Origin of the sequence: Streptomyces sp. NBC_00237, from assembly GCF_026342435.1 — a bacterium.
GTDB lineage: Bacteria > Actinomycetota > Actinomycetes > Streptomycetales > Streptomycetaceae > Streptomyces.
This window is the reverse complement of the sequence record NZ_JAPEMT010000001.1, coordinates 2,548,617-2,604,783: the sequence shown is the minus strand read 5'-3', so window position 1 is coordinate 2,604,783 and position 56,167 is coordinate 2,548,617. Positions and strand designations below refer to the sequence as shown.

Annotated in this window: 56 protein-coding genes and 1 riboswitch (2 of these 57 only partly in view); of the genes, 27 read left to right on the top strand and 29 right to left on the bottom strand. The window is 72.1% G+C overall.

Annotated features, from left to right (window positions below):
- Both fabI and fabG read right to left on the bottom strand, forming a co-directional pair.
- On the bottom strand, positions 1-763 hold the 5' portion of the coding sequence (fabI, locus tag OG897_RS11515) for an enoyl-ACP reductase FabI (RefSeq protein ID WP_266655431.1). Its footprint begins 5 nt before the window's first position; 763 of the gene's 768 nt are visible here — the first part of the coding sequence; it begins with the start codon at positions 761-763; its stop codon lies off the left edge, out of view.
- A 5-nt stretch (positions 764-768) separates the two neighbouring features.
- Entirely contained in the window at positions 769-1,485 is a 717-nt protein-coding gene (gene fabG / locus OG897_RS11510; protein WP_266655429.1) for a 3-oxoacyl-[acyl-carrier-protein] reductase, read from the bottom strand.
- 247 nt (positions 1,486-1,732) lie between these two features.
- Between fabG and OG897_RS11505 the strand changes: the two genes are divergently transcribed.
- The 3 genes from OG897_RS11505 to tyrS all read left to right on the top strand — a co-directional run bounded on the left by OG897_RS11505 (position 1,733) and on the right by tyrS (position 6,007).
- A complete protein-coding gene (locus OG897_RS11505; protein WP_266655427.1) occupies positions 1,733-3,274 on the top strand; it encodes a TldD/PmbA family protein in 1,542 nt (513 codons plus the stop codon).
- Positions 3,271-4,662, top strand: a complete 1,392-nt coding sequence (locus OG897_RS11500) for a metallopeptidase TldD-related protein (protein WP_266655425.1) — start codon at positions 3,271-3,273, stop codon at positions 4,660-4,662. Before OG897_RS11505 ends, OG897_RS11500 begins: the two co-directional genes overlap by 4 nt.
- 67 nt (positions 4,663-4,729) lie before the next feature.
- Positions 4,730-6,007, top strand: coding sequence for a tyrosine--tRNA ligase (gene tyrS, locus OG897_RS11495; RefSeq protein WP_266655423.1), 1,278 nt, complete (start codon positions 4,730-4,732; stop codon positions 6,005-6,007).
- A gap of 109 nt (positions 6,008-6,116) precedes the next feature.
- Here tyrS and OG897_RS11490 read toward each other — a convergent pair whose 3' ends face one another.
- Positions 6,117-6,392, bottom strand: coding sequence for a GlsB/YeaQ/YmgE family stress response membrane protein (locus OG897_RS11490; RefSeq protein ID WP_266655421.1), 276 nt, complete (start codon positions 6,390-6,392; stop codon positions 6,117-6,119).
- A gap of 210 nt (positions 6,393-6,602) precedes the next feature.
- Between OG897_RS11490 and OG897_RS11485 the strand changes: the two genes are divergently transcribed.
- Together OG897_RS11485 and OG897_RS11480 are read left to right on the top strand one after the other, a co-directional pair.
- Entirely contained in the window at positions 6,603-7,019 is a 417-nt protein-coding gene (locus tag OG897_RS11485) for a DUF3099 domain-containing protein (protein ID WP_266655419.1), read from the top strand.
- 212 nt (positions 7,020-7,231) lie between these two features.
- On the top strand, positions 7,232-7,453 hold the full coding sequence (locus OG897_RS11480; RefSeq protein WP_266655417.1) for a hypothetical protein: 222 nt from the start codon (positions 7,232-7,234) through the stop codon (positions 7,451-7,453).
- A 4-nt stretch (positions 7,454-7,457) separates the two neighbouring features.
- Here the strand turns inward: OG897_RS11480 and moaA are convergent, their stop codons facing one another.
- From moaA to OG897_RS11465, 3 genes are all read right to left on the bottom strand, one after another.
- Positions 7,458-8,447, bottom strand: a complete 990-nt coding sequence (gene moaA, locus OG897_RS11475; RefSeq protein ID WP_266655415.1) for a GTP 3',8-cyclase MoaA — start codon at positions 8,445-8,447, stop codon at positions 7,458-7,460.
- Positions 8,448-8,597: 150 nt separating this feature from the next.
- Entirely contained in the window at positions 8,598-10,244 is a 1,647-nt protein-coding gene (locus OG897_RS11470) for a cation acetate symporter (protein ID WP_266655413.1), read from the bottom strand.
- Positions 10,241-10,606: a DUF485 domain-containing protein gene (locus OG897_RS11465; RefSeq protein ID WP_266655411.1), complete on the bottom strand. Its 366-nt coding sequence runs from the start codon at positions 10,604-10,606 to the stop codon at positions 10,241-10,243. The genes OG897_RS11470 and OG897_RS11465 overlap by 4 nt, the downstream gene beginning before the upstream one ends.
- A gap of 241 nt (positions 10,607-10,847) precedes the next feature.
- Between OG897_RS11465 and OG897_RS11460 the strand changes: the two genes are divergently transcribed.
- The gene (locus tag OG897_RS11460; protein WP_266655409.1) at positions 10,848-12,389 is read left to right on the top strand and encodes a S8 family serine peptidase; all 1,542 of its coding nucleotides are present in this window, start codon (positions 10,848-10,850) and stop codon (positions 12,387-12,389) included.
- A 141-nt stretch (positions 12,390-12,530) separates the two neighbouring features.
- Here the strand turns inward: OG897_RS11460 and OG897_RS11455 are convergent, their stop codons facing one another.
- From OG897_RS11455 to OG897_RS11415, 9 genes are all read right to left on the bottom strand, one after another.
- The gene (locus OG897_RS11455; RefSeq protein ID WP_266655407.1) at positions 12,531-13,574 is read right to left on the bottom strand and encodes a zinc-dependent alcohol dehydrogenase family protein; all 1,044 of its coding nucleotides are present in this window, start codon (positions 13,572-13,574) and stop codon (positions 12,531-12,533) included.
- A gap of 19 nt (positions 13,575-13,593) precedes the next feature.
- On the bottom strand, positions 13,594-14,313 hold the full coding sequence (locus OG897_RS11450) for a lysoplasmalogenase (protein WP_266655405.1): 720 nt from the start codon (positions 14,311-14,313) through the stop codon (positions 13,594-13,596).
- Entirely contained in the window at positions 14,310-15,308 is a 999-nt protein-coding gene (locus OG897_RS11445; protein WP_266655403.1) for a sterol desaturase family protein, read from the bottom strand. Before OG897_RS11445 ends, OG897_RS11450 begins: the two co-directional genes overlap by 4 nt.
- Before the next feature lie 70 nt (positions 15,309-15,378).
- Positions 15,379-15,639 (bottom strand): Clp protease N-terminal domain-containing protein, encoded by a 261-nt coding sequence (locus OG897_RS11440; protein WP_266655401.1) that lies wholly within the window; start codon positions 15,637-15,639, stop codon positions 15,379-15,381.
- Positions 15,640-15,689: 50 nt separating this feature from the next.
- Positions 15,690-16,415, bottom strand: a complete 726-nt coding sequence (locus OG897_RS11435) for a VIT family protein (RefSeq protein ID WP_266655399.1) — start codon at positions 16,413-16,415, stop codon at positions 15,690-15,692.
- 25 nt (positions 16,416-16,440) lie between these two features.
- Positions 16,441-17,679, bottom strand: coding sequence for an amidohydrolase family protein (locus OG897_RS11430; RefSeq protein WP_266655398.1), 1,239 nt, complete (start codon positions 17,677-17,679; stop codon positions 16,441-16,443).
- A complete protein-coding gene (locus OG897_RS11425; protein WP_266655397.1) occupies positions 17,679-18,959 on the bottom strand; it encodes an amidohydrolase family protein in 1,281 nt (426 codons plus the stop codon). The genes OG897_RS11430 and OG897_RS11425 overlap by 1 nt, the downstream gene beginning before the upstream one ends.
- Before the next feature lie 42 nt (positions 18,960-19,001).
- Entirely contained in the window at positions 19,002-19,886 is an 885-nt protein-coding gene (locus tag OG897_RS11420) for an SDR family NAD(P)-dependent oxidoreductase (protein ID WP_266655396.1), read from the bottom strand.
- A complete protein-coding gene (locus OG897_RS11415) occupies positions 19,886-20,683 on the bottom strand; it encodes an acetoacetate decarboxylase family protein (protein ID WP_266655394.1) in 798 nt (265 codons plus the stop codon). Before OG897_RS11415 ends, OG897_RS11420 begins: the two co-directional genes overlap by 1 nt.
- Before the next feature lie 118 nt (positions 20,684-20,801).
- Between OG897_RS11415 and OG897_RS11410 the strand changes: the two genes are divergently transcribed.
- From OG897_RS11410 to OG897_RS11380, 7 genes are all read left to right on the top strand, one after another.
- Positions 20,802-21,479: a TetR/AcrR family transcriptional regulator gene (locus OG897_RS11410; RefSeq protein ID WP_266655392.1), complete on the top strand. Its 678-nt coding sequence runs from the start codon at positions 20,802-20,804 to the stop codon at positions 21,477-21,479.
- Positions 21,480-21,758: 279 nt separating this feature from the next.
- The gene (locus tag OG897_RS11405; protein ID WP_266655390.1) at positions 21,759-24,464 is read left to right on the top strand and encodes an MXAN_6230/SCO0854 family RING domain-containing protein; all 2,706 of its coding nucleotides are present in this window, start codon (positions 21,759-21,761) and stop codon (positions 24,462-24,464) included.
- A 29-nt stretch (positions 24,465-24,493) separates the two neighbouring features.
- On the top strand, positions 24,494-25,492 hold the full coding sequence (locus OG897_RS11400) for a DEDDh family exonuclease (protein ID WP_266655388.1): 999 nt from the start codon (positions 24,494-24,496) through the stop codon (positions 25,490-25,492).
- 95 nt (positions 25,493-25,587) lie between these two features.
- Complete coding sequence (locus OG897_RS11395; RefSeq protein WP_266655386.1) at positions 25,588-25,821, top strand: hypothetical protein; 234 nt, start codon at positions 25,588-25,590, stop codon at positions 25,819-25,821.
- A gap of 90 nt (positions 25,822-25,911) precedes the next feature.
- A complete protein-coding gene (locus OG897_RS11390; RefSeq protein ID WP_266655384.1) occupies positions 25,912-26,727 on the top strand; it encodes an SURF1 family protein in 816 nt (271 codons plus the stop codon).
- A 180-nt stretch (positions 26,728-26,907) separates the two neighbouring features.
- Positions 26,908-28,761, top strand: a complete 1,854-nt coding sequence (locus tag OG897_RS11385; protein WP_266655382.1) for a glycoside hydrolase family 15 protein — start codon at positions 26,908-26,910, stop codon at positions 28,759-28,761.
- A 4-nt stretch (positions 28,762-28,765) separates the two neighbouring features.
- Positions 28,766-29,521 carry an SDR family oxidoreductase gene (locus OG897_RS11380; protein WP_266655380.1) on the top strand — a complete coding sequence of 252 codons (756 nt, stop codon included), beginning with the start codon at positions 28,766-28,768 and terminating at the stop codon, positions 29,519-29,521.
- Between the two features lie 224 nt (positions 29,522-29,745).
- On the opposite strand, the gene amaP is transcribed toward OG897_RS11380, so the two are convergent.
- The 5 genes from amaP to OG897_RS11355 all read right to left on the bottom strand — a co-directional run bounded on the left by amaP (position 29,746) and on the right by OG897_RS11355 (position 32,130).
- Entirely contained in the window at positions 29,746-30,315 is a 570-nt protein-coding gene (gene amaP, locus OG897_RS11375; protein WP_266655379.1) for an alkaline shock response membrane anchor protein AmaP, read from the bottom strand.
- Between the two features lie 7 nt (positions 30,316-30,322).
- On the bottom strand, positions 30,323-30,934 hold the full coding sequence (locus OG897_RS11370; RefSeq protein ID WP_266656752.1) for a DUF6286 domain-containing protein: 612 nt from the start codon (positions 30,932-30,934) through the stop codon (positions 30,323-30,325).
- A gap of 8 nt (positions 30,935-30,942) precedes the next feature.
- Entirely contained in the window at positions 30,943-31,311 is a 369-nt protein-coding gene (locus tag OG897_RS11365; RefSeq protein WP_266655377.1) for a hypothetical protein, read from the bottom strand.
- Positions 31,308-31,523, bottom strand: a complete 216-nt coding sequence (locus tag OG897_RS11360) for a hypothetical protein (RefSeq protein WP_266655375.1) — start codon at positions 31,521-31,523, stop codon at positions 31,308-31,310. Before OG897_RS11360 ends, OG897_RS11365 begins: the two co-directional genes overlap by 4 nt.
- 67 nt (positions 31,524-31,590) lie before the next feature.
- A complete protein-coding gene (locus OG897_RS11355; RefSeq protein ID WP_266655373.1) occupies positions 31,591-32,130 on the bottom strand; it encodes an Asp23/Gls24 family envelope stress response protein in 540 nt (179 codons plus the stop codon).
- Positions 32,131-32,224: 94 nt separating this feature from the next.
- On the opposite strand from OG897_RS11355, the gene OG897_RS11350 reads away from it, so the two are divergent.
- A complete protein-coding gene (locus tag OG897_RS11350; RefSeq protein WP_266655371.1) occupies positions 32,225-33,037 on the top strand; it encodes a nucleopolyhedrovirus P10 family protein in 813 nt (270 codons plus the stop codon).
- Here OG897_RS11350 and OG897_RS11345 read toward each other — a convergent pair.
- The 4 genes from OG897_RS11345 to OG897_RS11330 form a co-directional block, all read right to left on the bottom strand.
- Entirely contained in the window at positions 33,034-33,825 is a 792-nt protein-coding gene (locus OG897_RS11345; protein WP_266655369.1) for an enoyl-CoA hydratase/isomerase family protein, read from the bottom strand. The genes OG897_RS11350 and OG897_RS11345 overlap by 4 nt on opposite strands.
- 113 nt (positions 33,826-33,938) lie before the next feature.
- Positions 33,939-34,157 carry a helix-turn-helix domain-containing protein gene (locus OG897_RS11340; RefSeq protein ID WP_185035675.1) on the bottom strand — a complete coding sequence of 73 codons (219 nt, stop codon included), beginning with the start codon at positions 34,155-34,157 and terminating at the stop codon, positions 33,939-33,941.
- Positions 34,158-34,601: 444 nt separating this feature from the next.
- A complete protein-coding gene (locus tag OG897_RS11335; protein ID WP_266655368.1) occupies positions 34,602-36,200 on the bottom strand; it encodes an ABC-F family ATP-binding cassette domain-containing protein in 1,599 nt (532 codons plus the stop codon).
- Between the two features lie 143 nt (positions 36,201-36,343).
- Entirely contained in the window at positions 36,344-37,261 is a 918-nt protein-coding gene (locus OG897_RS11330) for a hypothetical protein (protein ID WP_266655367.1), read from the bottom strand.
- Positions 37,262-37,583: 322 nt separating this feature from the next.
- Between OG897_RS11330 and OG897_RS11325 the strand changes: the two genes are divergently transcribed.
- Both OG897_RS11325 and OG897_RS11320 read left to right on the top strand, forming a co-directional pair.
- The gene (locus tag OG897_RS11325; protein ID WP_266655365.1) at positions 37,584-38,474 is read left to right on the top strand and encodes a neutral zinc metallopeptidase; all 891 of its coding nucleotides are present in this window, start codon (positions 37,584-37,586) and stop codon (positions 38,472-38,474) included.
- Between the two features lie 118 nt (positions 38,475-38,592).
- The gene (locus OG897_RS11320; RefSeq protein WP_266655363.1) at positions 38,593-38,997 is read left to right on the top strand and encodes a VOC family protein; all 405 of its coding nucleotides are present in this window, start codon (positions 38,593-38,595) and stop codon (positions 38,995-38,997) included.
- Positions 38,998-39,027: 30 nt separating this feature from the next.
- Here OG897_RS11320 and OG897_RS11315 read toward each other — a convergent pair whose 3' ends face one another.
- The 3 genes from OG897_RS11315 to OG897_RS11305 all read right to left on the bottom strand — a co-directional run bounded on the left by OG897_RS11315 (position 39,028) and on the right by OG897_RS11305 (position 42,539).
- Positions 39,028-40,425: a hypothetical protein gene (locus OG897_RS11315; RefSeq protein ID WP_266655361.1), complete on the bottom strand. Its 1,398-nt coding sequence runs from the start codon at positions 40,423-40,425 to the stop codon at positions 39,028-39,030.
- Between the two features lie 101 nt (positions 40,426-40,526).
- Positions 40,527-41,657, bottom strand: coding sequence for an alpha/beta hydrolase (locus OG897_RS11310; RefSeq protein ID WP_266655359.1), 1,131 nt, complete (start codon positions 41,655-41,657; stop codon positions 40,527-40,529).
- Positions 41,658-41,876: 219 nt separating this feature from the next.
- Positions 41,877-42,539 (bottom strand): class II aldolase/adducin family protein, encoded by a 663-nt coding sequence (locus OG897_RS11305; RefSeq protein ID WP_323188025.1) that lies wholly within the window; start codon positions 42,537-42,539, stop codon positions 41,877-41,879.
- Between the two features lie 230 nt (positions 42,540-42,769).
- Here OG897_RS11305 and OG897_RS11300 point away from each other — a divergent pair, with 230 nt between their 5' ends.
- The 8 genes from OG897_RS11300 to OG897_RS11265 all read left to right on the top strand — a co-directional run bounded on the left by OG897_RS11300 (position 42,770) and on the right by OG897_RS11265 (position 52,492).
- Positions 42,770-43,561, top strand: a complete 792-nt coding sequence (locus OG897_RS11300) for a lysozyme (RefSeq protein ID WP_266655355.1) — start codon at positions 42,770-42,772, stop codon at positions 43,559-43,561.
- Between the two features lie 178 nt (positions 43,562-43,739).
- Complete coding sequence (locus OG897_RS11295; protein WP_266655353.1) at positions 43,740-45,026, top strand: inorganic phosphate transporter; 1,287 nt, start codon at positions 43,740-43,742, stop codon at positions 45,024-45,026.
- Positions 45,027-45,054: 28 nt separating this feature from the next.
- Positions 45,055-45,276, top strand: a complete 222-nt coding sequence (locus OG897_RS11290; protein ID WP_266655351.1) for a hypothetical protein — start codon at positions 45,055-45,057, stop codon at positions 45,274-45,276.
- Between the two features lie 148 nt (positions 45,277-45,424).
- A riboswitch (cobalamin riboswitch) is annotated at positions 45,425-45,564 on the top strand.
- Positions 45,565-45,634: 70 nt separating this feature from the next.
- Complete coding sequence (locus tag OG897_RS11285) at positions 45,635-46,585, top strand: cobalamin biosynthesis protein (protein WP_266655349.1); 951 nt, start codon at positions 45,635-45,637, stop codon at positions 46,583-46,585.
- A complete protein-coding gene (locus OG897_RS11280) occupies positions 46,582-48,156 on the top strand; it encodes a cobyric acid synthase (RefSeq protein ID WP_266655347.1) in 1,575 nt (524 codons plus the stop codon). The genes OG897_RS11285 and OG897_RS11280 overlap by 4 nt, the downstream gene beginning before the upstream one ends.
- Positions 48,157-48,438: 282 nt before the next feature.
- Positions 48,439-50,517: a putative cobaltochelatase gene (locus OG897_RS11275; RefSeq protein ID WP_266655345.1), complete on the top strand. Its 2,079-nt coding sequence runs from the start codon at positions 48,439-48,441 to the stop codon at positions 50,515-50,517.
- 2 nt (positions 50,518-50,519) lie between these two features.
- Positions 50,520-51,119, top strand: a complete 600-nt coding sequence (gene cobO / locus OG897_RS11270; RefSeq protein ID WP_266655343.1) for a cob(I)yrinic acid a,c-diamide adenosyltransferase — start codon at positions 50,520-50,522, stop codon at positions 51,117-51,119.
- Positions 51,113-52,492 (top strand): cobyrinate a,c-diamide synthase, encoded by a 1,380-nt coding sequence (locus OG897_RS11265; RefSeq protein ID WP_266655341.1) that lies wholly within the window; start codon positions 51,113-51,115, stop codon positions 52,490-52,492. The genes cobO and OG897_RS11265 overlap by 7 nt, the downstream gene beginning before the upstream one ends.
- A gap of 8 nt (positions 52,493-52,500) precedes the next feature.
- Here the strand turns inward: OG897_RS11265 and OG897_RS11260 are convergent, their stop codons facing one another.
- Positions 52,501-53,238, bottom strand: coding sequence for a ZIP family metal transporter (locus OG897_RS11260; RefSeq protein WP_266655339.1), 738 nt, complete (start codon positions 53,236-53,238; stop codon positions 52,501-52,503).
- A 74-nt stretch (positions 53,239-53,312) separates the two neighbouring features.
- Between OG897_RS11260 and OG897_RS11255 the strand changes: the two genes are divergently transcribed.
- Both OG897_RS11255 and cobC read left to right on the top strand, forming a co-directional pair.
- On the top strand, positions 53,313-53,807 hold the full coding sequence (locus tag OG897_RS11255; RefSeq protein ID WP_323188021.1) for a cobalamin biosynthesis protein: 495 nt from the start codon (positions 53,313-53,315) through the stop codon (positions 53,805-53,807).
- Complete coding sequence (gene cobC / locus OG897_RS11250; protein ID WP_266655337.1) at positions 53,788-54,861, top strand: Rv2231c family pyridoxal phosphate-dependent protein CobC; 1,074 nt, start codon at positions 53,788-53,790, stop codon at positions 54,859-54,861. The genes OG897_RS11255 and cobC overlap by 20 nt, the downstream gene beginning before the upstream one ends.
- A gap of 166 nt (positions 54,862-55,027) precedes the next feature.
- Here cobC and OG897_RS11245 read toward each other — a convergent pair whose 3' ends face one another.
- Positions 55,028-55,528, bottom strand: coding sequence for a MarR family winged helix-turn-helix transcriptional regulator (locus OG897_RS11245; RefSeq protein WP_266655335.1), 501 nt, complete (start codon positions 55,526-55,528; stop codon positions 55,028-55,030).
- Between the two features lie 141 nt (positions 55,529-55,669).
- On the opposite strand from OG897_RS11245, the gene OG897_RS11240 reads away from it, so the two are divergent.
- Positions 55,670-56,167 carry the start of an alkene reductase gene (locus OG897_RS11240; RefSeq protein WP_266655333.1) on the top strand. Its footprint extends 579 nt past the window's final position, so the window shows 498 of its 1,077 coding nt (coding positions 1-498); the start codon lies at positions 55,670-55,672; its stop codon lies beyond the right edge, outside the window.

The window sequence follows — 56,167 nt, the reverse complement described above, 5'->3', positions numbered from 1 at the left end:
CGCCGATCATGTGCACGCCACCATCAACATGAATGATCTCGCCCGTCGTCTTCGGGAAGAAGTCCGACAGCAGCGCCACGATCCCCCGGCCCGCAGGCTCCGGGTCCGTCATGTCCCACTTCATCGGGGAGCGCGTGTCCCACACCGCGGCCAGGTCCGAGAAGCCCGGAATGGACTTCGCGGCCATCGACCCCAGCGGACCCGCCGAGATCAGGTTGCAGCGCAGGCCCTCGGCCCCCAGGTCACGCGCGAGGTAACGCGACGTCGCCTCCAGCGCGGCCTTCGCCGGACCCATCCAGTCGTACTGCGGCCACGCGAACTGGGCGTCGAACGTCAGGCCGACGATCGAACCGCCCTCGCTCATCAGCGGACGGCAGGCCATCGTCAGCGACTTCAGCGAGAACGCCGAGACGTGCATGGCGGTGGCGACCGATTCGAACGGCGTGTTGAGGAAGTTGCCGCCGAGCGCGTCCTGCGGCGCGAAGCCGATGGAGTGCACGACGCCGTCGAGCGAGCCCAGCTCGTCCCGTACGAGACCTTCCAGACGGTCCAGGTGCTCCTGGTTCGTCACGTCCAGCTCGATGACCTTGGCGGGCTTCGGGAGCTTCTTCGCGATGCGCTCGGTCAGCGTCGGGCGGGGGAAGGCCGTCAGGATGACGTTGGCACCCTGCTCCTGCGCCACCTTGGCCGCGTGAAAGGCGATGGAGGACTCCATCAGGACACCCGTGATGAGGATGTTCTTGCCTTCGAGAATTCCACTCATGGCGATCAGTGACCCATGCCCAATCCGCCGTCAACCGGGATGACGGCTCCAGTGATGTACGACGCGTCGTCGGAGGCGAGGAACTTCACCGCTGCGGCGATCTCCTCCGGCTTCGCGTAACGGCCGAGCGGCACCTGGGCGACGATGCCCTTGCGCTGCTCCTCCGTGAGCACCTGGGTCATGTCGGTGTCGACAAATCCGGGTGCCACAACGTTGAACGTGAGGTTGCGCGAACCCAGCTCGCGGGCGAGCGAGCGCGCGAACCCGACCAGACCGGCCTTCGAGGCGGCGTAGTTCGCCTGCCCGGCCGAACCCAGCAGGCCGACCACCGAGGAGATCAGCACGACGCGGCCCTTCCTGGCGCGCAGCATGCCTCGGTTGGCACGCTTCACGACCCGGAAGGTGCCGGTGAGGTTGGTGTCGAGGACGGACGTGAAGTCCTCCTCGGACATGCGCATCAGGAGCTGGTCGCGGGTGACGCCGGCGTTGGCCACCAGCACCTCCACGGGACCGTGCTTCTCCTCGATCTCCTGGTAGGCCCGCTCCACCTGCTCGGTGTCGGTGATGTCGCACTTGACGGGCAGCACGCCCGCCTTTTCGAGCTCCGCCGGGTCACCCGAGCGGTAGGTGATGGCGACCTTGTCGCCTGCGTCGACGAAGGCTCGGGCGATGGCGAGGCCGATGCCCCGGTTGCCTCCGGTGACGAGAACCGAGCGGCTCAACGGATCACCCTTTCGATAGCGGTCTGGTACTGACCGAAACTATCGGTAGAGGAGCTCGTACGGAGAATCGGGCCCTGACAGCGCCATCCGGTGCCCACTGTCGGGTCCCTACAGAAGGGCGCCCCGCGAGGGGACCGGGCCGAGGCCGCACGAGGGGACCGGGCCAAGGTCGTACAAAGGGGGTGGCCGCCCCGCCCCCGTACAGGACATGATCGGTGCGACCTCGTCTCGACGACAGGAGACATCCGTGCCGCAGTCCCCCCATTCCGCCCACCCCATCGACCCCACCTTCACCGCGCTCCCGCTGCGCGCCCTCGCCGACGCCGCCCTCGCCAGGGCCCGTGCGCTGGGGGCCGACCATGCCGACTTCCGGTTCGAGCGGGTGCGCAGCGCCTCCTGGCGGCTGCGGGACGCGAAGCCGTCCGGGTCGAACGACTCCACCGACGTCGGGTACGCGGTGCGGGTGGTGCACGGCGGGGCCTGGGGCTTCGCCTCCGGGGTCGACTTGTCGATGGACGCCGCAGCCCGCGTCGCCGGGCAGGCCGTCGCGATGGCCAGGCTGTCCGCGAAGGTGATCAAGGCGGCTGGGTCGGACGAGCGCGTGGAGCTCGCGGACGAGCCGGTGCACGAGGACCGGACGTGGGTCTCCTCGTACGAGATCAATCCGTTCGACGTGCCCGGCGAGGAGAAGGCGGCGCTGCTGGCCGACTGGAGCGGGCGGCTGCTGCGGGCGGACGGGGTGGCGCACGTCGACGCCTCGCTGATGACCGTGCAGGAGAACAAGTTCTACGCCGACACGGCCGGGACGGTGACCACGCAGCAGCGGGTGCGGGTGCATCCGCAGCTGACGGCGGTGGCCGTGGACGGGACGTCCGGCGAGTTCGACTCGATGCGGACGATCGCACCGCCGGTCGGGCGGGGCTGGGAGTACCTGTTGGGCACGGGGTGGGACTGGGACTCCGAGCTGGAGGAGATCCCCGGGCTGCTCGCCGAGAAGATGCGCGCCCCGAGCGTCGAGGCGGGGACGTACGACCTGGTCGTCGACCCGTCCAACCTCTGGCTGACCATCCACGAGTCGATCGGGCACGCGACGGAGCTGGACCGGGCGCTCGGGTACGAGGCCGCGTACGCGGGGACCTCGTTCGCGACCTTCGACCAGCTGGGCAAGCTGGCGTACGGCTCGTCGGTGATGAACGTGACCGGCGACCGTACCGTCGAGCACGGGCTATCGACCGTCGGGTACGACGACGAGGGCGTGGCCGGGCAGTCCTGGGACCTGATCAAGGACGGCACGCTGGTCGGGTACCAGACCGACCGCCGGATCGCGAAGCTGACCGGGCTCGGGCGCTCCAACGGATGCGCGTACGCCGACTCCCCCGGGCACGTGCCCGTGCAGCGCATGGCGAACGTGTCCTTGCAGCCGGAGGCCGGGGGGCTGTCGACGGAGGACCTGATCGGGGGTGTCGAGCGCGGGATCTACGTGGTCGGCGACCGGTCCTGGTCGATCGACATGCAGCGCTTCAACTTCCAGTTCACCGGCCAGCGCTTCTACCGCATCGAGAACGGGCGGCTGGCCGGGCAGCTCCGCGATGTCGCGTACCAGTCGACGACCACCGACTTCTGGGGCTCGATGGAGAAGGTCGGCGGCCCGCAGACGTACGTGCTGGGCGGCGCCTTCAACTGCGGCAAGGCCCAGCCCGGCCAGGTCGCGGCCGTCTCGCACGGCTGCCCTTCGGCCCTCTTCCGGGGCGTGAACATCCTTAACACGACGCAGGAGGCCGGGCGATGAGCCGCGTGAGCAAGCCGTACGAGATCGTCGAGCGGGCGCTGGAGCTGTCCACCGCCGACGGGTGCGTCGTCATCGCCGACGAGCAGTCGTCCGCGAATCTGCGGTGGGCGGGCAACGCCCTGACCACGAACGGGGTGACCCGGGGGCGGACGCTGACCGTCGTCGCCACCGTCGACGGGGCCGAGGGCACCGCCTCCGGTGTCGTGTCCCGGTCGGCGGTCACCGCCGAGGAGCTGGAGCCGCTGGTACGGGCCGCCGAGACGGCGGCACGGGCGGCGGGACCCGCCGAGGACGCGCAGCCGCTGGTCGCGGGCGTCCCGGTGTCGGCGGACTTCCGGGACGCGCCCGCCGAGACGTCGTCGGCCGTCTTCGACGCGTTCGCACCCGCGCTGGGCGAGGCTTTCGCCCGTGCCAGGGCCGGGGGGCGCGAGCTGTACGGGTTCGCGAACCACGAGATGACGTCGAGCTATCTCGGTACGTCGACGGGGCTGCGGCTGCGGCACGACCAGCCGACCGGCACCCTGGAGGTCAACGCCAAGTCTCCCGACCGTACGAAGTCGGCGTGGGCCGGGCGCGCGACGCGGGACTTCAAGGACGTCGATCCGGCGGCCATGGACGAGGAGCTGGCGAAGCGCCTGGCGTGGGCCGAGCGGCACATCGACCTGCCCGCCGGGCGCTACGAGACGCTGCTGCCGCCGAGCGCGGTCGCGGACCTGCTGGTGTACCAGCTGTGGTCGTCGGGGGCGCGGGACGCCGTGGAGGGGCGGACGGTGTTCTCCCGGCCGGGCGGCTCGACGCGGCTCGGGGACACGCTGTCGTCGCTGCCGCTGACGCTGCGCAGCGATCCGAACGAGCCGGGTCTCGAATCGGCCCCCTTCGTGCTGGCGCACGCCTCGGGCGGGGATTCCTCGGTGTTCGACAACGGGCTGCCGCTGGCCCCCACCGAGTGGATCAAGGACGGGAAGCTGGAGCGGCTGACCACCACCCGCAACACGGCCGCCCTGACCGGGCTGCCGGTGAGCCCGGACATCGACAACCTCGTCCTCGACGCGGGCGGCACCAGGACGCTCGACGAGATGGTCGCGGCGACCGAGCGCGGGCTGCTGCTGACGTGCCTGTGGTACATCCGCGAGGTCGATCCGGCGACGCTGCTCCTGACCGGTCTGACCCGGGACGGCGTGTACCTGGTGGAGAACGGCGAAGTGGTCGGCGAGGTCAACAACTTCCGGTTCAACGAGTCGCCGGTGGACCTGCTGTCGCGGGCCTCGGAGGCCGGTGTGACGGAGAAGACGCTGCCCAGGGAATGGGGCGACTGGTTCACCCGGGCCGCGATGCCCGCGCTGCGGGTGCCGGATTTCAATATGAGTTCTGTCAGCCGGGGCGTATAACCTCGGTCAGCAAGCACCGGTACCGGCGATCACCGCGTACCCGTACATCTGAGGAGATACGAGAATCGTGACGGACATCGTCGACGAGCTGAAGTGGCGCGGGCTGTTCGCCCAGTCCACGGACGAAGACGCACTGCGCAAGGCGCTCGCGGACGGCCCCGTCACGTTCTATTGCGGCTTCGACCCGACCGCGGCGAGCCTGCACGTGGGACACCTGGTGCAGGTGCTCACCATGCGTCGGCTCCAGCAGGCGGGCCTGCGGCCGCTGGCGCTCGTCGGCGGGGCCACCGGGCAGATCGGTGACCCCCGTCCGACGGCCGAGCGCACGCTGAACGACCCGGAGACCATCAAGGAGTGGGTGAACCGGCTGCGCGCGCAGATCGAGCCCTTCCTCGACTTCGAGGGCTCGCAGTGCGCCCACCCGGCCACCATGGTCAACAACCTGGACTGGACGGGCGGCCTGTCCGCGATCGAGTTCCTGCGGGACATCGGCAAGCACTTCCGGGTCAACAAGATGCTCACCAAGGACTCGGTCGCCCGTCGGCTGGAGTCCGAGCAGGGCATCAGCTACACCGAATTCAGCTACCAGCTGCTCCAGGGCATGGACTTCCTGGAGCTGTACCGCCGGTACGGCTGCACCCTCCAGCAGGGCGGCAGCGACCAGTGGGGCAACCTCACCGCCGGTCTGGACCTGATCCACCGGGTGGAGCAGGACGCGGTCGTGCACGCGCTGGCGACGCCGCTGATGACCAAGGCGGACGGCACCAAGTTCGGCAAGACCGAGGGCGGGGCCGTCTGGCTGGACCCGGAGATGACCACGCCGTACGCGTTCTACCAGTTCTGGCTGAACGTGGACGACCGTGACGTCTCGAAGTACCTGCGCATCCTCAGCTTCCGTACGCAGGAGGAGCTGACGGAGCTGGAGGCGCAGACCGAGGCCCGTCCGCAGGCACGTGCCGCACAGCGCGCGCTGGCGGAGGAGCTGACGACGCTGGTGCACGGCGCGGACCAGTGCGCGGCCGTCATCGCCGCGTCGAAGGCGCTGTTCGGGCAGGGCGAGCTGACCGAGCTGGACGAGCCGACGCTGAAGGCCGCTCTGTCCGAGCTGCCGCACGCGAAGGCGGAGGGCCTCGGCCCGGTCGTGGACCTGCTGATCGCGGCGGGCCTCGCCCCCAGCAAGGGCGGCGCGCGACGCACGATCAAGGAGGGCGGCGCGTACGTGAACAACGTCAAGGTCACCGCCGAGGACGCCGAGGTCACCGCCGACCAGCTGCTGCAGGGCCGCTGGCTGGTGCTGCGCAAGGGCAAGAAGAACCTGGCCGCGGTGGAGATCGCAGCGGGCTGAGCCCTTCGCGTACGGCATGGCAGCGGGCCGGAAACCCCCCTCGGGGTTCCGGCCCGCCTGCCGTGGGGCGCGCGGTTAGGTGCTGGGCGCGCCCGATGGCACGCGCCGCTCAGGCTCTGCTTCTGTTCCCCCGGACCATCGAATACAGGGCGTCACCCACGCCGACCACGGCCACCGCGCCGATCAGCTGGAAGAGGTGCCGTCCCCAGTCGACACCGCGCGTCTCGTTGATGCCGAAGCGGGCGGCGATCCAGTTGCCCACCACGGCGCCGATCATGCCGAGCACGGTCGTCAGCCAGAGCGGGATCTGCTGCTTGCCCGGGATGATCGCCTTGGCGATCAGACCGAGCACGAGTCCCACGATGATTGCCCACAACCAACTCATGTCGCCTCCTCGTACGGGCGCGGATGTGCGCTGCGATCAAGTCTGGGCGGATACCCCGTACGGCGCATGTCGGACACCGCCGTACGGGGGACGCGGGGTCGGTTTCGCCCAGTCCGTACGGGCCCCGCTCTGACGCCTGACGGAGGGCGGGCGTACCGTGGAGGGATCCGGGCCGGGGAGCGCCCGGCGCTGGAATCGGGTGGTGGGATCGTGGTGCGGAAACTGCGCGGGGCCGAGGTCGTGCGGATCACCGGAGCCCGCCAGGGCCTCGCCGAGGACGTCCGGGGCAGGCAGCGCCGGTACATCATCTCGATGTCCGTCAGGACGGTCGCCGTCGTTCTCGCCGCCGTGCTGTGGAACGTGCAACGTCCCGTGGCGATCGTGGCGCTGGCGCTCGGTGTGCTGCTGCCCTACGTCGCCGTGGTGATCGCCAACGGCGGCCGGGAGAACGTGAAGTCCCTGCCCAGCACCTTCGTGCCCGCGCCCGTGCGGCCCGCCCTGGAGGCGCCGCTGGAGGGCAGGGTGATGGACCCCGACGAGGACCCGTTCCGGGACGCGGAGAAGAGCTCGGAGGGGGCCTCCGGGACGGCCGGACCGGTCAACGGCCCCCAGGGGCGGACCACTTAGCTCCGCCCAAGCTCAAGAAAAGCTCAGATCAATCATGAAGTTCCGGTGCACCGCACCCCATCCCCCGTGACATACTTCGTAGGCGCTCCGCATCCCCCGTCGGAGCGACGGACCGACGCCGGGCAGCTCCCCCCGTGGCTGCTCGGCGTCGCCTTTTCCCCCGCGTGTACGAACCGTGCGGGAACGGCACAAACTGCTTGGGACGTACGACCGTGAGTGACGAGACACCGATCTGCTCCGCGAAGGGCTGCCGCGCGGGCGCGGTCTGGGTCCTCGCCTGGAACAACCCGAAGCTGCACACTCCGGAGCGACGCAAGACGTGGCTCGCCTGCGAGGAGCACCGGGAGCACCTCTCGCACTTCCTGGGCGTACGGGATTTCCTGAAGGACGTCGTGCCGCTCGCCGAGTGGGAAGCGGACCAGAGCCCCGCCTGAGGGCTCAGCCTCCGATCGCCGACATCGGGCGGTCCGGCTGGAGGAACGTCGGGTCGTCGAGGCCCGAGCCCGCCTTCTTGCCCCACATGGCGACCTTCCAGAGCTCCGCGATCTCCTGGTCGGTGGCGTCCGAGCGCAGGGCGGCCCGCAGGTCGGACTCCTCGCGGGCGAACAGGCAGGTGCGGACCTGGCCGTCGGCGGTGAGCCGGGTGCGGTCGCAGGCGCCGCAGAACGGGCGGGTGACGGACGCGATGACGCCGACCCGGTGCGGGCCGCCGTCGACCACCCAGCGCTCGGCGGGTGCGGAGCCGCGCTCGGTGTCGCCCTCCTCGGTGAGGGTGAAGCGGGTGCGCAGGGATTCCAGGATGTCACCGGCGGTGATCATGCCGTCGCGCTTCCAGCCGTGCTGGGCGTCCAGTGGCATCTGCTCGATGAAGCGCAGCTCGTACCCGTTCTCCACGGCCCAGGCGAGGAGGTCGGGGGCCTCGTCGTCGTTGAGGCCCGGCATCAGGACGGCGTTGACCTTGACCGGGGTGAGTCCGGCGTCACGGGCGGCGGCCATGCCGTCGAGGACGTCCTGGTGGCGGGAGCGCCGGGTGAGGGTCTTGAAGACGTCGGGGCGCAGGGTGTCCAGGGAGACGTTGACCCGGTCGAGGCCCGCCGCCTTGAGGGCGGTGGCGGTGCGCTTGAGACCGATGCCGTTGGTGGTCAGCGACATCTTCGGGCGGGGCCGGAGGGCGGCGCAGCGCTCGACGATCCCGACGAGGCCGGGCCGGAGCAGGGGTTCGCCGCCGGTGAAGCGGACCTCGGTGATGCCCAGCTCGGTGACGGCGATGCGGATCAGCCGGACGATCTCGTCGTCGGTGAGCAGATCGGACTTGCCGAGCCACTGGAGGCCCTCTTCGGGCATGCAGTACGTGCACCGCAGGTTGCAGCGGTCCGTGAGAGAAACACGAAGGTCGGTGGCGACCCGGCCAAAGGTGTCGATGAGCACTGTGGGCCCCCTCCCCGATGGGTGACTGATGCCTTCGACAGTACGCGACGGCACTGACAACGCCGGAGGGCCGATTGGCACGAGTCGTGGCAGGGCCGCGTCGTAGAGTCCTACGACGCGGCCCTGATGGTACGTACCGGTGGATACCGGTCAGTGGGCTCCGGTGCCGGTGAGGGACTTGACCTCCAGCTCGGCGTACTTGCCCTTGTCGGGCTCCTCCTTCGAGAGGACCGAGCCGAGCCAGCCGAGCAGGAAGCCCAGCGGGATCGAGATCAGGCCCGGGTTCTCCAGCGGGAACCAGGCGAAGTCGACGCCCTTGAACATCGAGGTCGGCTTGCCGGAGACGACCGGCGAGAAGAGCACGAGGAAGACCGCCGTGAAGAGGCCGCCGTAGATCGACCACAGGGCGCCCTGGGTGGTGAAGCGCTTCCAGAAGAGGCTGTAGAGGATCGTCGGCAGGTTGGCGGACGCGGCGACCGCGAAGGCGAGGGCGACGAGCCCCGCCACGTTGAGGTCGCGGGCGAGCGCGCCGAGCGCGATGGAGACGATGCCGATGAGGACGGTGGCCCAGCGGGCGGCCTTCATCTCCTCCTTCTCGGTGGCCTTGCCGCGCCGGATGACGTTCGCGTAGATGTCGTGCGCGAACGAGGACGACGAGGCGAGGGTGAGGCCCGCGACGACCGCGAGGATCGTGGCGAAGGCGACCGCGGAGATCACGGCGAGGAGGATCGCGCCGCCGGTGGATCCCGAGCCGCCGCCGATTTCGAGGGCGGCGAGCGGGGCCGCGGTGTTGCCCGCCTTGTTGGAGGCGGTGATGTCGCCCGGCTTGAGGAGGGCGGCGGCGCCGAAGCCGAGCACGATCGTCATCAGGTAGAACGCACCGATGATGCCGATGGCCCAGTTGACGGACTTCCGGGCGGCCTGCGCGGTCGGGACGGTGTAGAAGCGGATCAGGATGTGCGGCAGTCCGGCCGTGCCGAGGACCAGGGCGATGCCCAGCGAGAGGAAGTCCAGCTTGGACATGGCACTGGCGCCGTACTTGAGGCCGGGCTCCAGGAACCCTTCCTTGCCGCTGTTGGTGGCGGCGGCGCCGAGCAGGTCGGAGACGTTGAAGTTGAACTTCAGCAGGATCAGGAAGGTGATGAGGAGCGTGCCCGCGATGAGCAGGACGGCCTTGACCATCTGCACCCAGGTGGTGCCCTTCATGCCGCCGATGGTGACGTACACGATCATCAGGACGCCGACCAGGGCGACGATGGCGATCTTGCCGCCGTCGCTGGTGATACCGAGCAGCAGCGAGACCAGGACGCCCGCTCCGGCCATCTGCGCGAGCAGGTAGAAGATCGACACGACGATCGTCGAGGTGCCCGCGGCCGTGCGGACCGGGCGCTGCCTCATGCGGTAGGCGAGGACGTCGCCCATCGTGTAGCGGCCGGAGTTGCGCAGCGGTTCGGCGACCAGGAGCAGGGCGACCAGCCAGGCGACCAGGAAGCCGATCGAGTACAGGAAGCCGTCGTAGCCGAAGAGGGCGATGGAGCCCGCGATGCCGAGGAAGGAGGCGGCGGACATGTAGTCGCCGGAGATCGCCAGGCCGTTCTGGAAGCCGGTGAACTGACGGCCGCCCGCGTAGAAGTCCGCGGCGCTCTTGGTCTGGCGTCCCGCCCAGACGGTGATGCCGAGGGTGGCGACGACGAACAGGGCGAAAAGAGTGATGATCAGCGTGCGGTGCTCGCTGGCCCCCTCGCCTGCGGCGAGCTGCCAGCCCGTGCTGCCGAATGTCGCGGCAAGCGTGCTCATTCTCCGGCCTCCAGACGGGACTTGATCGCGGCGCCCTTCGGGTCGAGCTTGGTCGCCGCGTGCCGCGAGTAGAACCAGGCGATGAGGAAGGTCGTCAGGAACTGGGCGAGCCCGAAGACGAGGGCGACGTTGATGTTGCCGACGACCTTGGTGCCCATGAAGCCACCGGCGTAGTTCGACATCAGTACGTACAGCAGGTACCAGGCGATGAAGGCGACGGTCAGGGGGAAGGCGAACGAGCGGTGGGCGCGGCGCAGTTCGCCGAATTCCGCGCTCTCCTGCACCGCGACGAACTGCTCCGTCGTGGGCCCGGCGGGCTGGGCGTCCGGGCCGCCCTGGGGCGGTGGTGCATCGGTGGTCACGGAATCTCCTCGCGACGCGGTCGGAATGGAGGGGGTCAAGAAAACCTCGCTGGAAGGGGGTGGACGGGCTTGCCTCCCCCTGACAACGGCACGGCGCGCGGGGCGACTCGGTTCAACCGGCGTGTTTTCTTTTCCGAACTCATTGATCCGACACGTTGATCAGCGATAGCTTCGCTGGTCATGTACCCGTCCAACCGCGTTTCTGCGGTAGGACGTTCGGCACGGATGATGTGGAGATCCCATGGCTCATCTGAGAAGCAGACGATCGCGTGTTCTGGCACTGCCTGTCGGGCTGGCGCTGACCGCCTCGCTCGGGGTTCTGCCGCTGGCGACGGCCAACGCCGCGCCTCTTGAGGAGATACCGGCGGCGGCACCCGCCGCGGACGGGCCGAAGCTGTCGTACGTGGTGAACGTCGAGGGCGGCAAGTCGACGGCCGCGTCGGTCAAGAAGGCGATAGCCAAGGCCGGCGGCACGATAGTCATCTCGTACGACAAGATCGGCGTCATCGTCGTCACCTCCCAGAACCCCGAGTTCGGGAAGCAGATACGCAAGGTGCCGGGCGTCGGGTCGGCGGGTGCGACGCGCACCAAGCCGATGGAGGCGGCGGGCACCACGGACATAGGCGGCACGAAGGTGCTGACCGCCGCCGAGGCGAAGCAGGCCGCCGCGCTGGCCAAGAAGTCCGACAGCGCGCAGGACCCGCTGGAGCCGCTGCTGTGGGCCCTGCCCGCGATCCGTGCGGACAAGGCACACCAGAAGACCCTGGGCAGCAAGCGGGTCAACGTCACCGTCATCGACACGGGCGTCGACGACACCCACCCGGACCTGGCGCCGAACTTCGACGCGCAGGGTTCCGCGAACTGTGTCGGCGGCAAGGCGGACACCACGCCGGGCACCTGGCGTCCGAAGACCGGCGAGTCCGACCACGGCACGCACGTGGCGGGCACCATCGCCGCCGCGAAGAACGGTGTCGGCGTCACGGGCGTCGCGCCGAACGTGCGGGTCTCCGGCATCAAGGTCGCCGACGCGACCGGCTACTTCTACACCGAGGCGATCGTCTGCGCCTTCGTGTACGCGGCCGAGAACGGCGCGGACATCACGAACAACAGCTATTACACCGACCCGTGGATGTTCAACTGCAAGGACGACCCGGACCAGGGCGCCCTCGTGGAGGCCGTCGACCGGGCGCACCGGTTCGCGCGCAAGCAGGGCACCATCTCGGTCGCCTCGGCGGGCAACTCGAACTTCGACCTGGACGCCAAGGAGATCAAGGACGCCTCCAGCCCGAACGACACGACCCCGGGTCCGCGCACCATCGACCCCAAGAAGTGCCTCGACATCCCGATGCAGCTGGACGACGTGATCACGGTCTCCGCGACCGGTGCGAAGAACCTCAAGTCGTCGTACTCCAGCTACGGCAAGGGCGTCGTGGACGTGGCGGCGCCGGGCGGCGACCGCACCGCGTACCAGGAGCCGGAGGGCCCGGCCGTCAACGGAGCGATCCTCTCCACCCTGCCGGGCGGCGGCTACGGCTACAAGAACGGCACCTCGATGGCGTCCCCGCACGTCTCGGGCGTCCTCGCCCTGCTGAAGTCGACGCACCCGAACGCGACGCCGAACCAGCTGGAGCGGATGCTGACGTCGCAGGCGGAGAGCACCGCGTGCGGTGACCCGTACGACATCGACAAGGACGGCGACATCGACGCGGTCTGCAAGGGCGGCGTGAACGACAACGGCTTCTACGGGGCCGGGATCATCGACGCGCTGCGCGCTGTGCGCTAGATGAGGGTTGGGGGTGCGGGGAGCTGATGGTGCGTTGCCGGCCGCGGGTTTCGCCGTGGCCGGCCGCGCCCGCGCGGCGGAGCCGCAGATCGAGCACAGTCCCGCGCCCCTGACTGCATGCTCCCCGCACCCCCCGGAGCGTCACGGCTTGATCAGGACCTTCAGGGCCGTGCGGGAGTCCATCGCCTTGTAGCCGGTCGGGACGTCGTCCAGGGACACCGTCAGGTCGAAGACCGGGGACGGGTCGATGGTGCCGTTCAGGATGTCGGGCAGGAGCTCCGGGAGGTACGCGCGGACCGGGGCCACTCCCCCGCGCAGCGCGATGTTGCGGCCGAACATCGTGTGCAGGTCGACCCCGGCGGCGCTGCCGTGCGGGACGCCCACGTAGCCGATCGATCCGCCGTCGCGGGCGATCGAGAGCGCCGTACTCATGGACTGTTCGGTGCCGACGGCCTCGATGACGGAGTGCGCGCCCCGGCCGCCGGTCAGTTCGCGTACGGCGGCGACCGCCTCCTCGCCCCGTGCGGCGACGACGTCCGTCGCCCCGAAGGTGCGGGCGATGTCCGTACGGGAGGTGTGGCGGCCCATCGCGATGATCCGGTCCGCGCCGAGCCGCTTGGCGGCCAGTACGCCGCACAGGCCCACCGCGCCGTCCCCGACCACCGCGACGGTCGAACCGGGCCGCACACCGGCCCCCACCGCCGCGTGGTGGCCCGTACCCATCACGTCGGAGAGCGACAGCAGGGCCGTCAGCAGGCGTTCGTCGGAGGCCGCGGCGGCGGGCAGTGCGACGAGGGTGGCGTCGGCGAAGGGCACGCGCACCGCCTCGCCCTGGCCGCCGTCGGAGCCGACCGAGCCCCAGAAGCCGCCCTCGGGGCAGGAGGTCATCAGGCCCTCCGCGCAGTAGTCGCAGGTGCCGTCGGACCACACGAAGGGCGCGACGACCAAATCGCCCGCCGCGAAGGCCCGCACCTCGGACCCCGCCTCCTCGACGACGCCGAGGAACTCGTGCCCGATGCGCTGTCCGGGCTTGCGTGCGGACTCCCCCTTGTACGCCCACAGGTCGCTGCCGCAGATGCAGGCGCGGAGGACGCGTACGACCACATCGGTGGGCCGCTGGACGACCGGGTCGGGCACTTCTTCGACCCGGATGTCGTGGGGAGCATGGATGACGGTGGCACGCATGGGGGGGCGTCCTTGCTGGTCAGAGGGCAGTACGCCTTTCACCGTACGCCGGTGCGGCCAGGTCTTCCTGGGCGGGCGCGACGGCCCGTGCCGGGGCCCCCAGCACGCCCAGGGCGAGCAGGCACTGGGCCGCCGCGTAGGTGGCCATCACCCAGAAGTCGGGGGCGGGGAGTTGCGGCCACTGGGCGACGCCGGTGGCGATGAGGGTGTCGGACAGCAGGAAGAGCGCGCCGCCGAGGCCCGCGTACAGGCCGAGGCCGCTCGCCCGGAAGGCCATCACGGTGAGCAGCAGGCTGTATCCGGCGACGGGGACGCGCAGGTCCGCGGGGAGGTCGGGCCACAGGAGGGTCACGGTGCCGACCAGCGCGAGGGCGTACGCGGCACCCAGGGGGCGGCGCATCGGGGCGCCCTTGAAGAGGAACAGGTAGCAGACGTGGCCGACGGCGAAGGAGCCCATGCCGAGCATGAAGGCGGGGTCCGCGTCGAAGAGGAGGGCGACGTCGCCGCCCCAGCCGAAGAGGAGGGCCGCCACCAGGAGGCGCGGTCCGCCGCGTGCGGCGACGTGTCCGGCGAGGAGCGGCATCAGCAGTGGCTTGGCCACCGCGTGGACCGTCCATACGTCGGCGAGGAGACCGCCGAGGTCGACGGCGGTGGCGAGGAGGAAGGCGGCGAGGAGGGCTCGGGCGAGCCGGTCGCGGGTGGTGACGCGGCCCGGGCGGCGGCTCGTGTCGCGGCTCACGCGGCGGGCTCCGACTGCTGGCCGGGGACGGTGGCCCCAGGGGCGGCGCCGCCGGGGGCGGGCGCGACGGCGGCGTCGGCCGGAGCAGGCGCGACAGCGGCCTGCGCGCGGACAGGCTGCGTGGACGGCGCGACCGGGCCTCCGGCGCTGGTGGGCGCGGCCGTGTCCTTCGGCTGCCAGCCGGGGCCGCCGAAGACGCGCCCCGCGCGCTCCCGCCAGGTGCTCGCCGCGCGCACGTCGCGGGCGATGGCCGCGTACTCGTGGGTGGCGACGCGCAGGGGGTTGTAGGTTTCGATGTTTTTCGTCAGACCGTAGACAGGGCGGTCCGATTCGGACACGAACGATCGGAAGATCCGGTCCCAAATGATCAGGATGCCGCCGAAGTTGCGGTCGAGATAGCCGCCCTGCGAGGCGTGGTGCACCCGGTGGTGCGAGGGCGTGTTGAGCACGTACTCAACAGGCCGCGGCAGCTTGCCGACCCGCTCGGTGTGCACCCAGAACTGGTACACGAGGTTCGCGGACGAGCAGAACGCGAGGGCTGCCGGGTGGACCCCCGCGACGATCAGCGGCAGGTAGAACGGCCAGACGGTGAGCGTCGTCCAGGGCTGGCGCAGCGCGGTGGTGAAGTTGAACTTCCGGCTGGAGTGGTGGACGACGTGGCAGGCCCACAGGATGCGGACGACGTGGTGGCCCCGGTGCGACCAGTAGTAGAAGAAGTCCTGCGCGAGCAGCATCAGGGGGATCGTCCACCAGAGCACCGGTATGCGCGCGGGCGTCAGCTCGTACACGGCCGTGTAGATCGCCACGATCGGGATCTTCCACAGGAAGTCGAAGCCGATGCTGCCGATCCCCATCGAGATGCTGGTGGCGGCGTCTTTGGTCGTGTACCCCTCGGCGTCGTCGTCGGGGTGCAGGCGGTAGCTCACGATTTCGAGCACGGTGAGCAGAACGAAGGCCGGGATGGACCACAGCACGACATCGGGCAGGTTCGGCATTCCCGCACGATAGGGCGGCGGACCGGGGCCCGACTAGGGGTTGTTACCCACAAGTATGTAAGAACTTCCGTCAGGAGTGCGGACGGTCCGTGTGCCGGTTCTCGTGGTACGTCGGTGACGTGACCAGGGTCAGCAGCCGCTTGTCGATCTCGGCGGGGTCGACGAGTTCGGCGAGGACCTGTGTGGGTACGGCGTCGGGGTCGCGCAGGAGCGCCATCATGAGGTGCTCGGCACCGGTGTGCCGGTGACCGAGCCCCACGGCGATCCGCCCGGCCTCCGCGACGAGGGCGTCGAATCGGGGCGTGGAAGGGGGAGTTCGCTCTTCTCGCATGGGTGCCATGGTTGCCGAAGCGCGCCCGGGGCGGAACCGTGCGAACCGGCCTATCCGCCCGTCGAACCCAGCAGGGTGCCCACCAGATACGTCACTCCCATCGCGAGCGCCCCTCCCGCCATCGTCCGCACCACGGCGGGCCCCGCCGGAGCCGCTCCCAGCCTGGCGCTCCCCCAGCCGGTGCAGGCCAGTGCCACCAGTACGGAGATCACCGTCACCGGCAGTCGCCAGGACTGCGGCGGCAGGATGATCGCCAGCAGCGGCAGCAGGGCACCGACGGTGAAGGCGACGAAGCTGGCCCAGGCGGCGTGCCAGGGGTTGGCGAGCGCGTCGGGGTCGATGTTGAGCTCCACGCGCGCGTGCGCGCGCAGGGCGTCGCGTTCGGTGAGCTGCCGGGCGGACTCCTCGGCGACCTCCGGGGAGAGACCGCGGCTCCGAAGGAGCTGGGCGAGTTCGGCGAGCTCCTCCTCGGGCTGTTCGCGCAGTTCCTTCTTCTCCAGTTCGACGGCCGCCTTCTCCGAGTCGCGCTGCGTCGACACCGAGACGTACTCGCCGGCCGCCATGGACAGGGAGCCCGCGAAGAGTCCGGCCATGCCCGCGGTGAGGAGCGCGCTGCGGGAGTCGGTGGCTCCGGCGACGCCGACGACGAGGCCCGCCGTGGAGACGATGCCGTCGTTGGCGCCGAGGACCCCGGCCCGCAGCCAGTTCAGGCGGGAGCCGAGGTCCTCGTGGTGGGGCTCGTACGTGCCCTTTTCGTCCGTCATGTCGTCCGTCATGCGGGGGACGATGCCACCCCGGGGCTCACCAGACGCGTACCGACCCGCCCGGTGCGAAGGCGGGGCTGGTGGCGTCCGACGGCACCTTCTCCAGGGGCTGGGCGATCTCCCCGACGGTGGGGCCCACCTGGGCGGCCACCGCGTCGAGCAGCTCCAGGTCGAATCCGTACACCCGCGCGGCGTTCCCACCCACCATCGCGGCGACCTCTTCCCGGGGCAGCCCGGCGTAGGCGATGCGCAGGCCCTCCCGCGAGTACGGGGCGGTGCCCTCGTCGTGCGGGTAGTCGCTGCCCCACATGATCTTGTCGAGGCCGATGCGGTGGCGCAGGGGCACCTCGTGGGGGCGCATGAAGCTGGCCCCGACGAAGCAGTTGTCCCGCCACACCTCGCTGGGGCTGTCGCCCATCGAAGCGGCGAGCCCGGCACCGAACTTGGACTCGGCGGTGGCCGCCCCGGTCGCCGCCGCGACGAGCCGGGAGTGGTAGTAGTCCAGCATCTCGACGACGCCGGGTATCCAGCCGGAACCCTGCTCGGTGAGGACCAGCGTGAGGTCCGGGTGCCGTTTGAAGGCCCCGCCGAAGATCAGGTGCCAGAGCGCGCGGTGCGAGAACCACGTCGTCTCGACCATGAACACGGCGCGCGCGGCCGGTTCGTCGCCGAGCGGCGGGGACGCGGAGCCGCCGTGGTGGTTGACCGGGATGCCCAGCTCCGCGCAGACGGCCCAGATGGGGTCGTACGAGGCCGCGTACAGCTCCGGGATGCCGGAGCCCGGCGGGGCGCCGGGGAGGAGCACACCGCCCGTCAGGCCCGCCTCGTGGGTGCGGCGGATCTCGCGGACGGCCTCCTCCACGTCGTTGAGGAGGATCTGCGCGACGCCCGCCCTGCGCCCGGGGGCGTCCGCGCAGAAGTCGGCGAGCCACCGGTTGTGGGCGCGCAGCCCGGCCCACCGCTGTTCGTACTCCTCCCGGGTGGGCGCGGGCGCCATCAGGGAGGCGGTGGGGAAGAACGGCGGGATGGTGTTCGGGAAGACGACCTCGGCGACGATGCCGTCGGCCTCCAGCTCGGCGAGGCGGCGGGCGGAGTTCCAGTTGCGGTCGGCGGTGTCGGCGAGGAGGTCCTCGTAGGGGTTGGTGTAGGTGGCCGCCCAGGCGTCGAAGTCGGCGTGGTGCTTCTTCTCCAGGTACGGCTTGTAGTCGAGGAGGTCGGCTCCGGCGTGGCAGTCGGCGGATATCACGGTGTAGTGAGATGACGCGGTCCGGTCCATCACACGACCCCGATCTGCGGAAAGTCGTTCCCGGTGAGCCAGTGGCGGCCCACCTCCCGGGACTTCGCCCAGGACTGCTCCACGGCCGCCTGGTCCTGTGGCTGTCCCAGGTCGTCGGGGGTCGGCCCGATCCGGCGGGCGAGCGGCGCCAGCTTCCCGGTGTCGAAGCCGAAGACGTCCGCCGCCGCGAGGCCGAGCATGCGGCGGGTCTCGGTGACGGGGATGTCGTGGAAGGTGTTCCTGAGCCACTCGCGGGTCTTGGGCCAGGTGCCTTCCGGGTGCGGGAAGTCGCTGCCCCAGAGGATGTTGTCGACACCGATCTCGTAGCGCTGTGCCAGCTCGCGCCTCTTGGTGTTCGTGGCGCAGACGAACACCTGGCGGTCGAGGTATTCGCTCGGCGGGCGCTTCAGCTCCTCGAACGGGGAGAGCTTCTTGCCGCCGTGCGCGCCCAGGTAGAGCCGGTCCATGAACCACAGCTGGTTCGGCAGCCACCAGCAGCCCGACTCGGCGACCCCGAACGTCAGGCCGGGGTGCCGCTCGAACACCCCCGACCAGAGCAGGAACCACAGGGGGCGGGCGGGCCACCACGTCACCTCGCTGACGTAGATGCCCAGGTGGTCGCCGTACTCGTGGCGGGGCGCGGCACCGGAGTGGGTGACGATCGGCATGCCCGTCTCGGCGGCGGCCGCCCACACCGGGTCGTAACGCCGGTCGTGGTACGGGGCCTTGTCGACCCACATGGAGGGGATCATCAGCGCGCCGAGACCGGACTCCTTGGCCCGGTGCACCTCGGCGACGACCTTGCCGACGTCGCCGGTGATCGGCAGCAGGGCCACGCCGCAGTGGCGTTCGGGGTGCTCGCCGACGAAGTCCGCCAGCCAGCGGTTGTGCGCCTGTGCGCCCGCCATGCCCAGCTCCGGGTCCTGGTCGCCGGAGAGGCCGAGGCCGACGCCGAAGGGGGCCGCGGTCTGGCTGTCGACGGCGTCGGCGTCCGGGAAGACGACCTCGGCGGCCACTCCGTCGCCGTCCAGCTCCTTGAGGCGCTGGGCGCTGTCCCAGCCGCCGCGCAGACCTTCCTCGTTGTCCTGGAACCACTGGGCGGCGAATGCCTCGTTGCGGACGCCGAGGCGGGTCATCTCCTCGCGGCGGGCGTCGCGCTGCCCGAGGAAGTCGTCGAAGGCGCGGTGGAAGGCGCTGTCCAGATAGGGCCGGTACCGCTCGGTGGGCAGCCCGGCGTGACAGTCGGAGGAAATGATCAGGTAGGGGTCTCGTTCGGTCACGATCGATCACGCTCCTGAGCGCAGAGTCGGTCGGAAGGAGTCTCAGTCGAGAATGAACTTTTCGAGGTACGAGGGGTGGGAGCGGTCCAGCATCGACTGGGAACGCGCCCTGATCTGCCGGTCGCTGTGCTCGCTCTCGGGGAGCATCCAGAAGCGGTCCGCCCTGATGCCGTCCACGACGACCCCGGCGACCTCCTCGACCGGCGTGAACGCGATCTCCTGACCGGCCTCCTTCATCGCCGCCTCCCACTGGTCGAGGCTGCGGTACGGAGTGCGGCGCGGACGCTCCTTGGCATAGCGCGAGGGCCTGTTGCGGTGCGACTCCCACAGGCCGGTGCGCAGCATGTGCGGGCCGGGGAAGAGCACGGACGCGCCCACCTGCGCCTGTTCCGCCTTCAGGTGCGCGTACAGCGACTCGGTCATCGTCACCACGGCCGCCTTCGTGACGGCGTACACGGAGGCGGTCGGCAGGGGGGCGATGCCGCCGTCGCCGGAGGAGGTGTTGACGACGTGCCCGGGTTCGCCGCCCGCGAGCATGCGCGGCACGAATGCCTGGATGCCGTGGAAGACGCCCCAGACGTTGACGGCGAACGCCCACTTCCAGTCGTTGGGTTCGTGCTCCCACATGCGGCCCTCGGCGCCGGAGCCGACACCGGCGTTGTTGCACAGGACGTGCACCGCGCCGAAGGCGTCGTACGCGGCGTCCGCCAGCTCCCGCACGGAGTCGCGCTCGCTGACGTCCACGACGCGCGCCAGCACCTGTGCGCCGCCCTCGCGCAGCTCCGTGGCGGCCTTGCCGAGGGCGCCCTCCTCGACGTCCGCGAGGACGACCTTCAGGCCCTCATCGGCGAACCGCCGCGCCATCGCCAGCCCGATGCCGCTCGCCGCGCCCGTGACGACGGCCGTCTGCCCCGCCCGCAGCTCCATCAGGCACTCCCCTCCGGCGGTCCGTCGAGGATCTGCTGCGGGTCGTCGTAGCGCTGGTGGATGTAGGGCAGCAGGGCCTGCGCGCCGACCCGTTCGACGACCCTGCCGCTCTGGTCGCTGGTCTTCTCGCCGAGGGTGATCTCCACGAGGCGGCGCACCGGGAGGTCGGCCACGGGGTCGTACATGGACTCGCGGAGCACGACGTCTCCGGTCACCTGCTCCAGCTTGCGGACCTTCTCGTGCCGGGTGCACCGCACGAGCACCGGGTCGGCGTCGAAGCCGTGCCCGTCGACGGCGGGCAGGAACTTGAAGTAGAAGTCGTGCTTCTCGACCGGCTCGGGCAGCGGGAGCGCCCCGGACACCGCGCCGCGCACCTCGACGAAGGCGATGCCGTGCCGGGCGAGGGCGGCCCGGACCACCAGACCGTCGCGCTCCACCGTCACCTCGCCGAGCTTCTTGGGCTCGCCGAAGACCTCGCGGCCGCCGATCAGGGCGCGTTCGTGGGTCATGGGCATGACGAGGGGGTACCAGCCCTCGCACCCGTCGTACGCGGCGGCGACCGCCACCGAACCGGCCCCCAGCGGATAGCCGGGGAGGTCGACCTTGCTGATGTTCGCCCGCACCAGCGGGCGGCCGGTGGGCTTCAGGGGCGGCGGCAGGACGGCCGCCACCGCGTCCGGGTCGCTCTCCCAGACGGCCACCACGCCGGTGGACCAGATGTCGGGGAGCTGGGTGCTCCTGGTGCGCGCGGCCTCGATCTCGGCCTCGGTGCGCGCTCCGTACCGTACGCGTGCCATGTCGTACCACCCTTCGTCGGTCGTGCCGTTCGCGGGTCGCTCCGCCCCTGCTGCTGTAACACTGTTACAGCAGCAGCGATGAAGGGTAAAGAGACGTGCACGGAAGGAAGTTGGGGACATGCGAAGAGTTCAGCTCACCCGCGAGGACGTGCTGGACGCCGCCGCGCGGCTCGTCGTGCAGCACGGTCCGCAGGACCTGACCATGCGCAAGCTCGCCGCCGAGCTGGGCACGGCGGTCACGTCGATCTACTGGCACGTGGGCAACCGGGAGTCCCTCCTCGACGCCCTCGTCGAGCGGACCGTGCGGGAGATGGGCGCACTGGTGCCGCGCGGCCGCACGCCCGTCGACCGGGTCGTGTCGGTGGCGCGCGCACTGCGCCGTGAGCTGCGCGCCCGTCCGCACCTGATCGCGATGGTGCACGAACGCGGTCTCACGGAGCGGATGTTCCTGCCCGCGCAACAGGCGCTGGTGCACGAGGTGCACGCGGCGGGCCTGCGGGGGGCACGCGCGGCACAGGCGGTGCGGGCGGTGCAGTTCCAGGTGGTGGGGCACGTGCTGGTGGAGCGGAACCGGGAGAGGGCGCCGGTGCAGTCCCCCGGAGAGGGCGAGCTGTGGTCGGCGGACCTCGCCGAGGACGACCCGGCGCTGGCGCGGGCCCTGGCGCATCCGGCGGACCCGGAGCGGGTGTTCGTGGTGTCGGTACGGGCACTGGCGGGGGCGCTGCTGGGCGGCTCTTCCAGCCCGTCGATGGGGTCTCCCCTGCTTGAGCGAAGCCGAGAGCTTGGGGAAGATTGAGGACGCGCGGCGCAGCCGTGCACCGGGCGCAGCCGTGCACCAGGCGCAGCCCGGGACGCCCGCCTCCACCGGGGGAGACGGAAAATGGGTGGAGGACGTGAGAGGGGCATGCATAGAATCACCCGCGCAGGGCGGCTCCGCGCGCGCTTCCTTCTCATCCTCCGACGCCGTAGCGCCCCCACTCTCCGTCCCTGCCACAAGCCCGCCACAGGATTCAGCCGCGCCCCGGCACCGCCCACGCGCCGCTTCGTCGCGCACCGCCCCTCGCGGAAGGCCCACTTGCCCTCACCCCAGTCCGTGCTGCTCCGCCGGACCCAGACCGTGCACCTCGACCTCGCCCCGGCCCTCGCCGAGGACCCGCGCACCGCGCCGCGCCTCGTCGTACTCGAAGCGGAACTCCTCGACCGGGGCTTCGCGTTGACCGCGCCCCTGCACGCCGCGTTCGCCGCGCTGGACCACATCGACCTGGCCCGTGAGGGCCGTCTGCTGCTGTCCGGTGCCGACGAGCTGCTGGGCTCGCACCGCACGCACACCCCGCTGTTCCAGCTCTTCCCGCTCACCGTGCCGTGCGACACCGCCCTGCTGTACGTGGACCGCGTCTTCACGCTGCTGCTCCAGGAGCCGCAGCAGCCCTGCGTGCTGTGCGGCGCGGTCTCCACCGTGCATCCGGTGTCGCCGTGCGCCCATCTGGTGTGCCGTGCCTGCTGGGACGGCGCGGACTACTCGGGCTGCCCGATCTGCCACCGTCGCCTCGATCCGGACGACCCGTTCCTGACCCCGGTCGCTCCCCCCGCACGCCCGGCGCGCGGAGCATCCCGTCGTCCGGCCTTCGCGGGACCGCTGCGCCTGCTCTCCCTCGGTACCGACCTCCCCTCCGCGTCGGCCACCGAGGCACGGAAACTGATGGTGCGTCAGACCCCGCTCTCCGGGCAGGAGTACGCGGACCTGGCCGCCCTCCTCCCGGCCCTGCCCGCCGACCTCTCCGCACTGCCCGAGGACATCCCCGTACGCGAGACCAAGGCCCTCGTCCTGGGCACCCTGCTGTGCGAGCCGCGCACCGCCGACGCGGCGCGGGCGCAGTTGCGGGCGAGGCTCACCACGGCCACCGACGTACTGCGGCTGCTCTGTGTGCGCTCGGGCGGCAACGCGGCCCTGCTGAAGCCGCCCCGGTTCCGCAGCCTGCCGCGCGCACTGCGGCGCGAGCTCCTCGCCGTACTGGACGAACTGCACACGGGCTCGCTCATCGAGGACCTGCGCCGCCACCCGGGCCCCTGGAAGCGTGCGGCCGAGAGCCTGCATCCGTACGAGCAGTACGCACGCCACCCCCGGGCCGCGCTCGCCTTCGCCGTGCTGCGCGAGACCGACACCGACGCGTTCCCCGAGCTGCGGGAACTCGCCGCGCAGCACCCCCGGTGGGTGACGGTCGAGGACGGCCGGGTCCGTGCCGTGACCTGGAACGGGCAGGTCGAGACGGCCCTCGCCGCACGGGAACTCCCGCGCGCGACAAGGCTGTTGCGCCAGCGCCCTGGCGAACTGCTGCGCCGCCTGGATCACGTACTGCGGCTGTACGACACCGCAGCCGCGCCGGACGACACCGGGGCCGCGCCGGACGGTGCCGAAGCCGCGCCGGACGCCCTCGACGCGCTCGCCGAGGCGCTGGAGCACACGCTCCCCCGGGCCGGGGTGGGCGCCCTGGTGTCCGCGTACGGCGCACTGCGCGTGCGCCACCGGACGGATCCCCCGGCACGCCGGGTGTTCTTCCCGCGCGGCGAGGTCACCCGTGCCTTCGCCGTGGCGGAGGACCGGGCTCCGCTGCCCGCCGGGCCGGCCGCCCGGGTGTGCGGCCTGCTGGAGGCCGAGGTGCTGCGGCGGCTCGCGGAGCGGGAGGGATACGACCACGCCGTGATCGACGAGGCGCTGGAGGACCTGACCGTGCCGTTCGCCGAGCACGCGTCCGCCGCCTCGCTCGTCGCGGTGCCCCGGGGCAGCCGCCTGCCGTTGCCGCCCGGCGAGGCGATGCGGCTGTTCCTGCACTGGACGCAACCGGCGGACACCCGGGTGGACCTCGACCTGTCGGTGGCGTTCTACGGCAGCGACCTGACCTTCGTGGGGCTGTGCGACTACACCGCGCTGCGGCACGACGGGGGTGCGGCGGTGCACTCCGGCGACCTGACCTCCGCGCCCGCCCCTGGCGGGGCCACGGAGTACGTCGACCTGGAGCTGCCGCTGCTCGCGCACGCCGGGATCGCGTACGCCATGCCCGTCGTCTTCTCCTTCAACAACATCGCGTTCGAGAAGCTGACGGACGCCTTCGCGGGCTTCATGGAACTCGACGGCGGACGCCCGCGCGACTCCTCGTACGACCCGCGCACGGTCCGCCAGCGCTTCGACCTGGCGGGCGACTCGCAGGTCTGCGTCCCCATGCTGGTGGACCTGCGCCGCCGCGAGGCGCTGTGGACGGACCTCCATCTGCCGCCCGCCGGAGGCTTCCAGAGCATCGCCTCGCACACCCACGACCTGGGCAGGATCGCCCGGGACCTCACCTCGTACTTCTCCTTCGGCAGCCGTACGAACATGGCCGACCTCGCCCGCTGGCACGCGGCGGCACGCGCGCCGGAGGTGACCGTGGTGCGGCGGGACGGTGCGCTGTGGACGTACCGGCGTGCGGAGGGCGAGAGTGCGGCCGCCTTCGCCGGGCGGCTGGCGGCGGCCGAAGTGCCGCAGGAGCACGGGACGTCGACGGACCTCGAAGGGCTCCTCTCGGGGCGGCGGGTGCTGGTGGCCCGGGTGCACGGGGAGCCCGTGCCCGAGAAGGCGACCGGCACGGTCTACCGGCTCTTCCCCGGACCGGTCGACGGGCACCGGGGAGTGACGCGGGTCACGGCCGGGGACCTCGTCGCGGAACTCGGGCCGGTGCCACCGGAGGTGGGGACCGGAGGGGCCCGGGACCCGATGCCGGAAACGGGCTCCGTACTGGGCGAATAGGGGACTGTCAGTGTCGGCCCGTATTCTCTGTGACCATGCTCGATGACCAGACCACAGCGGCAGCAACCTGGCCGACCGCCTACCCGAAGGGGTACGCGGTCGTCGACGTGGAGACCACAGGTCTCTCCCGCGACGACCGGATAATCTCCGCCGCCGTCTACCGCCTCGACGCGCACGGCGACGTGGTCGACCACTGGTACACCCTGGTCAACCCCGAGCGGGATCCAGGGCCGACGTGGATCCACGGGCTGACCACCGAGGTCTTGGAGGGCGCGCCGCTCTTCCCGGAGATCGCGGGCGAGCTGTCCGAGCGGCTCGACGGGCGGGTCCTCGTCGCGCACAACGCGATGTTCGACTGGTCGATGCTGGCGCGGGAGTACGCACGGGCCGGGCACGTCGCCCCCGTACGGCAGCGGCTGTGCACCATCGCGCTCGCCAAGGAGCTGGCGCTGCCGCTGCCCAACCACAAGCTGGCCTCGCTGGCCGCCCACTTCGGCGTGGTGCAGCAGCACGCGCACCACGCGCTGGACGACGCCCGCGTCCTCGCGGAGGCGTTCCGGCCGAGCCTGCACGCGGCGGCGCAGGGCGGGGTCCGGCTGCCCCTTCTGGAGTGCCGCCCGCTGACCGAGTGGTCGGACGCGCCCGCCGCTCCCCGGATCGGCTACCAGTCCTCGTACGGCGGGAGCGGCGGCGGGCAGGGCAGTTGGCGGCCCTCCAAGAAGCGGCCCGCCTGCCCGTACCCGAACCCGGGCCGCTACCAGGCGGACAAGCCGCTGATGCAGGGGATGCGGGTGGCGTTCTCCGGCGACACGTCGGTGGACCGGGACCTCCTGGAGGACCGTACGGTCGAGGCGGGACTGCACGTCGCGACGAGCGTGTCCCGGCTGACGAGCCTGCTGGTCACCAACGACCCGGACTCGGCGACCTCCAAGACCGTCAAGGCCAAGTCCTTCGGCACCCCGGTCGTCGACGAGGCGGCGTACACGCATCTGCTGCGCGACGTGGCGCCGGCCCGGACCAGCGCGTAGGGCGGGGGCTCGTAGGACCGCTCACACCGTCGGACGGGTGACGGTCGGGCGTGCCCCGCACGCCCTGCGCCCCTGCGCACTGCACCCTGTGCCCCATGGCACGATGCGAGGTTTGCGGAAACGACTACGGCATGTCCTTCGAGGTGCACGCGCAGGGCGCGGTGCACGTGTTCGACTGCTTCTCCTGCGCCATCCACCGGATGGCCCCGATCTGCGAGCACTGCCGGTGCCGCATCATCGGCCAGGGCGTCGAGGTCGAGGGCCAGTGGTTCTGCGGTGCGCACTGCTCCCGCGCGGAGGGGAAGGTGGGCATCGTCGACAAGGTGTGAGACGTCCGGTCCCCCTCGCTCTCCCCTCGGCTCCCCCGGCTCGGGCAACCCGCCCACCGGGGGACTTCTCACGCCAGGTACCGTCAAAGCGTGTACCGCTTCCTGTTGTCCCGGCAGTGGGTGATCCTCACCCTCCTGGCGCTGGTCCTCATGCCCGTCATGGTCGAACTCGGCTTCTGGCAGTACCACCGCCACGAGCACAGGGTCGCCCAGAACCAGCTGATCGCCGGGAACCTGAAGGCGAAGCCGAAGCCCGTCCAGGAGCTCACGTCTCCCGGCCACTCCGTCCCGCGCGCCGACTTCTGGCGCACGGCGACCGCCACCGGCAGGTACGACACCGCGCACGAGGTCGTCGTGCGCCGCCGCACCTCGTCCGACGACCAGGTCGGCTTCCTCGTGCTGACCCCGCTTGACCTGAAGGGCGGCGGCACGGTCCTGGTCAACCGGGGCTGGGTCCCGTTCGCCACCGATCAGCAGGCGTTCCCGCACGTCCCGGTCCCGCCGAAGGGCGAGGTGACGATCACCGGTCGGCTGAAGGCGGACGAGACGACGTCCGGCAGCGGCATCAAGGACCTGAAGGACCTGCCGCCCCGGCAGGTGATGCTGATGAACAGCGCGCAGCAGTCGAAGCTGCTGGGCCGCCCGGTGCTCGGCGGCTACCTGGAGCTGACCGATCCGGTTCCGCCGGACAACAGCCCCGAGGTGATCGGCACCCCCGACTCGGAGTCGATCGGCCCGCACATGGCGTACGCCGTGCAGTGGTGGCTGTTCGTGGCCGCGGTGCCCGTCGGCTGGGTCATTCTCGTACGACGTGAGAAGCGCGAGCGGGACGCTGTGGCGGCCGGGATCGCGCAGGACGCCGACGAGGCGGCCGAGGCGGAGAAGCCGGAGACGGCTTCCGCCTGATCGTCGGTGGGGGCAGCTCCTCGGTGCGTGCGAGCCGTGCGTGCGCGCGGTGCGTGCGAGCCGTGCGTGCGAACGGTGCGTACGAGCCGTGCGTGCGCGCGGTGCGTGCGCTGTGACCGGTGTGAACACGTGACCGACGTGGCTGATTGACGCCGCGCCCGGACGGGAACACGCTTCAGCGTGACCCAACGCATCGAGGACTACGCGCTCATCGGGGACCTCCAGACCGCGGCCCTGGTCGGCCGCGACGGTTCCCTCGACTGGCTCTGCCTGCCCCGCTTCGACTCCGCCGCGTGTTTCGCCGCCCTGCTCGGCGACCAGGAGAACGGCCATTGGCGGCTCGCCCCGGAGGGCGCGGGCACCTGTGCCTCCCGCTCCTACCGGGGCGAATCGCTGGTCCTGGAGACCGTGTGGGAGACCCGTTCGGGCAGTGTCAAGGTCACCGACTTCATGCCGCAGCGCGACCAGGCCCCCGATGTCGTACGGATCGTGGAAGGGCTCTCCGGCGAGGTCACCGTGCACTCCACGCTCCGGCTGCGCTTCGACTACGGCCACATCGTGCCGTGGGTGCGCCGCACGGACGGCCACCGGGTCGCGGTCGCGGGCCCCGACGCGATCTGGCTGCGGGACGTGTCGCGGGCGGCGGACGGGACGGAGGGCGAGGGGCCCCGGGTGAAGACCTGGGGGCAGCAGTACAGCACCCGCTCCTCCTTCTGCGTACGGCCCGGCGAGCAGGTCGCGTTCGTGCTGACCTGGCACCCCTCGCACGAGCCGAGGCCCCCTCTCATCAACCCGTACGAGTCGCTGGCGCACAGCCTCCAGGACTGGGAGGAGTGGGCGGCGAAGTGCACGTACGAAGGGCCGCACCGGGAGGCCGTACTGCGTTCGCTCATCACGCTCAAGGCCCTCACCTACGCGCCCACCGGCGGCATCGTCGCCGCGCCGACGACCTCGCTGCCGGAGGAGATCGGCGGCGTACGGAACTGGGACTACCGGTACTGCTGGCTGCGCGACTCCACCCTGACCCTGGGCTCGCTGCTGTCCGCCGGGTACCTCGACGAGGCCGCCGACTGGCGCGACTGGCTGCTGCGCGCGGTCGCCGGGGACCCCGCCGACCTGAAGATCATGTACGGCATCTCCGGCGAGCGCCGCCTGCCGGAGCTGGAACTTCCGTGGCTGCGCGGGTACGAGAACTCCGCCCCGGTGCGGATCGGGAACGACGCTGCGGAACAGCTCCAGCTCGATGTGTACGGGGAGGTCATCGACTCGCTGTACGTGGCGCGGGAGGCCGGGCTCGCGCCCAAGCCGCACGCCTGGAAGCTCCAGCTGAGCCTGCTCGGCTTCCTGGAGACGATGTGGCGGGAGCCCGACGACGGGCTGTGGGAAGTGCGGGGACCTCGTCGGCACTTCGTGCACTCCAAGGTGATGGCGTGGGTGGCCGCCGACCGTGCGGTGCGGATTCTGGAGGAGGACCCTTCGCTTCCGGGGGACGCCGCACGCTGGCGGGCGATGCGCGACGAGGTGCACCGCGAGGTCTGCGAGAAGGGCTACGACCCCGAGCGCAACACCTTCACCCAGTCCTACGGGTCGGTGGAGCTGGACGCGGCGACGCTGCTGATTCCGCAGGTGGGATTCCTGCCGCCGGACGATCCTCGGGTGGTGGGGACGGTGGAGGCGGTCCGGGCCGAGCTGGGGCGGGGCAGTGCCTTCATCCGGCGGTACAGCGCGGACGAGGCCGAGGCCACGGAGGGCAATCGGGTCGACGGGCTGCCGGGGGGCGAGGGCGCGTTCTTGGTGTGTTCGTTCTGGCTGGCGGACGCGCTGCTGATGACCGGGCGGGTGAAGGAGGCGCGGGAGCTGTTCGACACGCTGTGCGCGCTGCGGAACGACGTGGGGCTGCTGGCGGAGGAGTACGACCCGGTGACGCGTCGGCAGATCGGGAACTTCCCGCAGGCGTTCAGCCATATCGGGCTGGTGGGAACGGCGTTGGCGCTGGCCCGGGAGGAGGCGTCCTCCGAGGAGGGTGCAGGATAGGGCCATGGATCTTGGACTGAAGGATCGTGTGTACGTGGTCACGGGTGCGAGCCGTGGCCTGGGCTTCGCCGCGGCGAAGGAGCTCGTGGCGGACGGGGCGAAGGTCGTCCTGACGGCGCGCGACGAGAAGGCCGTCGGCGAGGCCGCCGAGGCTCTCGGGCCGAACGCGGTGGCGGTCGCGGCGGACAACGCGGATCCCGCTGCCGCGGGGAGGCTGGTCGCGGAGGCGCGGGCTCGTTTCGGCGGGTTCGACGGGATGCTGATCAGCGTCGGGGGGCCTGCGGCGGGGAGTACGTCGGAGAACACCGACGAGCAGTGGCGGGACGCCTTCGAGTCGGTGTTCCTGGGCGCGGTACGGCTGGCGCGGACGGCGGCGGCGGAACTGGGTGAGGGGGGTGTGATCGGCTTCGTGCTGTCGGCGTCGGTGCACGAGCCGATCCCGGGGCTCGCCATCTCCAACGGTCTGCGGCCGGGGCTCGCGGGGTTCGCGAAGACCCTCGCGGAAGAGGTCGGGCCTCGGGGGATCCGAGTGATCGGGCTGCTCCCGGCGCGGATCGACACGGACCGGGTGCGGTACCTGGACTCGCTGGCCGATGATCCGGAGGCGGTGCGGGAGGCGCATGCGGCGCGGATTCCGCTGCGGAGGTACGGGACGGCGGAGGAGTTCGGGCGGGTGGCGGCGTTCATGCTGTCGCCGGGCGCGTCGTACCTGACCGGGGTCATGCTCCCGGTGGACGGCGGGGCCCGTCACGGCTTCTGAGGCTCCCGCCCGCTCGGCGCGAGTCGGGTGGGTGGCTGGGGTCACTGCCCGGAGGCTCCGCCCCGGGCCCCCGGCCCTCCATCTCACCCTGCGGGGCTTGGAGTTGGTACGTGCGGGTGCGTCGTGGCTGGTCGCGCCCACGCGGCAGAGCCGTACATCGATACAGCCCCGCGCCCCTGGCGGACTGCTTCGCAGCCTCCCCCGCCCCACCCGGGGCCCTGGCATCACCGCGCCCTGCGACCTCGGGCCCGTACCGTCACCTCCGCAGGCAAGTGGGCCGACCCGATGGACTGCTGTGCCCTCACCAGCGCGACCCCGTCGACCTCCGACACCACCCACGCCGGGACGGCCGTCCCCGTCACCTGGACGGAGATGCGGGCGCGCGGGGCGTTCTGGCGCCCCGTCAGCAGAACCCTCGCCCGCTCGACGCCCGGCACCGCCTCCACCTCGTCGCCCAGCACCCTCTCCAGGGCCCTGCCGCGCAGGAGCACCGCCTCTCCCTCACTCCCCACCCGCACCACACCCAGCCGCTTCTGCCTCATCTGCACCAGCAGCCACCACAGCGCCAGCACCGCGCACACCGAGAGGGTGGCGATGACCACCGGCCACCACCAGCCCTCGCCCCGCCACCGCGTCCGGTCAGCGACGCTCAGCAGGACGTCGTCCCGGCCCGAGAAGGGCCACCAGGACGGGAGCGAGGAGCCTGCCAGGCCCGCCGTCAGTGCCGTGCCGCCGAGGAGGAGAAGGAGAAGGCCGAGCAGGCCCAGCAGCACCCTGTTCACCGGATTGCGCATGGTCCCCTCACCCCTTCCCGCTCTCCGCGCCCGCCCGTTCCACCCGTACCGCGACCGCCGGTTCGTGGGCGAGGCCCAGCTCGTCGACACCCCGGCGCATCGCTTCCCCCACGTCTTCGCGTACGTCCGCGAGTTCACGGAAGTGGGAGACGGCGCGCACCGTCACCCGGCCCCGGCCCACCCGCACCCGCGCCGCCTGCACCCCCGGCACCTCCATCGCCCGTTCGCGCAGGACCAGGGACGCCGCGCCCCGGTGGAGACCGGCCCGCACCTCCCCGTCGCCCGACTCGTTCCAGCGCATCGGGAGCAGGGAGCGCAGGCCCGGCGTCACGGCCAGGACCACCAGCCACAGACCGAGGGCCACCGCCAGTCCCGCGCCGACCTGCACCCACACCTGGCCCAGCGGGCGTTCGGCGAGGGCGGCGGCGAGTTCACGGCGCCAGCGCATGCCGGGGCGTCCGGAACGTACCGCCAGGACGTCGTAGAGGAGGAGGCCCGAGCCTCCCAGGAGGGCCGCTGCGGCCAGCCCGGCGGGGATGCGCCGGGCGGACCAGAAGCGTGTGCGGGCCGTCGGGCCGCCCCGTACGGGCGATGCGCGTTCGGCCTCCAGCGTGGGCACCTGCTCGCTCACCGCGTCCTCCCGCTCTCCGGGGCCCAGCGGTGCAGCCGCTCGACCAGCACTGTCACCTCAGGGACCTCCATGCCCGCCAACTCGCTTACCCTGCTTGACACGTGGTGACGCACCGCGGCGCATCGGGCGGAAAGGTCACCGGGGTAGGCGAGCTCCACGGCGACCCGCACCCGGGCCTCGAAGTCGCGCACCACGACGGTGGCGTGCGGCGGTCCGCCGTCCTCGGGCTCTTCCGCGAGGGCCTCCCGCGCGGCCCGTGCGGCGATCTTCGCGACGACCCGGTCGGCGATCCGGGTGGCACCGCGTTCGGCGGCGGGAATCACCGAGGCCGCCTCGGCCCGCCCGCCCGGTTCCCTGCGCGTCACCGCGGGCGGGGCCTGTTCCTCGGCCGGTCGTCACGGTCCCGGTCGCGCGGGCGCAGGAAGTCACCCGGGTCCAGGTCGCCGTCCAGGTAGCGGCCGACCATGAGCCCGATCAGACCCAGTGCCGCGACCACCACGAACGCGCCGAACCCGCCGAAGTACCCGGCGAAGCCGAGTGCGATGCCGACCGCCAGGCCGACCAGGGACCAACTCATCGAATCGTCCTCACTGCCGTGTGCCGTGTGCCGCGTACGGATGCGTGTGCCTGCGCCGGAGGCCCGCTCACTGGAGGCGCTGCTCCGGCTCGTCCTCTTCCTCGTCGGGGAGCTTCACGTCGCCCACCGCGATGTTGACCTCGACCACTTCCAGGCCCGTCATCCGCTCGACCGCCGCGATCACGTTCTCCCGCACGGCCCTGGCCACGTCCGCGATGGAGACTCCGTACTCGACCACGATGTCCAGGTCGAGGGCCGTCTGCACCTCTCCGACCTCGGCCTTCACGCCCCGGCTCACGGACTTCGCGCCGCCGCCCGGCACCCGGTCACGGACCGCGCCGAAGGTGCGGGAGAAGCCGCCGCCCATCGCGTGCACGCCGACCACGTCGCGGGCGGCGAGTCCGGCGATCTTCTCGACGACGCCGTCGGCGATCGTGGTGCGGCCCCGGGTCGCCGGGTCGCCGCCGCCGCGCTGCGGGGTGCTCGCACCGGTCGCGCGGGCTGCCGTACCGGACGTGCCGGACGGGCGGGACGCGCCGGTCGTGGGGAGTTCCTTCTCCAGGCCGCCCGGCCTGATGCTGCGCTCTTCGGTGTCAGCCATCGCCATTCGTCCCTTTCCGGGGGGTACGCGCTACTGGACTCCGTTGCCACATTAAGTCCGCCTGCCCGATGTCGCGCCGGGGATGCGGCAGGCTGCCCCCATGGCAGACACAGCATCCTCAAGCCCGGGCGGCGGCTGGCAGCAGGCCGTGCGCAGGCGACTGGGCCCGGGCCGACTGCTCCCCCTGGGCTCCCCGGCCGACGGCTCCTGGCTGGCCGAACGCGCGGCCGACACCGTGCTGCGCCGCGCGGCAGCGGACGTACGGGGAGTGGCGCTCGGGGCGCTCCGGGTGGGCCTCGCCGACCCCGACGCCCCTCCGGCCGCACCCGCGGTACCGCCGCCTCCCGGGGCGCTGCCGCCCGGGCCGCTGCGGGTCGAGGCGGAGTTCGAGGCCGCGCTCGGCGAGCCGGTCCCGTACGCGGCCCGGCGGCTGCGGACCGCCCTGTTCGAGGCGGCGGAGGAACGGCTCGGCCTCGCCGTCACCGAGGTGGACCTCCGGGTCACGGGGCTGCTCGGGGAGGCGGGCCGCGCCGGTGCTCCGGGTGCGCCCGGCGACGTACCGGAGGAGGACGTACGGGAAAAGGCGGACCCGGCTGGTCCACCCGGGCGACATGACTCCCCCGAGGCCGCCGCCGAGCGGGCTGCCGCCGCCGTGCCCGGCGTGCTCCGGCTGACCGACGTTCTCGGTGCTCCGGTGCACTACGACGGCACGGCGCTCCCCGGCGGCCACGTCCGGGTGGAGGTGGCGGTGAGCGGGGAGCGCCGTGCGCGGGAGGTGGCTCTGGAAGTGCGTGCGGCCGTGGCGGACGCGGTCGCGGGTGCGGCTGCGGGGCGGCCTTCGGTGGCGGTGCTGGTCACCGAGGTGCACGAAGCGGGCCGACCCGACGCCGCGCGCGGAGGCGGGACCGTCTAGTCGGCGAGGCCCGCGAGGTCGCGGAGCCTGCGGCCCTGGGCCGCGCGCTCGGCGACGCGCTGGGCCTCGTACGTTCGGTCGCAGGCACCCTGGAGCAGCGCCTTGGTCTCGATCACCGCGTCGCGCGGTGCGGCGAGGAGGGCGGCGGTCAGGTCCCGTACCGCGCCGTCGAGTTCGTCGTTCGGCACGACGAGGTTGGCGAGGCCCGTGCGCTCGGCCTCCGCCGCGTGCACGAAGCGGCCCGTGGCGCAGATTTCGAGCGCGCGGGCGTACCCGACGAGGCCCACCAGGGGGTGGGTACCGGTCAGGTCGGGCACCAGGCCGAGGCTGGTCTCGCGCATGGCGAACTGCACGTCCTCGGCGACGACCCGCAGGTCACAGGCGAGGGCGAGCTGGAAACCGGCACCGATGGCATGGCCCTGGACCGCGGCGATGCTGATGATGTCGGTCCGTCGCCACCAGGCGAAAGCCTCCTGGTAGGCGGCGATTTCGGCGTCGAGGTCCGCGTCGGAACCACGCGCGAGATCGAGGAAGGACGGCTCACCGTCGAAGCCTTCCGGAGTGAACGCCTGCCGGTCGAGGCCCGCGGAGAAGGATTTGCCCTCTCCGCGCAGCACGACCACCCGGACATTCCCGGGCAATACCCTCCCGGCCTCCGTCAACGCCCGCCACAGAGCGGGAGATTGGGCGTTGCGCTTGGCCGGGTTGGCCAGGGTCACCGTGGCAACGGCGTCCTCGACGGTGAGTTGCACGCCGTCTTTGTCGAGTACGGGGACGAGTGATGCCATGGGGTGCCTCCGGGGTCGGATACGGTGCCGTCACCAACTAAGTGACTGCACAGTAACCACCCGGCGGACCCGGCCGGCTACCGGCCCCGGTCCTTCACGTACGACAGCGATTGTCAGGCCGTGGCCTTCTTGCCGCGCGTCGCTCCGCCGCGTCCCCGCAGGGTCACTCCGGACTCACTCAGCATCCGGTGGACGAATCCGTAGGAGCGGCCGGTCTCTTCGGCCAACGCCCGGATGCTCGCACCGGAGTCGTACTTCTTCTTCAGGTCTGCCGCGAGCTTGTCGCGCGCGGCGCCGGTTACCCGGCTGCCCTTCTTCAGAGTCTCGGCCACCCGTGCCTCCTCAAGGAAGTGCGCTCTGGACTTCTCATGATCACCCCTCCCGGGCTTCCTGGCCACCCATTCGGCAAGGTCCGTACAACAAGGTTCGCCGTGGAGGAAGTGACGGCCGGGGCCGGAATACGAAATTCCGCGTGTCTTTCGCCATACCGGAATCCGGTGGCTCTCGGGAATGTCCAGGTCAGCACAGCTAAACGATCAGTGGCACGCCGAAGGCCCGCCCCGCTGCGGGACGGGCCTTCGAATGCCAGGGGGCGCGCCGGGGTACGAGAGCGTCTCACCCAGATGAAGGATCACGCGTAGGCCGAATGATCCAGCCGAAGTGGATCAGCCGGGGCCTTCTGCCAGCGCCTTTGCCGGTGGCATATGCCACTGCCACGGCGTCGCGTCCCGGTGGGGGCCCGGACGGGCGGCGGGCGGTCCCCCGGCGGCGACCGGTCAGGCCAGGGCGACGAGGTCCGCGTAGTCCGGGCCCCACAGGTCCTCGACGCCGTCGGGGAGCAGGATGATCCGCTCCGGCTCCAGCGCGTGGACGGCGCCCTCGTCGTGGGTGACGAGGATGACCGCTCCCTTGTACGTACGGAGCGCGCCGAGAATCTCCTCGCGGCTGGCGGGGTCGAGGTTGTTGGTGGGCTCGTCGAGGAGCAGCACGTTCGCGGAGGAGACGACCAGCGTGGCGAGCGCCAGCCGGGTCTTCTCGCCGCCGGAGAGGACCCCGGCGGGCTTGTCGACGTCGTCGCCGGAGAAGAGGAACGAGCCGAGCGTCTTGCGGACCTCGACCAGGTCCAGGTCGGGTGCGGAGGAGCGCATGTTCTCCAGGACCGTGCGGTCCGGGTCGAGCGTCTCGTGCTCCTGGGCGTAGTAGCCCATCTTCAGGCCGTGGCCCTCGATGATCTTTCCGGTGTCGGGCTTCTCGGCGCCCGCCAGCAGCTTCAGGAGCGTCGTCTTGCCGGCGCCGTTGAGGCCGAGGATGACGACGCGGGAGCCCTTGTCGACGGCCAGGTCGACGTCCGTGAAGATCTCCAGGGAGCCGTACGACTTGGACAGGCCCTCCGCCATCAGCGGGGTCTTGCCGCAGGGCGCGGGCTCGGGGAAGCGCAGCTTGGCGACCTTGTCGGAGACCCGGACGGCGTCCAGGCCCGCCAGCAGGCGGTCGGCGCGCTTGGCCATGTTCTGTGCGGCGACCGTCTTGGTGGCCTTGGCGCGCATCTTGTCGGCCTGCGAGTGGAGGACCTTGGCCGTCTTCTCGGCGTTCTGCCGCTCGCGCTTGCGGCGCTTCTCGTCGGCCTCGCGCTGCTGCTGGTAGAGCTTCCAGCCCATGTTGTAGACGTCGATGGCGGCGCGGTTGGCGTCCAGGTAGAAGACCTTGTTGACGACCGTCTCGACCAGCTCGACGTCGTGGGAGATGACGATGAAGCCGCCACGGTAGGTCTTCAGGTAGTCGCGCAGCCAGACGATGGAGTCCGCGTCGAGGTGGTTCGTCGGCTCGTCGAGGAGCAGGGTGTCGGCGTCCGAGAAGAGGATGCGGGCGAGCTCCACGCGGCGGCGCTGACCACCGGAGAGGGTGTGCAGGGGCTGGCCGAGCACACGGTCCGGCAGGCCGAGGGCGGCGGCGATGGTGGCGGCCTCCGCCTCGGCGGCGTATCCGCCCTTGGTGAGGAACTCCGTCTCCAGGCGCTCGTACTTCTTCATCGCCTTCTCGCGGGTGGCGCCCTGTCCGGTGGCCATCTTCTGCTCGTTCTCGCGCATCTTGCGCAGGACGGAGTCGAGGTCGCGGGCGGAGAGGATGCGGTCCTTGGCGAGGACGTCGAGGTCGCCGGTGCGGGGGTCCTGCGGGAGGTAGCCGACCTCGCCGGAGTGCGAGATCGTGCCGCCGGCCGGGATGCCTTCGCCTGCGAGGCACTTGGTCAGGGTGGTCTTGCCCGCGCCGTTGCGGCCGACGAGGCCGATGCGGTCGCCCTTGGCGATGCGGAAGGAAGCGTTCTCGATGAGGATGCGGGCGCCGGCGCGCAGCTCGATGCCGGAGGCGGTGATCACGGAAAAACTCCTGTGCGGGGTGTGACGGCGGAAGGAGGGTCTAGCGGGCGGACTGCTTCTTCGACGCCGCTAATGCACAAAGAGAAGAGCCATGGAACCAGTCTAACGGGCGTGCGCAAGCTGGATTCGGGGGCTTCGGGGCCTCAGTTCCGGGGGCCGGGGACTGGTCGTGCGCGACCCCCGGGGCCGGGTGTGCCGCGCCGCTGGTCGTGGGCGGTGCGGCCGTTGCCGAGGGGGTTGCGGCCGGGGGCGATGCGGCCGAGCGCGTCGACGGGGACGATCTGGTCCGTCCAGGGGACGGACTCGGCGCAGGGCTGCGCGACGAGCAGGACGTGCCCCCGGCGGGCGGTGCGGGCGGGGGCGAAGTGACAGCCGGGCTTCGCGGGGAGCACCCAGCGCAGGTCGCCGTCGACGGTGCGGTACGCGGCGATGTGGTGCGGCGTGAGGACGGCGAGCATCTCGGCGGCCGCGTCGAGGGGCTGGAGGACTCCGGCGGGGCGGCCGTCGAAGGCGGGGATGGCCCGGTGCCAGCGGACGGCGCGTCCGTCGCCGCGCACGGTGTCGGTGACCAGGCCGTCGCTCCAGAGGGTGAAGAGGTGGCCGGGCGCCGCGTGCACGGTCAGCGGGTGGTGACCCGTGCGGGCGTACGTCCACCGGGTGCGTCCGGTGGTCCGGTCGTACGCGTGGACCTCGGCGCCCCGGATGCGCACGGCGGGATCGGGGATGGCGGGGGTTGCCGCCCGGCCGGGGGCGCTCAGGCGGTCGCCGTAGGGGGCGGGGCGGGCCTGGTGGGCGGCGGTGAGGAGGGGGACGGCGAGGAGGGCCGCGAGGACGGGGAGCAGGAGCCGGGCGGTCCGGGTCCGCAGGACGGCTCCCAGGCGGGCGAGACGGCGGCGGGTGCGGAGGCGGGCGAGGCGCAGGGTCCGGCGGGGGGTGCCCGACGGGGGGCGGGAGCCGGGTGCGCGGAGGTGAGGCGTGCGGAGGTGTCGTGTGCGGAGGCGAGTTGCACGGAGGCCGGACGGGCGGAAGCGGGGTGCGGGGCCGCGCTCGGGGTCGGTCATGGGTGTCGGGTTCCCCCTCGTGCTGCCGTTGCCCCGGGGGCGGGCCCGGCTTGGCTCAGAACGTATCGGCGCGGACCGGAGCGCGGGGCCCGCTCCGGCGGCGACACGACGGGGCGAGGGGCAGTCGGTCCTCCGTTCGGCGGTGCCCCTGTGGCGCAGGCAAAGGGGCATGAGGGGAGGAATGGGCTGATACTCGGCGCATGGTGGCGGAGTGCCGTCGCCGGGCCGGTCGCGACGTGGACCGGCCACGCAACGACCGGCAGGACGCCGGTTCAGGGCAGCGGCCGGTCAAGGCGGCACAAGCAGAGGGTGGTGTGGCCCCGTGCAGTTCGACGACGACGCCAATCTGGACAGCTCGGAGGTCCGGGACGTGCGCGGCAGTCGCATTCCCGGCGGAAAGGCCACGATCGGCGGAGGCATCGTCGGCTTCATCGCCCTGATCATGGGCGTGCTCTTCGGGGTGGGCCCGGAGCAGCTGGGGCTTTCCTCCGGCGAGCAGGAGCCCGGGGTCTCCGCGTCCTCGCAGGCGCAGGTGCAGGAGGGCTGCAAGACGGGGCGGGACGCGAACACCAAGGAGGACTGCCGCATCCTGGGCGTGGTCAACAGCGTGCAGGACTTCTGGCGGCAGGAGTTCGCGCGGCGCAGCGCCCGGTACACGACGGCGAAGACGGTGTTCTTCTCGCACCGGGTGCCCACGGCGTGCGGCACGGCGTCCTCGGCGGTCGGCCCCTTCTACTGCCCCGGCGATCAGCAGGTCTATCTGGACCTGGGCTTCTTCGACGAGCTGCGGACCAAGTTCGGCTCCAGCGGCGGCCCGTTCGCGCAGGCGTACGTGGTGGCGCACGAGTACGGGCACCACATCCAGAACACGATGGGCACCCTGGCCCGCTCGCAGGACGGGCGGCAGGGGGCGAACAGCAACGCGGTCCGCGTCGAGCTCCAGGCCGACTGCTACGCCGGGGTGTGGGCGCACCACGCGACGCGGACGCCGGACGAGAAGAGCGGGAAGCCGCTGATCACGGTGCTGAACGACGTCGACATCAGGGACGGCCTGGACGCGGCGGCGGCGGTCGGCGACGACCGCATCCAGGAGAAGTTCCAGGGGCGGGTGACGCCGGAGAGCTGGACGCACGGGTCGGCGGCACAGCGCCAGCAGTGGTTCTACAACGGCTTCCGGTCGGGCGACATGGCGCAGTGCAACACCTTCCGTTAAGCCCTGCTGAGCGGCATTCGCACGGGTCAGGGCCGATTGTCAGACCCACCTGCCAGACTGTGTCGAGGGTCACAGAAGCGGCCCGGACGCAGCGGACGAGTGAGCGAGGGTGGACGAGATGAGCAGCACACCGACCATGTTCCCGACCTTTCTCTACAGGGACGCGAAGGCGGCGATCAGGCTCTTGAAGGAGGGCTTCGGCTTCACCGAGATCGCGGTGTACGAGGGCGAGGGCGGCCTGATCGAGCACGCGGAGCTGGCGTACGGCAACGGCGCGGTGATGCTCGGCAGCAAGGGCCGGGCGGGACAGTTCGCGCAGCTGATGGCGGACGCCGGTCCGACCAGTGTGTACATCGTGGTGACCGACGCCGACGCGCACCACAAGCGGGCCGAGGAGTTCGGGGTGGAGATCCTGATGCCGCCCACCGACCAGGAGCACGGCTCGCGGGACTACATGGCCCGGGACCACGAGGGCAACGTGTGGTGCTTCGGGACGTACGTACCGGGCGCGTTGGCCGGCTGACGGGGAGCCCGCAAGCCGACCCCGCGCCGACTACGCGCCGCCGGTGTGCACCTGGAACGCCGCCCGGCGTACGGCCTTCGCGAGGGCCGGGTCGGGGTGGGCGGCGGCGAGCGCGACGAGGACCTGCACGGTGCGCGGATGGCCGACGGCGCGGACCGCGTCGAGCAGGGCGGGGACGGTGCCCTGGACCGCCGATTCGAGGTGGCGGACCAGCAGTTCGCTCTCGCCGTGGTCAGCGACGGCCGCGGCGGTGTCCACCCAGAGCCAGGTGGACTCCTCACGGGTGAGCCGGTCGTGGGCGTCCTCCGCGTCGACGCCCTCGTGCTCCGCCAGCCACAGCAGGGCGTAGGGGCGCAGGGCTACCTCCTCGGCGGCGGCGCGCACCTCGGCCTCGGCGGGGGCGCCGACGACCCGGAGCGCCTCGAAGGCGAGGCCGCGCAGGAGGGCGTCCTCGCCTCGGGCTACTTCGAGGAGTTCGAGGACGGCGGTGCCGACCGTGCGGGCGGCCAGCCAGGCCCGGTACTCGGCGCGGGCCGGTCCGGGGGTGAGGCGGGCGCAGCCGCTGAGCATGGCGTCTGCGGACTGCTCGATGTTGCCCGCGGGGCTCTGCGCGGCGACGCAGATCTGCTCCAGCTTGACCCAGACCGCCCAGCTGCCGAGCGGGGTCAGGGTCGCCTGGCCCTCGCCGAGGGTCAGGGCGCCGACGGAGGCGAGCCCTTCGAGGGCCCAGCCGAGGAGGAGGGAGAGGGGTACGGGTACGGAGTGGGTCGTGGACTGGGCGGGGATGCCGTGCAGGTGGGGCGGGACCTCGCAGCGTTCCTCGTGCAGTTCGGCGACGCGCTGCTCCAGCAGGTCGAGTAGGGCCGGGACCAGGACGGGTCCGGCCGAGAGCTGAAGGAGGGAGAGCACCTGGGGTACGGATTCGACGACTTCCGCGACGGTGGCCGGGGCGATGCCCTCCGGTGCGGGGTGGACGATCGACCAGGCGTCGAAGAGGGCGACCCAGCCGCGCAGCACGGCGGCGTCGTCGCGGTCCCAGGCGTGCAGCCGCCAGCCCGGGCGGGCGTTGCTGCCGTGGATCTCGACGAGGCCGGCGAGGCGGGCCCGGTCCCACCCGGCCCGGACCTGGGTCTCGGTCAGGCGCAGTGCCTCGGAGGCGCGTTCGGCGGCGGCGTCGGAGAGCCTGCCCGCCTGGCCGGGGCGCGGGGCGGCGCCTCGGGCGCGCTCGGAGTCGGCCCAGCGCGCCACCCGGGTGGCGTCGGCGAGCACCTCCCGGGCGTGACGGGCCAGTTCCGCCTGGGCGGGGGTTCCCTCGGGGGGGCGGGGTGCCGGGCGGGTTCGCCGGTTCGTCACGGCCCGTCGGGCTGTGGCGAGGGGTCGCGGGCGGACAAGTCGGAGCCTGGAGTCGCGCGGTGTACGGGACGTCACGTGCAGCAGTGTCTCCGCTCAGTGCCCGAAAGCCCAAACGGAATCCCTCTCGCCGCCCACGGAGCGCCGTGGAATCTGCTACGTGGGCGGGGCGGCGGGTGTCATACGAGGGGGGTGAGGAAGCGCCGGAGGGCTTCTTCGTAGGCGGCCGGGTCGGCGTTCCACATGGCGGCGTGGGGCGCGTCCCGCACGGTGTGCAGGGTGACCAGGTCGGGGCGGGCTTCGGCCAGGGCGCGGGACGGGCCCCAGGGGGCGACTGCGTCGCCGGGGCCGTGCAGGATCAGCGCCGGGACGCGCAGTCCGCCCGGGTCGGCGGCCTCGCGGAGCCGGTCGCCGTGGGGTCCCGTGCTGCCCTGGGCCGCACGTACCGCAAGCGGAAGGAGGGCCGCGGGGGTGCGGCGGGCGGATGCCAGCGCGCGCACGGTCGCTTCCCAGTCCAGCACCGGGGAGTCGAGCACCAGTCCGGCGACGTGGTGGCGCAGCGCGGAGGAGGTCGCGGCGTGCAGGGCCATCGCGCCGCCGGTGGACCAGCCGTACAGGATGATCCGCTGTGCGCCCTCGCGGACGGCGTGCCGGATCGCGGCGTCCAGGTCGCGCCACTCGGAGTCGCCGAGGTGGCCGAGGCCGTCCGGGGAGCGGGGCGCGCCGGGGTCGCCGCGGTAGGCGAGGTCCAGCACCGGCAGCCGGAAGCGGTGCAGGAACTCCAGGACGTTCAGCGGGTGCTCGCGGGTGGCTCCGAGGCCGTGCACGGCGATCACCCAGGTGGTGGTCCGGGTGCCCGGGACGAACCAGGCGGGCAGGGCGCCCAGCTCGCCCATGACGTCGACGTGGGCGAAGTCCAGGCCGAGGGCGCTGCCGGGGTCGCCGCTGTGGACGTACGGGGTGAGGTGGAGGCGGGCGCCGGGCTCCAGGGAGCCCCGGGTCACCCTCTCCAGGCGGCGCACGACGGTGTCGGGCTCGTGCGGGGCGGCCTCCAGTACGGGTCCGACCACCGCGTGGACGCCGTCGCCCTCCAGGGCGTACACCCCCGGCCTGAGCGTGGCGAGCCCCCTGGTCAGGGTGACCTGTCCGGGGGCCGTGGCGTGCACGGTCACGCGGGGGTCGCCGGGGAGGGGGCGGCCGGGGGGCGCGTTGAGCGCGGCGTCGCCGGCGTGTCGGGCGGCGGCGATCGTGGCTGCGCCGAGGGCTATGAGTGTGGTGACGGCTGCTGCCGTTGCTTTGGCCGGGTGCACGGTTTCAGTGTCGGTAGCGGGGGGCGGTACTGCCAGTGGGCGGGGCCCTGAGGGTGGGGCGGGGCCTCTTCGCCCGGTGAGGCGGGACCGGGGTGGGGCGGGGGTGCTCCGGGGTGGGCCCGGAGCGAGAGGGGCCGCCCCCTTGCCCGCCCGTCCCGCCCCCGGGGGGCGGCCCCGCCGCCCAAGGGGGCTGGGCGGAAGCGGGGCGGGGGTGGCGGGTCATCCCGTCTGCCCGTAGCCGCGCAGGCGTTCCGCGGCCAGGTCGAGTTCCGCCTCGGAGAGGAGGGTTGGGGAGTGGCCGGGGACCGAGGAGGCCGTCAGCCAGAGCCGGCACATCCATTCCAGCTGGGCCGTGCGGTCGTAGGCCCGGGCGAGGGTGTCTCCGTACGTGAGGGTCCCGTGGTTGCGGAGGAGGCATCCCGTGCGGTCGCGGAGGGCCAGGAGGGCGTTCTCGGCCAACTCCTCGGTCCCGTACGTCGCATAGGGCGCCGTACGTATCCGGCCCCCCATCGCGGCGGCCATGTAGTGGATGAGGGGCAGCCGGTCCACGAGGGTCGAGACGGCGGTGGCGTGCACCGCGTGGGTGTGCACGACGGCCCGGGCGTCCGTGTCGCGGTACACCGCGAGGTGCAGGGGGAGTTCGCTGGTGGGGACGAGGTCGCCGAGGATCCGGCGGCCGGAGGGGTGCACGCCGGTCACGTCGTCCGCGGTGAGCCGGTGGTAGGGCACACCGCTCGGGGTGACCAGGATCAGGTCGTCGCCGACCCGCACCGAGACGTTCCCGGAGGTCCCGACGACCAGCCCGTCGGCGACCGACCGCAGGGCCGTGTCCACCAGGTCCCGCCATGCCGCCGTCACCGCGTCCGTCACCCGTGTCGTCATGCCCCGCATCCTGCCAGCCGGGCATCCGGCGGGCAGGACCGGCCGGGGGCCGGGCACCCGGCGGGCAGGGCGGGCGCGCACTGTAGCCCGGAGGCCCCGGCTCCGTAAGCCCGGCAGACCGTCCGCACACCGCCCCCGGTGGAATTGGCCGGAGATCGACCGGAGTTTCCGGATCTTCCAGTAGCCTCTGCCCAGATTTGTCATGCACGTAGCCATTCCGGGGGGGAATCATGGCCCGTGATCACAAACCGCTCCTCCGGCGCGTCCGCGCCCGCGCCCGACGCGTCCGCGCCCGAGCCCTGTCCGCCACGGCCGTCACCACCGCCGCCCTCACCCTGGGCACGACGGTCCTGCTGAGCGGTCCGGCCGAGGCCGCCGCCCAGCCGCGCGGCCACGACGTCTCCGGCCACCAGAAGAACGTGGACTGGAGGAGGGCGAAGAAGAAAGGTGCGACCTTCGTCTACGTCAAGGCCACCGAGTCCCACACCTACCGCAATCCGCACTTCGCCCAGCAGTACAACGGCTCCCGCAAGGCCGGCATCAAGCGCGGCGCCTATCACTTCGCGCTGCCGCACCAGTCGTCGGGCAGGACCCAGGCGGCCTTCTTCGTACGCAACGGAGGGGGCTGGCGGAACGACGGGAAGACCCTGCCGCCCGCGGTCGACCTGGAGAACAACCCGTACCGGAAGATCAACAAGCGGAACAAGTGCTACGGGCTGAAGCCCGCCCAGATGCGGACCTGGATCACGTCCTTCAGCGACGAGGTGCGCCGCAGGACGGGCCGCCGTCCGGTGATCTACACGACCACGCTCTGGTGGAACGAGTGCACCGGCAGGAGCACGGCGTTCGGCCGGAACCACGCCCTGTGGCTGGCGCGCTACAACTCCTCGCCGGGTCCGCTGCCCGCGGGCTGGTCGTACTGGACGATCTGGCAGTTCGACAACGCCCGGGGCGCACTTCCGGGTGACCAGAATCTCTTCAACGGGTCGCACGGCAGGCTGAGCGCCTTCACGCGGCGTTGACGGCCCCGGGCGCCCCCAGACGTCCCTAGGGAGAACCCGCCCGTGCCGCCGTTCCGGTGAAAACCGGAACGGCGGCACGGCATTTCGGGTCACCGGGACGCCCCGCCCAGTTCATCTTCCGTTCACTCAGGTTGCTTACGTTCCAACAGCCACTGACCTCAAACGATTGCCTGGGTAAATGGAACACATCACGCTCCTTCTCGGAATCGTGATCGTGACCGCTCTCGTGTTCGACTTCACGAACGGTTTCCACGACACTGCCAACGCGATGGCGACCACCATCTCGACCGGCGCACTCAAGCCCAAGACGGCGGTGGCCATGTCCGCCGTGCTGAACCTCGTTGGTGCTTTCCTCTCCGTGGAGGTCGCGAAGACGATCTCCGGGGGGCTGATCAACGAAAGCGGCATCACGACGGAAGTGATCTTCGCGGCACTGGTCGGCGCCATCCTCTGGAATCTGTTCACCTGGCTGATCGGCCTGCCGTCCAGTTCCTCCCACGCACTCTTCGGCGGCCTCATCGGCGCCACCCTGATGTCGGTGGGCGCCTCCGGCGTCAACGGCAGCGTCGTCATCACCAAGGTGCTGCTGCCCGCGATCGCCGCGCCGATCGTCGCCGGTCTCGCCGCGTACTTCGCCACGAAGCTCACCTTCAAGCTGGCGTCCAAGACCGACGAGAAGGCCACCGCGAAGGGCTACCGCGCGGGCCAGATCGCCTCCGCCGGTCTCGTCTCCCTCGCGCACGGCACCAACGACGCGCAGAAGACCATGGGTGTCATCACCCTGGCCCTGGTCACCGGCAACGTGCTGGCCCCCGGCGCGAACCCCCCGCTGTGGGTCATCGTCTCGGCCGGTGTCGCCATCGCGCTCGGCACCTACCTCGGCGGCTGGCGCATCATCCGCACCATGGGCAAGGGCCTCACCGACCTCAAGCCGCCGCAGGGCTTCGCCGCCCAGACCGGTGCCGCGACGGTCATCCTGGCCTCCTCGCACCTCGGCTTCTCCCTCTCCACCACCCAGGTCTGCTCCGGCTCCGTGATGGGCTCGGGCCTCGCGCCGAAGGGCGGCGTGGTCCGCTGGTCGACCGCGACCCGGATGTTCGTCGCCTGGGGCCTGACGCTGCCGGCCGCCGGCGCGGTCGCCGCGGCCGCCGAGTTCCTCACCGGTCAGGGCACGTGGGGCGTCGCCGCCGTCGCGGTCCTGCTGGTCGCGGGCTCCGGCGTGATCTGGACGCTGTCCCGCCGCAAGCCGGTCGACCACACCAACGTCACCGCCGACGACCTGCAGGGCCCGGCCGCCCCGCTCGCCCCGGCCGAGCCCGCGGGTGTCGTCACCACCGCCATGGCCGCGGTCACCCCGCCCCCGGCCGGTGTCTTCCCGTCCGACGCCACCCACGCGGCCACCGGCGACTTGAAGGCCACCATCCACTCCCCCGCCGAACCGGCCCGCCCGGCCGCGTCGGTCTGAGGGCCCAAGGGTCTAAGGACGCAATCGCATGAACATCGACTGGGCAGCTCTCGGCACCGTCTTCGGTGTCAGCCTCGTGGCCACCATCGCTCTGGTGGGCCTGTTCACCCTCGGCATCGTGGGCCTCGCCAAGCAGGAGAGCGCCACCGCTTCGGGCGGCTCGGCGGCCATGGCGCGCACGGGCGCGTACGCCTGCTTCGCGCTGTGCGCGGCGGCCGTGGCGTACGGCATCTTCCTGATCGTCGCCTGACCGGCGCTCCACCCCCGCTTCACAGAACCGCCCCGCGCCCCGTGCGCGGGGCGGTTCTGCGTGCGCCCCCGTGGACCCCTCGGCGACCCCCTGTGGGCCTCCGCACACCGGCCTCCCGCAGGTCAACCCCAGGTTGACGGTTGTTCGCGGGGCGTGGTGGACTGCCGGAGCCATTACGGCGGCATGGAGAGGAAGCCGGTGCGAATCCGGCGCGGTCCCGCCACTGTCACCGTGCGGCTCGCGAGAGCCGTACGGAAGCCAGGAACTCCCAGCCGCTCGTCACGTCGAACGCAGGGCGCGGACCCTGAGTTAAGGACACGTCGCCATGCCCGGCTGCGGTACACGCGGTTCCGTTGTCATGCCCCCGTACACATTCGCCGTCGGTGCGGCTCTCGGGATGCTCGGTGACGCCGTCTTCGGCGACCCCCGTCACGGCCATCCCGTCGCCGCCTTCGGGCGTGCCGCCGGAGCCGTCGAGAAGGTCCTGTGGCGCGACGACCGGGGACGGGGCGTGCTGCACACCCTGGTCTGCGTCGGCGGGGCGGCCACGGCCGCCGCCGTCACCTCCCGTCTGGTACGCCGCTCCCCCGCCGCCTCCGTCGCGTTGACGGCCGCCGCCACGTGGTCCGTCGTCGGCGGTACGTCACTGGGCCGCGAGGCCCGTGCGATCGGCGGGGCGCTGGCCGCCGGGGACCTGGAGCTGGCCCGCGAACGCCTGCCGCACCTGTGCGGGCGCGACCCGCAGGCCCTGGACGGCCAGCAGATGGCGCGTGCCGTGGTCGAGTCCGTCGCCGAGAACACCTCGGACGCGGTGGTGGGCGCGCTGGTGTGGGGTGCGGTCGGGGGCGTGCCGGGCCTCGTCGCGTTCCGGGCCGTGAACACGCTGGACGCGATGGTCGGGCACAAGTCGGCGCGCCACCGCCGGTACGGGTGGGCCTCGGCACGCCTGGACGACGTGGCGGGCTGGCCGGGGGCACGCCTGACGGCGGCGCTCGCGGTGCTGGCCGGGGACGACACCCGGGGCGCCCTGCGGGCCTGGCGTGCGGACGCCGCCGCCCACCCGAGCCCCAACGCGGGCCCGGTCGAGGCGTCCTTCGCGGGCGCGCTGGGCGTGCGGCTCGGCGGAACGCTGTCGTACGCGGGCCGGGTGGAGCACCGGGCGGTGCTCAACGGGGAGAGCGGGCGGCCGGTGGCCGTGCCCGACATCGAACGTGCGGTGCGGCTGTCGCGCCGGGTGGGCGTGCTGGCGCTGGCCGCGTGTGCGGCGGGGCGGCTGGCGGCGTCCGTGCTGAAGGGGCGTACATCATGAGCGGCGGCGGACTGCTGGTCGCGGGAACCACGTCGGACGCGGGCAAGAGCGTGGTCACGGCGGGGATCTGCCGGTGGCTGGTGCGGCAGGGGGTGAAGGTCGCCCCGTTCAAGGCGCAGAACATGTCGCTGAACTCGTTCGTGACGCGGGAGGGCGCGGAGATCGGCCGCGCGCAGGCGATGCAGGCGCAGGCGGCGCGGGTCGAGCCGACCGCTCTCATGAACCCCGTCCTGCTCAAGCCCGGCAGCGACAAGTCGAGCCAGGTGGTGCTGCTCGGCAAGCCCGTGGGCGAGATGAGCGCGCGCGGCTTCTTCGGCACGGCGGGCGGGAAGACGTACGGGAAGGGGGTCCAGGGCGGGCACCGGGAGGCGCTGCTCGGGACGGTCACGGAGTGCCTGGCGGAGCTGCGCGCGAGTTACGACGCGGTGATCTGCGAGGGGGCGGGGAGTCCCGCCGAGATCAATCTGCGGCGGACCGACATCGTCAACATGGGGATCGCCCGGGCCGCGAACTTCCCGGTGGTGGTAGTCGGGGACATCGACCGGGGCGGGGTCTTCGCGTCGTTCTTCGGGACGACGGCGCTGCTGGCGAAGGAGGACCAGCGGCTGGTCGCGGGCTACCTGGTGAACAAGTTCCGGGGCGATGTGTCGCTGCTGGAGCCCGGGTTGGACATGCTGGAGGACCTCACCGGGCGCAAGACGTACGGCGTGCTGCCCTTCGCCCACGGGCTGGGCATCGACGAGGAGGACGGGCTGCGGGTGTCGCTGCGGGGCGCGGTCCGGGAGTCCGTGGTCGCGCCGCCGGTCGGCGAGGACGTGCTGCGGGTCGCGGTGTGCGCGGTGCCGCTGATGTCGAACTTCACGGACGTGGACGCGCTGGCGGCGGAGCCCGGCGTGGTCGTCCGCTTCGTGGACCGGGCGGAGGAGCTCGCGGACGCGGACCTGGTGGTCGTGCCGGGAACGCGGGGCACGGTCCGGGCGCTGGAGTGGCTGCGCGAACGGGGACTCGCCGACGCGTTGGCACGGCGGGCCGCCGAGGGGCTGCCGGTGCTGGGGATCTGCGGCGGCTACCAGCTGCTGGGCGAACTGATCGAGGACGAGGTGGAGTCGCGGGCCGGGGTCGTCGAGGGGCTCGGGCTGCTGCCGGTGCGGGTGAGGTTCGCCCGTGAGAAGACCCTCGCACGGCCGGTGGGTTCGGCGCTGGGCGAGCCGGTGGAGGGTTACGAGATCCATCACGGGGTGGCGGAAGTGCTGGGCGGGGAAGGGTTCATCTCTGATGACGATGGACACAGCCTGGACGGGTGCCGGGTGGGGGCGGTGTGGGGCACCCACTGGCACGGGTCGCTGGAGAGCGACGGATTCCGGCGGGCGTTCCTGCGGGAGGTGGCAGTGGCTTCCGGGCGCCGGTTCGTGCCTGCTCCGGACACGAGCTTCGGGGGCTTGCGGGAGGAGCAGTTGGACCGGCTGGGGGACCTGATCGAGGAGCACGCGGACACGGACGGGCTGTGGCGGCTGATCGAGTCCGGTGCGCCGGTGGGGCTGCCGTTCGTGCCGCCGGGGGTACGGGGGTGAGGCGGGGCCCCGGGCGGGGTGCGGGCTGCACCGGGGCGAGGCGGGGCCAGCTCCGGGGCGGGCCCGGAGCGAGAGAGGCCGCCCCCTTGCCCGCCCTCCCCCAAGCTCTCGGCTTCGCTCGAGCAGGGGGTCCCCCCCTCGCCCCCCCCGGGGGCGGCCCCGCCGCCCAAGGAGGCTCGGCGGAAGCGGCGCCGCGTGGACGCGGCCGGCCATGACGCACGCGCACATGACCGGGACCACCACCCGGCCGCACGGAAGTGACGAACCGATGATGGAGACCGTATGAGTACGCCTTATCCCTTTACCGCGATCGTCGGGCAGGACGACCTCCGGCTCGGGCTCTTGCTCAACGCCGTGTCCCCCGCCGTCGGCGGCGTCCTCGTACGGGGCGAGAAGGGCACCGCCAAGTCCACCGCCGTGCGCGCGCTCGCGGCGCTGATGCCGCAGGTCGCGGTGGTGGAGGGGTGCCGGTTCTCGTGCGACCCGGCCGCGCCCGATACGGCGTGTCCCGACGGCCCGCACGCGAGCGCCGACGGCGTGGCGCGGGACGCGCGGATGGTGGAGCTGCCGGTCGGCGCCTCCGAGGACCGCCTCGTGGGCGCGCTCGACATCGAGCGGGCGCTCAGCGAGGGCGTGAAAGCGTTCGAGCCGGGGCTGCTGGCGGACGCCCACCGGGGAATCCTGTACGTCGACGAGGTCAATCTCCTTCACGACCACCTCGTGGACCTCCTGCTCGACGCCGCCGCCATGGGCGCGTCGTACGTCGAACGCGAGGGCGTGTCCGTGCGGCACGCCGCGCGGTTCCTGCTGGTCGGGACCATGAACCCCGAAGAGGGCGAGCTACGGCCCCAGTTGCTCGACCGGTTCGGGCTGACCGTCGAGGTCGCCGCGTCCCGCGACACCGACCAGCGTGTCGAGGTCGTACGACGACGGCTCGCGTACGACGACGACCCGGCGGGCTTCGCCGCGAAGTGGGCCGGGGAGGAGGCCGACCTCCGGGACCGGATCGCCGCCGCACGGGCCCTGCTGCCGCAGGTCAGGCTCGGTGACGACGCGCTCCGCCAGATCGCCGCGACCTGCGCCGCGTTCGAGGTCGACGGCATGCGGGCCGACATCGTGATGGCGCGTACGGCGACCGCGCTGGCCGCCTGGGCGGGCCGTGAGGACGTACAGGAGGAGGACGTACGGCAGGCCGCGCTGCTCGCGCTGCCGCACCGGCGTCGCCGCAATCCCTTCGACGCGCCCGGCCTCGACGAGGACAAGCTCGACCAGACCCTGGAGCAGAACAGCCCCCCGCGGGACGGGGGCGAGGACGAGGGCGGTGACGACCCCGATCCGGACGGCCCCGGCGGAGGCGGCCTGCCGCCCCGGGGCGACGGCCCCGACGCGCCCGAAACCCCCGAAACCAGCGCGTCGGAGCAGAGCGACACGCCCGAGGCACCCCAGGAACAGCCGGAGCAGCCCCAGGAGCAGCCGGAGCAGCAGCCTTCCCCCTCCGGCAGCGGAAGCCCCGAGCAGCCCGCCGCCCGGTCCGCCGAGCCGTTCCGCACGAAGATGCTGAGCGTGCCCGGCCTCGGCGACGGGGCGGCGGGGCGCAGGTCCCGAGCGCGTACCGAGCACGGTCGTACGACGGGTTCCGTACGGCCGCGAGGCGCGCTCACCAAGCTGCACCTGGCGGCGACCGTGCAGGCGGCCGCCCCGCACCAGCACGCGCGCGGTCGCAGCGGACGCGGTCTCGTCGTGCGCCGGGACGACCTGCGGCAGGCGACGCGGGAGGGCCGCGAGGGCAACCTCGTGCTGTTCGTGGTGGACGCCTCGGGGTCCATGGCGGCGCGGCAGCGGATGAGCGCTGTGAAGGGCGCGGTGCTCTCGCTGCTCCTCGACGCCTACCAGCGGCGGGACAAGGTCGGGCTGATCACCTTCCGCGGCAAGGAGGCGGAGGTCGTCCTTCCGCCGACGTCGTCCGTGGACGCGGCGGCGGCCCGGCTGGAGCTCCTGCCCACCGGCGGGCGCACCCCCCTCGCGGCGGGTCTGCTGAAGGCCCACGAGGTGCTGCGGGTGGAGCGGCTGCGCGATCCGTCGCGGCGTCCGCTGCTGGTCGTGGTGACGGACGGGCGGGCGACCGGTGGTCCGGAGCCGGTGGCGCTGGCGGGCCGGGCGGCGCGGCTGCACGAGGTGGAGGGCATCGCCTCGGTGGTCGTGGACTGCGAGTCGGGGATGGTCAGGCTCGGTCTCGCGGCCGAACTGGCGAGGGAGTTGGGCGGCACCGCCGTCACGCTGGACGAGCTGCGGGCGGACTCCATCGCCGGGCTGGTCAAGGACGTACAGGGTGCTCAGGGCACATCGAGGAAGGTCGCGTAACCATGCCGCAGGGACAGCCGGAAAACGTACCGAACGACGGGCTCACCACCCGCCAGCGCCGCAACCGGCCGCTGCTCATGGTGCACACGGGCATCGGCAAGGGGAAGTCGACGGCCGCTTTCGGGATGGCGTTGCGCGCCTGGAACCAGGGGTGGCCGATCGGGGTGTTCCAGTTCGTGAAGTCGGCGAAGTGGAAGGTCGGCGAGGAGAACGCGCTCAAGGCCCTCGGTGCGACGGGCGAGGGCGGCACGGTCGCCTGGCACAAGATGGGCGAGGGCTGGTCGTGGGTACAGCGAGACGATCAGGTCGACAACGAGGAGAAGGCGCGGGAGGGCTGGGAGCAGGTCAAGCGGGATCTGGCCGCCGAGACGTACACGTTCTACGTGCTGGACGAGTTCGCGTATCCGCTGCACTGGGGCTGGATCGACGTGGACGAGGTCGTGCGGGTGCTGCGCGACCGGCCGGGCACGCAGCACGTGGTGATCACGGGGCGCAACGCTCCGCAGGCGTTGCTGGACGCGGCCGATCTGGTCACGGACATGTCGAAGGTCAAGCACCCGATGGACGCGGGTCAGAAGGGTCAGCGGGGCATCGAGTGGTAGCACGGATCGTGGTGGCCGCGCCGTCGTCGGGCAGTGGGAAGACCACCGTCGCGACGGGGCTGATGGCTGCCTTCACGGAGCGCGGGCTGAGGGTTTCGCCGCACAAGGTGGGGCCTGACTACATCGACCCCGGGTACCACGCGCTGGCGACGGGGCGGCCCGGGCGGAACCTGGACGCGTACCTGTGCGGTCCTGATCTGGTCGGTCCGCTGTTCGAGCACGGGGCCGCCGGATGTGATCTGGCGATCGTCGAAGGCGTGATGGGCCTGTACGACGGGGCTGCCGGGCAGGGCGAGTTGGCGTCGACGGCGCAGATCGCGAAGCTGCTGCGGGCGCCGGTGGTGCTGGTGGTGGACGGGTCGTCGCAGTCGCGGTCGGTGGCGGCGCTGGTGCACGGCTTCGCCTCGTGGGATCCGGAGGTGCGGATCGGGGGCGTCATCCTGAACAAGGTGGGGTCGGACCGGCACGAGGAGCTGTTGCGGGAGGCCCTCGACGGTTCGGGGGTGCCGGTGCTGGGCGCGCTGCGGCGGGCCAAGCAGGTCCGGACGCCGTCGCGGCACCTGGGGCTGGTGCCGGTGGCCGAGCGGCAGGCCGAAGCGGTGGAGGCGGTTGCCGCGCTGGCGGAGCAGGTGCGGGGTGGGGTGGATCTGGAGGCGGTGCTCGCTCTGGCGCGTGCGGCGGGGACGACGGGGGACGCGGCCTGGGAGCCGGGCGGGGAAGCCGGGCGGACCGGGAGCATGCGGGCAGCCCGAGGAGGCGTGGGTGGAGCGGGGCCGGTGGTCGCGGTGGCCGCGGGGCCCGCTTTCACGTTCTCGTACGCCGAGCATGCGGAGTTGCTGGGTGCGGCCGGGGCCACCGTCGTACCGTTCGACCCGCTGCGCGACGAGCAACTGCCGGACGGGACGGGCGGGTTGGTGATCGGGGGTGGGTTTCCCGAGGTGTACGCGCCCGAGCTCTCGGCCAATGAGCCGTTGCGCAAGGCCGTTGCCGAGCTGGCTCGTTCGGGGGCGCCGGTGGCGGCCGAGTGCGCCGGGCTGCTGTATCTGGCGCGCTCGCTCGACGGGCAGCCCCTGTGCGGGGTGCTCGACGCCGAGGCACGGATGTCGGAGAAGCTGACGCTCGGGTACCGGGAGGCCGTGGCCGTCGGTGACAGTGCGCTGGCCGCCGCCGGGACGCGGCTGCGCGGGCACGAGTTCCACCGGACCGTGATCGAACCGGGGGCGGGGGCGTCGCCCGCGTGGGGCTTCACGCATCCAGAGCGCCGGGTCGAGGGATTCGTACAGGGCAATGTGCATGCCAGCTACCTGCACACGCACTGGGCGGCGGCTCCGGAGATGGCGTACCGGTTCGTGGAGCGGTGCGCACAGCCATGACCGCGCACTCACTCCGCCGCGATGCCCACCACCAGCCAGATGAAGCCCGCGCCCGCCACCGTGCACAGCAGGGTGGAGCGGGCCGGGTGGTCGTGGTGGGCCTCCGGGAGGATCTCGGCGGCGGCCAGGTAGAGCAGCACTCCGCCGAAGAAGCCCAGATAGCAGCCGAGGAGTTCGGCCGGAAGGGTGAAGAAGAGGGTGGAGGCGGCGCCGACCACCGGGGCCGCCGCGTCCGCGAACAGCATCGCGAGGGCCTTGCGGCGGGCGTTGCCGTACAGGCTGGTCAGTGTGTACGTGTTGAAGCCGTCGGCGAAGTCGTGGGCGATCACCGCGAGCGCCACGGCGACGCCCATGCCGCCGCCGACCTGGAAGGCCGCGCCGAGGGCGATGCCGTCCATGAGGCTGTGGCCGACCATGGCGGAGGCGGCGGTGAGCCCGACCTCCGGGATCCGCTCCCCCTCTTCTCCCCCGTGCGCGGCGTGTCGTCCCGCGAGGAGGTGCTCGCCGACGTGCGCGGCGAGGAAGCCGCCGACGAACAGGAGCAGGGCGGCGGGCACGCCGAAGACCTCGCTGTCGGCGGCCTCCAGGGCCTCCGGCAGCAGGTCCAGGCCGACCACGCCGAGCATCAGCCCTCCGGCCAGGCCCAGCACGAGGTGCCGCCGGTCGGTGACGCGCTGGGCGACCCAGCCACCGAACAGCGTCATCAGGAACGCGCCGAGCGCGACGAGGACCGCCGTGTACGCCATGAGCCCTTGCTAGTCGATGGGCGCGGTGCGGCGCATGTCGGAATGGGCCGATTCGCCGCGCGAAAGGATGTCCGGTGTCTGCTTCCACAAGGGTGACCGTGGGGGTCGGGGCCTGCGAGGACGCACCGGTCGATGAGCTGTACGCGCTGGTGGTGGGCGTCCTCGGCGAAGCCGGGGTGCCTCTCGGCGCGGTCGACGCGCTCGCCACCGTCGACGTGAAGGCGGACGAGCGGGCGATCGTCGAGTGCGCGCGGCGGCTCGGGGTGCCGGTCCTTTCGTACGGTGCGGAGCTGCTGGCCGGGGTGACGGTGCCGAACCCGTCGGGGCGGGCACTGAGCGCGGTGGGCACGCCGTCGGTGGCGGAGGCGGCGGCGCTCGCGGCACTGGGTGTCGGGGCGCTGGGTGTCGGGCCGCTGGACGGCGGGCCGTTGGGTGTCGGGGCGCCGGGCAGCGGGGCGGAACTCCTCGTACCGAAAAGGAAGTCGAGCCCCGAGGGGCGACCGGCCATGGCGACGTGCGCGGTGGCCTGCACAGGGATGGGTGGAACCGGTGACCTCTTTCGACCATGACCTGCGGCATCACGGCGATGCGGAGGTGCGGGGCGCGGAGGCGGGGCTGGTCGACCTCGCGGTCAACGTACGGTCCGGCACGCCGCCTGAGTGGCTGAAGGCACGCCTGGCCGCTTCCCTGGACACGCTCGCCGCGTATCCGGACGGGCGGGCGGCGCGGGCGGCGGTGGCCGCGCACCACGGGCTGCCGGTGGACCGGGTGCTGCTGACGGCGGGGGCGGCGGAGGCGTTCGTACTGATCGCGCGGGCTCTTCAGGTGCGGAGGCCGGTGGTGGTGCACCCGCAGTTCACGGAGCCGGAGGCGGCGCTGCGGGACGCGGGGCACGAGGTGGGGCGGGTGCTGCTGCGGGAGGAGGACGGGTTCCGGCTGGAGGCGGGGGCCGTCCCCGAGGATGCCGATCTGGTGGTGATCGGGAATCCGACAAACCCGACGTCGGTGCTGCATGCGGCTGCCGCGATCGCCGGGCTTGCCCGTCCGGGGCGGGTGCTGGTGGTCGACGAGGCGTTCATGGACGCGGTGCCGGGGGAGCCGGAGGCGTTGGTGGGGCGGGTGGATGTGCCGGGGTTGGTGGTGCTGCGGAGTCTGACGAAGACGTGGGGGCTGGCGGGGCTGCGGGTGGGTTATGTGACCGCCGCGCCGGAGACGATCGCGCTCTTGGAGCGGGCGCAGCCGTTGTGGCCGGTGTCGACGCCCGCGCTGGTGGCGGCGGAGGGGTGCGTTGCGGCGGAGGCGGTGGAGGAGGCTTCGCGGGCTGCCGCTCGGGTGGCTGCGGACCGGGAGTACTTGCTGGCCGGGCTGGCCGGGCTCGGGCCGGTGCGGGTGGTCGAGGGGGCTCGGGCTCCCTTTGTGCTCGTACGGGTGCCGGGGGCGGCGGGGGTACGGGAGCGGTTGCGGGAGCGGGGGTTCGCGGTGCGGCGGGGGGACACGTTTCCGGGGCTCGTCGGGGAGGGATGGGTACGGATCGCGGTGCGGGACGAGGCCACGACGGACCGGTTCCTGACGGAGCTGGAGAAGGTACTGGCGGAGGAAAAAACCAGCCCGTCCGGCGTCTGAGGGCGCGCGGGCGGAGAGGGAGATCAGCCCGTCCGGCGCTTGAGGGCGCGCGGGCGGAGGGGAAAATCAGCCCGTCCGGCGCTTGAGGACGCGCGGGCGGAGCCCGTGCAGGGGGCAAGGGGCGTAGCCCCAGGCAGGAACAGCACCCCCACCGAGCCCCGCAGGATCAGCCGCACTCCCCCGCCATCGGCGGGACGGGCGGGACCGCCTCGGGGCAGAGGTTGTGCTCGACCTTGGCGAGGAGACGCGTCAGGGAGGCGCGTTCGTCCGCCTCCAGCCCCGCCAGGGTCCGCGCCTCCAGTTCGCCCCACGCCTCCATGACCTTGTCCCGCAGCCCGCAGCCCTGTTCGGTCGCCTCGACCAGTGAGGCACGCCTGTCCGCCGGGTCCGGGCGGCGGCGGACGTGGCCCGCCTGTTCCAGGCGCTGGAGGGACTTGGTGACCGTGGAGGGGTCGAGGCCCACGGCTTTGATCAGCTCCGACTGGCGCACCGGGCCCGCCTCCCACAGGTGCATCATCACGAACTCCTGCCCCGGGTAGAGACCGAGGCACCGCAGCACCTTCCCCGCAGCGATCCGGTGCAGCCTCGCCACCACCGACAGGGAGTAGCTGACCGGGCCACCCGGGAAGGGCACGGTGTCGGGACAGGCGGGGCCGTCGGGGTGCATGGGAAGTCCTCGTCATCGTCACGGTCACGGTCGCGGTCGGAAAGTTCTCACCACTTTAACTTGGTCGGCCAAGTAATGAGCTACAGTGACGTCGTCGGTATTACTTGGCCGACCAATAAACACTCCTGGGGGGCTACCGCCATGTCCAGCACCGCCTTCACCTCGTACGACCTCTCCGGCACCACCCTCGCCAACCGCATCGCCCTGGCCCCGATGACCCGCAGCCGCGCCGGTGCGGGCGGCGTGCCGACCGAGCTGGTCGCGGAGTACTACGCACAGCGCGCCTCCGCCGGGCTCATCGTCACCGAGGGGGTCCAGCCGTCCGTCGTCGGCCAGGGGTACCCCTTCACGCCCGGCCTGCACAGCGAGGAGCAGGTCGCCGGGTGGCGCAAGGTCACCGACGCCGTGCACGCCGACGGCGGCGTGATCTTCGCCCAGCTCATGCACGGCGGCAGGATCGGGCACCCGAGCCTGCTGCCGGACGGGCTGACCCCGGTCGCGCCCTCCGCCGTCGCCCCCGCCGGTCAGCTCTTCACCGGTGCGGGCCTCGTGGACTTCACCGAGCCCCGCGCGCTGACCGCCGACGAGATCCGCGAGACGGTCCAGGACTACGCGCGCGCCGCCCGCAACGCCGTCGAC

Bases quoted from the DNA above. Each gene is read 5' to 3' on its own strand.
- OG897_RS11245 (WP_266655335.1), bottom strand. From the start codon at position 55,528: ATGCACCCCGACGGCCCCGCCTGTCCCGACACCGTGCCCTTCCCGGGT.
- OG897_RS11330 (WP_266655367.1), bottom strand. From the start codon at position 37,261: ATGACCGACCCCGAGCGCGGCCCCGCACCCCGCTTCCGCCCGTCCGGC.
- OG897_RS11500 (WP_266655425.1), top strand. From the start codon at position 3,271: ATGAGCCGCGTGAGCAAGCCGTACGAGATCGTCGAGCGGGCGCTGGAG.
- OG897_RS11345 (WP_266655369.1), bottom strand. From the start codon at position 33,825: ATGGCATCACTCGTCCCCGTACTCGACAAAGACGGCGTGCAACTCACC.
- OG897_RS11280 (WP_266655347.1), top strand. From the start codon at position 46,582: ATGAGCGGCGGCGGACTGCTGGTCGCGGGAACCACGTCGGACGCGGGC.
- OG897_RS11440 (WP_266655401.1), bottom strand. From the start codon at position 15,639: ATGCGAGAAGAGCGAACTCCCCCTTCCACGCCCCGATTCGACGCCCTC.
- OG897_RS11320 (WP_266655363.1), top strand. From the start codon at position 38,593: ATGAGCAGCACACCGACCATGTTCCCGACCTTTCTCTACAGGGACGCG.
- OG897_RS11350 (WP_266655371.1), top strand. From the start codon at position 32,225: ATGGCAGACACAGCATCCTCAAGCCCGGGCGGCGGCTGGCAGCAGGCC.
- OG897_RS11380 (WP_266655380.1), top strand. From the start codon at position 28,766: ATGGATCTTGGACTGAAGGATCGTGTGTACGTGGTCACGGGTGCGAGC.
- OG897_RS11300 (WP_266655355.1), top strand. From the start codon at position 42,770: ATGGCCCGTGATCACAAACCGCTCCTCCGGCGCGTCCGCGCCCGCGCC.
- OG897_RS11295 (WP_266655353.1), top strand. From the start codon at position 43,740: ATGGAACACATCACGCTCCTTCTCGGAATCGTGATCGTGACCGCTCTC.
- cobO (WP_266655343.1), top strand. From the start codon at position 50,520: ATGCCGCAGGGACAGCCGGAAAACGTACCGAACGACGGGCTCACCACC.
- OG897_RS11415 (WP_266655394.1), bottom strand. From the start codon at position 20,683: ATGGCACGCGTACGGTACGGAGCGCGCACCGAGGCCGAGATCGAGGCC.
- OG897_RS11410 (WP_266655392.1), top strand. From the start codon at position 20,802: ATGCGAAGAGTTCAGCTCACCCGCGAGGACGTGCTGGACGCCGCCGCG.
- OG897_RS11430 (WP_266655398.1), bottom strand. From the start codon at position 17,679: ATGGACCGGACCGCGTCATCTCACTACACCGTGATATCCGCCGACTGC.
- OG897_RS11305 (WP_323188025.1), bottom strand. From the start codon at position 42,539: ATGACGACACGGGTGACGGACGCGGTGACGGCGGCATGGCGGGACCTG.
- OG897_RS11420 (WP_266655396.1), bottom strand. From the start codon at position 19,886: ATGGAGCTGCGGGCGGGGCAGACGGCCGTCGTCACGGGCGCGGCGAGC.
- OG897_RS11490 (WP_266655421.1), bottom strand. From the start codon at position 6,392: ATGAGTTGGTTGTGGGCAATCATCGTGGGACTCGTGCTCGGTCTGATC.
- OG897_RS11460 (WP_266655409.1), top strand. From the start codon at position 10,848: ATGGCTCATCTGAGAAGCAGACGATCGCGTGTTCTGGCACTGCCTGTC.
- OG897_RS11290 (WP_266655351.1), top strand. From the start codon at position 45,055: ATGAACATCGACTGGGCAGCTCTCGGCACCGTCTTCGGTGTCAGCCTC.
- OG897_RS11395 (WP_266655386.1), top strand. From the start codon at position 25,588: ATGGCACGATGCGAGGTTTGCGGAAACGACTACGGCATGTCCTTCGAG.
- OG897_RS11285 (WP_266655349.1), top strand. From the start codon at position 45,635: ATGCCCCCGTACACATTCGCCGTCGGTGCGGCTCTCGGGATGCTCGGT.
- OG897_RS11275 (WP_266655345.1), top strand. From the start codon at position 48,439: ATGAGTACGCCTTATCCCTTTACCGCGATCGTCGGGCAGGACGACCTC.
- OG897_RS11470 (WP_266655413.1), bottom strand. From the start codon at position 10,244: ATGAGCACGCTTGCCGCGACATTCGGCAGCACGGGCTGGCAGCTCGCC.
- OG897_RS11260 (WP_266655339.1), bottom strand. From the start codon at position 53,238: ATGGCGTACACGGCGGTCCTCGTCGCGCTCGGCGCGTTCCTGATGACG.
- OG897_RS11435 (WP_266655399.1), bottom strand. From the start codon at position 16,415: ATGACGGACGACATGACGGACGAAAAGGGCACGTACGAGCCCCACCAC.
- OG897_RS11445 (WP_266655403.1), bottom strand. From the start codon at position 15,308: ATGCCGAACCTGCCCGATGTCGTGCTGTGGTCCATCCCGGCCTTCGTT.
- OG897_RS11355 (WP_266655373.1), bottom strand. From the start codon at position 32,130: ATGGCGATGGCTGACACCGAAGAGCGCAGCATCAGGCCGGGCGGCCTG.
- OG897_RS11455 (WP_266655407.1), bottom strand. From the start codon at position 13,574: ATGCGTGCCACCGTCATCCATGCTCCCCACGACATCCGGGTCGAAGAA.
- OG897_RS11360 (WP_266655375.1), bottom strand. From the start codon at position 31,523: ATGAGTTGGTCCCTGGTCGGCCTGGCGGTCGGCATCGCACTCGGCTTC.
- amaP (WP_266655379.1), bottom strand. From the start codon at position 30,315: ATGCGCAATCCGGTGAACAGGGTGCTGCTGGGCCTGCTCGGCCTTCTC.